Here is a 57,671-nt window from a genome sequence, read left to right as displayed (position 1 = left end):
TCGATTGGTAGAGGGATACCAGAGATATTGAAGTAGTCGTCACATGGTACATCAGAGAACTGAATATCAGCGTCACAGTAACCATAAGGGTTATTTACTGTTTCTGTAAAACTGATACCAAAAGCTGAACTTGCCTGAGCAACAAACGGGCTCACAATATCAAACACTGTGAACAGGTTTAACTCGGCCAAAGTTACGCTACCGCTTCTGACCATGCGGTTACGGTGAGTGATCATACCGGTGTCTACCCAACCTGCATCAGCTTCTAACACACCATCGTATGACGCAATGTCTAAACCACTGTACTGACCAGCAACCAGAGGGTTACCCCAGTCTACAGATGTATAACCCTGAGCAATGCCATCTGCAGCATTGTAAAACTCCAGACCACAACCATTTGCAGCTTTAGTTGCTCCAGCTGCGCAATCATATACTGTCTCTACGCCGTTGCGATGACGGGTCTGAGGGGCATAACCGTTATAATTTAAACCATCAGCTAACCAACCGCTGGATGTTTCAAAAGTAAGACTAAGTGGTGCAGCTGCTGCACTACCCGCAAATAATACTGCACTTCCAAGTGCCGCTACCAAAAAACCTAATCCTGATTTCATGACGCCTCCATTTTTACTTCGACTGCTGTTTATGCATGCGGCAACAACTGCTACATCACGAACAGGAACAAGCAGTTATTGTGCCAACCTTTAATTCAAATTAAAAACAACAACTTAATGAATGCTCGAGCGTAGAAGCATAATTGAGTGTAAAAAATTCCTACACTTTCCGATGGGTAATATAGCGGCCAGGAGACAGCAAGTTATTCGCATCAAATATATGTTTCAACTCCTGTAATACCTGCTCGTATTCAGGGCAGCTATGCTCTGCTAAATATTGCATCATGCTGATATCAAGCCGGTATGGGAAATACCCATCTTGCAGCAAGCTTTTATATAACTGGCTGCGACATGCTATTGCTTTTTGGTCCCAGTCAATGTTATCCGTTGAATGTCGGTTAAAGCTGATACTGATAACTGCATCCAGGCAGCGCTCACTTAGCAAAGTAAAGGTTATACCGCCTTCAAAATCGAATGACGTCAGTGTGTCAGTTACTGTTTTCTCAATACGCCGCGCATGTTCACCTTCTGCCGGAGCAACGACGGCACACCAAATCAAACCAACGCCATCCTGATCTAGCCGGTACTCGTTCTCTGGTAGTTCAGGCATCCGCCAATACGCACTAGCCAGAAAACTATCACTGGGCTGCCCTTTCATCATCAGATGCACAGGCTTTAACACTGCTAACACACGCGCCATGTCTCGACGCAATAATTTCGATAGCAACCATTGATATTTTTCAATAGCTTGCAACAAAGAGTCACTGACGAAATTTAGCTGGGTTGCTTTGAAGTGGCGAAATTGTTTTTTTAATGCTGACTTTGCCAGCTTTACCTGTTCCTTGGTGCCATATAACGCACCGGATACATTCCACACGCCAACCTGCCAATGGTTACGCAACTGCTGCAGTCTTTTAGGAGCAAGCGGATAAATGGAACTCGCAGCATCTTCTGCAGGATATTGCTGCAAGCCTGGCAATACCCTGAATGGATTAGCGATATGTGGCAGGCTTGTCAGATACCCCTGCCGCTTCAATTTGCTGAGGCTTTCAACTATATCCTCCAGCATGTCTTGTTCTGTGGAAATATAGAATGCCAGAAAGTTCTCTGGTTTTGGCATTAGCCACAGGGTAATGCTCAGCACCACGCCCAGATTAGACTGGAAAAACAAGCCGTCCAGCGCTGGCCCTAAACCTGGTTGATAAACGCCGGCTGCTTTAGCGCTACCAAAGCGATGTAGACCAGTTTTGATAACCCGTCCATCAATTAACATTACCTCCAGGCCGCATACATATTTAACATGTTCACCATAAGCGGTATGGCCAAACCCCCGCTCAACAGTATTCCCCACGACACTGCAGCTGGCACTGGAGCCTGTGCAATCCATCCAGTGATGGTCACCTTGCTGTCTTAAAAAAGTCGCAAGCTCTGCTTGCGTTACACCAGCTTCAACGGTTACAACACCGTTTTTCTTATCATAATTACTTATTTTTTTAAGCCGGCCAAGGTTAAGAATCACGCTGTCCCCGCTTACCGGTAACTGCGAGCCATATCCCCAGTTTTTCCCTGAGCTCACCGTATAGAGTTTCTGCTTATGCTGGCGGGCTATGCTGAGACATTCTGCTAACTGATCTTTTTCCGGGTGAAGAATTGCCAGCACTTTAGCGCTATATGCAAAAGTCGCCTTTTGCGCATCCGTTAAGCTGGCTGTGTCATCAATAACCTGATCGTCAGCCAGTAGCTGCTTCCACGCAGATAATGCGCTGCTAAAGCCATTTGAGGGCATAAAAAAGTCTCAATTGTCGTTAACTGTAACGAACACCCCAGCCTAATTTCGGAAATTTACGCTTGATAGGACGGGGCTTTTCATTTGGATAAAGCTCTCTCTCAACGGACTCGAGCAACTTCACATAACCAATCGACAGGTTTTTTCTGAACATTTCGGGGTTAATATAATATGCTGCCCGCTTGCCGTGGTACTCCACCGGTTCACCGAGTTGTTTAAAAACAATACCAACAAAAGTGAGACTTCTGGCCAAACGGGGTTCCATCATTACAAAAACGTGTTTTTTATTGTTATGTAGTGCCATTAAAGCGGCTGACAAATATAAACATATCGCGATATAAGGAAAGCAGCGCAGTTCTTTTTCAGAAAAGAATACTTCATTGATGACACCGGTTGCTGCCCCTTTGTACTGGTCGAATTTACGCCGGCGAAATGTCTCCGGCACCGCCAGTCGGGAGATTTCACAAATTTCACTTCTGGGAAAGGCAGAAGGTTTAATATCAGGGTCTGTAATGGCGTGCATACAATGCACTTCTATAGGCAGCATGTCGCCGGTCTGTTCTGATGTAATTAACCGCACGGTACCAGCGACTCTGCCTGTCGTAACATGACGTATCAGGCTATGAAATGAATGACTGTCAAATTCGTCCTGTTCCAGCCGGTTATTTCGCTCGTCCTCAAAATGCAATTCCTCACAATAAACCTGATGCCTGACATTGAAAACCTCAGATTTGAGCTCGTCCGTATTGGCCAGCTCAACTTTCAGAAACTGCGAAAAGTGATTGGCGATGGCACTGGCGTCATTACTCGCCAACCGGGAAATAGCCTTGTTGACAAGGTGTTTCACCACAGGAATCTTCTGCATGAACTTTAAATGTTTCATTTTTCACCTGCGATACTACGTCTACCAAAAATCAGTCGTTTTTGGCTGATAATTATGTGAATTAACGTTAGCACAATATTTGTGCTTTTGTGTTCAGGCTATGCGCCTTGCTTAACGTTACATGAATAACCGTTTACTTTTTATAACTAAGGTTGCTGACTTTTTTCGCTATTTACTCTGACGCTGAATAACGATCTGTTCAAGCCAGGGTAAGTCGCTGGTAGTGGAATACTCCCAGCCAAACTTCCGCGGCGGACGTACACGCCAATATGGTTTCTTGTCCTTCAGCCGGCTGGCTTTATTTTTACAAGGGGCTAGTAAAGCAAAAAAGGTTTCGGCAGATTGCCGGGAAATCTGTGGTTCAAAGTACAGCGCCTTCCCAAGCAGAGCAGCTACGTCACAGCTATGCTGCATATCGTTCCATGGATTTATATCCTCCATCTGCGCGTTATCAAATACCACCAGATACTTAGGCAACTGCTGACCTTCAAACTTATCTTTACCAGGGTAAGTACCATGCTCCAGGATAAAACGGCCGAATAGCCGCAATAATTTCTCAGCCTTCTCAGACTGAGTCAATTGATAAAAACGCCAGATAGGATCAGCCAGCAGCGCTAACATCCAAGGAGAGCAAACAGCTGATTCATCTGTCCCGCCTTCATGCGCTTTAAAACTATGCTGTGGGCAGCCACGCTGCGGCCAGCCGTTGGCCGGTGAGACTACCATGTCTAAGGTCGCATTCAGGATCTGCTCAATTCGTTGCAGTGCATTCGCATCATTCGTCAATTCGTAATAACTTAAGGCGGATTCAAGCGCTGCGGCCTGATTCCTTTCTGTCCAAAACCCCCGGTTACGGTATTCAGGGTTCCAATCCAGAGAAGCCAGATAAATACGGTTAATAGCGCGTCTGGCCGACTCATCACTGGTCAGCTGATAGTAATACAGCAAGCCCCGTGGCATCAGGTATTTAACGTCTTTTTTATCGACCAGTGAAAAATAACCATCGTCTGCCACTCTGGCCAGATAAAACTGACTTGCCGCTATAGCTTCTTGTTTCCACTTAGGATCCCCGGTTAGCAAAAACAATTGTGTTAACGCTCTTGGCCTGTCGTACAAATACTGGCTGGCTTTATCCGCAGTGATTTTGTCTTTCTGCAGCAACTCAGCATCTGTCACATAGTTGGCGTAGCGTATCATCGGGTTTACGTACCAACTGGTATCAATGTTTTCAGTTTCATGACCCGGCCCCCACAAGCCGGGCTGAGTAATGGCTTGCGCCACTGGCAAAAATATTAACAGTAAGACACTAATATGAGAAAAACGCATATTATATCCTCCATTTGACAAGAACAGGCCGGTGGTCGCCACTGCTTAGTTGTAGCACACCAGCTTCAAGCGGCATTAAATCGCCGCGATAAAGCTGATGGTCAATTCGAATACCATGCCAGCGTGTGTACTTGGTGTAACGCACTATTTGCGTTGGTCGCTCAGATAATGCATTCCCCAGAGAAGAAAAGTAGTGCTGGTATATTGGTGATAAAACCGGCATGTTAAAATCACCGCCAATCACCAGTGCTTCTTCTTGAGAGTGCGCCCAGTCGGCAATGATTGTCGCCTGTAGTTCTCTGTCCTGCTGCCTCACCTGCATAGCGGTATTATCAGGACTTAACTTAATTAGGGATTCCAGCGCAGGTCTTGGTGTTTCAAAGTGAACATTCGCCAGCAATAAATGACGCTCAGGTAAATTAAGTCGATAGAACACAGCAAAATTACCATAGCCCTGAAACAGACTGCGGGACAGAGTTTGCTCAACGTCAAAAGGGAATTTACTGACAATACATAGGCCTGCATCGCAGTGGGTTTGCCAATTGTCGGCGTCTAGCGCCGTTAATTTTTCCAACCTCGCTTCCTGAAATATAGCAACTGACACCTTATGCTGTGTCATTAACTGCGCAAGCTGTTCTGTATTTGCCATATTACCTAGATTGGCAGACAACAAAACAAAGTTTGTGTCTTGTGCGCTGCGGCTTACAGGCCAGCTAACATCAAGTATTTTTGCTGCGACAAACAGCATAGGAACCAGCATCAGGCATTGCCAGCGAGTAAGTGATTTCCACCCAAGCAGCCAAGGCACAAACAGACCTAAAAACAACCAGGAAGGAGAATAAAGCACCAGCAAACTAAGCCACTGCAACCACTGCCATTTAGGCCAGTAAGATACCAGTGATAACAATAGTGCAAAAACCAGCGCAACAATACGTGCGCTGCGCCAGGCACGCCATGAACTATTTGGCATTATACAGTTCCCGGTAAAGTGCGGCCGTCTTAGTCAAAGAATACTGCTGCTCAACCCAACTGCGGGCCTGTCTGCCTAGTTTGACTCTTATCTCAGCATTTTGCAGCACACCTGAGATAACAGATTTTAGTTCATCTATATCGTTGAACTCATAAAGAAAGCCGGTTTCACCTGATTTCACAAGCATTGGATTTCCGCCAACGTTGGTTGCTATAACGGGTTTGCCGTACGCCATAGCCTCCAGGATTACCATCGACAGTCCCTCGGTACTCGATGTGACAACCAGCATATCAATATGAGGATAAATATTTTGCCGGTCAATTTCCACGCCATGAAAAACCGCACGGATCCCACTGTGTTGCTGATGAAATGTTTCTAACTGTGATCGCAATTCACCATCACCAAAGAAATGCAACTCGAGCTGATTCTGGCTGTCGCTATCCATCTGTGATACTGTTTGTAACAGGCTTAACTGACTTTTCAATTTCACCATTCTGCCAACAGATCCGAGCCTGAGCACACCATTGTGCGCAGTGTTTTTATCATCTGTTAACGCTTGGGACGGCAATCTGACACCATTATCGATAATATACTGTGGCACTTTATGCCAGCCATGGTGGGCAAAGCTGTGTTTAGCTTCTGCTGACACAAAAGTAACTGCGTGAATAAAACTGCGGGCAAAACGGTGTAGACGTATCCAGTGTGGTTTATTTAAAGGTGCGGCGCCGTGGCGGGTATATATCAGTTTTTTATGCTTTAGCAAAAACAGATGAAATACCAGGCTCTTAAGTGCGGCCGGAGAATGAACATGAATGACATCAAAGCGTGTTAACAGCTGTAACCTTTGTTTCTGCGCGCGCCAGCCTTTACCGTTTGTAATCGTCAGCGGAATTTGATGTTCGTGGCACACCGACACCAGGGTGTCTTCTGCAAGGCCGAAAGATAAAATAGCAACGTTTAACCCCTGCCCGACCTGCTCCTGGCATAAGTCGATAACAAAACGTTCTGCCCCCCCGACTTTTAAACTACTTACAACATGAATTACCGACTGCCTACCGGTAGTTGACATATCAATTCCTTATGATGTCAAAGATCTGGTGAATTATATATTTTTACGCCCTACATGGTAGACTGTACGTGATATAGTTTGAAAGATAAATATGTTCATTGGTATGTCAGGGAAGGATATCCGGGTGACCGCAACAGCAACATTACGCATTATGGAAGTGGTGCAAAGTCTCGAAAAAGGTGGCAGAACGGTAAGGTTCCATGACACGGTAAACGCACTGTGTCAGTCCGGCCATCAGGTTGTAGCAGTGTGCTTCGGCCCTTTTGATAAACCTACAGACGCTGAACATAATATTGCTCTGCCGCAGATATCCGGTAAAAAGTTTGGCCTGATCTGGCAGTTAGCTAAACTGATAAAAAAACACAATATACAGCTGGTACATGCGCATTGCGAGTCCAGCCAACTCTATGCCGGGCTTGCAGCTAAACTCTGCCGTATACCTGCCGTTGGCACTTTTCACCGCTCCAGACTGGAATGCTATAACCCCTCAGTAAGTAACCGTTTTATCCGCTTTGCGCTGTCACATTTTGTTGCGGTATCAAAAGATCGGATGCGGCTTTTGACCAATAATATGGGCCTGCGTGGTAGCGACTGCAGTGTAGTGTATGGCGGAACTTCGCTGTTGTCGGTGCCCGCGCGAACTAAACAGCAGGCCAGAGCTGAACTCGGCCTGGAAGCCGACAGTAAAATACTGCTCAGTATCGGTCATCTCGGCGCAATAAAAGGACATCAGGATACATTGCAGGCGCTGGCGTTGTTAGATGATGCGGGTGTGCAGTTATTCATTGCCGGCACAGGCACTGAAGCAGAAAAAAACACACTCGTTGATTTAGCGCAATCACTTCAACTGCAACATCAGGTAAGGTTTCTGGGCCAGATTAGCGACCCGGCCTTGTGGCTGGATGCCTGTGATATCTTTGTACAACCGTCGCATGAAGAAGCTTTTGGTCTGGTGTTTATTGAAGCAGGAGCGCGGCGAAGGCCTGTTATTGCTACCCATGTGGGAGGCATAAAAGAGATTATTATGCACAGCCTGACCGGCTTTTTAGTTGCCCCGGCTTGCGCGCAGCAATTGGCTGAAAGTATGCAAAAATTGCTTAATGATGCTGATTCATGCCAGAGCATGGGCAACGCAGGCTTCGATCGCGTGCAACAAACTTTTTCCGTTGAAGCGATGACAACGCAGTATCTTAAAATTTTTCAAAAACTTATGCTAAAAGAAGGATCTTATCATGACGCAAGCTAGCGTAACGGTAGTTATCAGCCCACGCGATCGCTACTCAGGCATCATTGCATGCATTGAAAATCTGTACCGTTGTACCCCAGAACCGTTTTTATTAAAAGTGCTGGATCTGGATTACCCGGCTCATATAAAACAGCAACTTAAAGCCTTGCTGCAAAACAAAACTAACGCAGAGATAGTCGAGCTGGGGCTGATGATCCCAATGGATGCCGTCAGTAAAATCCGCGACAGTATCACGACACCTTATACCATGCTGCTGGATAACGACTCTAACGTGACTCCCGGTTGGCTGCCACCATTACTCGACACAGCCCAAAGCAGCGGTGCTGCAGTAGTAAACCCGCTGACACTGGAAAAAGAAGGCGTAGATGAAGGCGCAACGCTACGCAACCATTTGTACACCAACGCAATACAAGTCGTCGATGTCGAAGGTAAAGAGTATCTGATCGAGCACAAATCATATCGCCGCGCTCTGCCGCAGGATATTCCGCAGCAGGTAGCTGACAGTGAGATGTTTGAGTTGCATGGCGTGCTGTTTCTGACCAAAGCATTACAACAGATCGAATTACCGTCGATGGTGATCCGCGAACATATCGATATTGGTATTCAACTGCGTAAGCTGGGCTACAAATTACTCAGCCAACCAGAGTCTGTCATTATTTTCGATAATCTGGGCACACGCATGAGCTGGTTCGATATGCGCTTTTTCTTCTATCGCTGGGATCCAAAACTGACCTACACCTCATCCAGATTATTTGAGCAGCGCTGGCACTACAACTTTTATGCAGAGCACGCTATGTATCACTGGGTATTTCGCCGTAAAGTGTTTTTGGTCTGTCGTTGGTTGCATCTGCCTATCTCTGTCAGCAATAAAGTTGTGCGTGTCGTGGCAAAACTAAAAACCCTGATCAAACCGGTTTGGAATCCGTTGTCCGATCCGGCTGCAATAGCACGTCCGGCAGAGCTGGACAGATTTACTCATCAACCGCAGGGATAGCCTTATGCGAGTTTTATTCTGCCTGACAGCGCTGCTACTGAGTCAATGGAGCCTGGCAGCCGGCACTGTCAATCTGCCAGAACATATATCACGTATAAAGCCCTCTATCGTCGCTATCGGTTTATTAAACCCGACAGCCTCCCCGCGCATTACCCTGCTCGGCACAGGTTTTGTCACGGGTAACGGTAAGCAGATAGCAACGAATTATCATATTATCGCCCGGCCGACAGATCCTTCGACATTAGAGCAGTATGTTGTATTGTCGGGTCAGGGCGAAAAAGTTGAAGTGCATAAAATTTTGCATGTGGCAGAAGATTTGGCGCACGACATTGCGGTGCTTAGCATAGAGCAGACAATGCCGGCCCTTAAATTGTCGAATGAAAAAATGCTGGCAGAGGGCAATACTGTCAGCCTGACGGGCTACCCTATCACCTCAGTGTTGGGGTTATACCCCGCTACGCATACCGGTATTATTGCCGCACACACACCTGTTGTTATTCCGGCACAAAACTCACAGCAGCTGCAAACAAAGGCTATCCGGGCATTAAAACAGCCTTATCTGGTATATCAGCTGGACGCAACAGCTTACCCCGGCAACAGCGGCAGCCCGTTATTTTCTATGGTTGACGGTACTGTTATCGGTATTATTAATCGCGTACACGTTAAATCAACCAAAGAGGCCGTATTGTCAGACCCCAGCGGTATCACCTACGCTATTCCGGTTGTTCATCTGCTTAACTTGCTTAATGCCGGAACAGCCCCTTGATGCAAGACAGCGTTAGCCTGGTTTTTACCATCAGTTCAGCTGGTTTCGTGCTGGCAATATGTTGTTACGCTTTTTTGTTCCTGCTGTTATTAACAGACAAAGCTGCCAACAGAACCAAAAACCTGCTGCTGGCATTTGCTGCAGTACAGGTGTTCTGGGCAGTGTTCTATCTGCTGTTCAGTACACAGCCTTTTATCAGTGCCGACTCAGTTATTGTTGAGGCTCTTCGCCACATACTGTTATTTTTGCTGTTATTTTCCTGTCTCAGTAGCAGCGAGATACGCTGGTGGTCTTTTCTGGCACAAGGTGCGGTTAAGCTCGTTATTCCAATTGTATTTTGCTTGGCGCTGGTAAATGTCTTTGTTCCGGTAAGTAACAACATTATATTCAGCATCAACTTGCTATTGTGCATTGGCCAGCTAGCGCTGCTTGAAGCGCTTTATCGCCGTGCCGGGCCTGTTGTCTGGCAGTTCAAGCCTTTAGTGCTTGGGCTTGGGTTACAAATTCTATTCGACTTTATTCTGTTGGCTGAAGCAGCGCTATTCAGCCGGATAGATCCGCAACTTTGGGCTGCCCGTGGTTTCATTGCAGCCCTGGTACTACCGCTGTTAGTCGTCGCTATTCGCCGTATCCGCTCATGGGCCATCAGTGTGTATGTTTCCAGAGAAATTGTTGTTAACAGCACTATAGTGTTGCTGGCTGGCATTTACCTGAGTGTGCTGGCGGTCGCCGGTTTTTCCATTAAGTTATTTGATCTTAGCTGGACAGGCCTGCTGCAGGCGATACTGATTGCTGCAGGCTGTTTGCTGTTTGCTGTTGTCGCCTTATCAGGCAAAGTCAGACGCAGATTTAAGGTGTATATTGAGAAAAACTTTTACGCCAATAAATTTGATTACCGTACCAAGTGGCTAAGCCTGACACAGTATCTGAAGTCACTGAAACTGCAGCAGGACGTAGACTATCAGGCCTATCTCAACGCCTGGCTCACCGCTACAGGCTATCAAAGAGGTGCGCTGATACGTGCTTTTACTCCATCACAGCTGCACGCTGTTGCCTGCCTGGGCCGGGTATCAGTGACCGCTGATGAGCTTAATCTGTTGCAACATTATTGTCAGCATCATGCCAGACCGGGCTGGATCACAGATTTATCTGATCAGAATGATAGTTTTGTGCAATTTAAAGGTGATACGTTGAAAATAGACGGCCACCTGATTATCCCGGTTTTTGATGAGCAGCAGCTGTGGGGCCTGTGTATTCTCAATACCCCAACAGCAGAGCGGCTGAAGCTGAACTGGGAGCTCAGAGACTATCTGATGATTATTACCGAACAGATAAGCAGCTATTTATTGCTTACGCTGGCCAGTAAAGCGCTGAGTGAAAATGCTCAGTTTGCCGCTTTTAGCAGAATGTCGGCCTTTGTCGTACACGATTTAAAGAATGTGAAAGCCCAGTTAGATCTGATGCTGAACAACAGTAAAAAACATATGCAGAACCCCGAGTTTATCAAAGACAGCTTCGACACTCTGGAGGCGATGCAGCAACGGCTTGGTAACATGCTGTCACAACTAACAGATAAACGCACTGACTCAAACAGCAGCAGCAAGTTTTCCGTGGCGCAAGAGCTGGAGCAGGTCATTAAACACAAGTGTGCGGTGAGAAAACCGCTGCCTACCCTGCATGTATTAAACAATTGCATGTTGTCTTTAGACAAAGAACGTTTTAGCAGCGTGCTTTATCACCTTATCGATAATGCCCAGCATGCTACCGAAGAAACGGGCAAAGTAGAGATCACCGTTGATGTCAAAACTGATGTCGCTTCAACTGTATTACAGATTAATATTACGGATACCGGCTGCGGCATGAGCGAGCAATTTATTCAGCAACGCCTGTTCAAGCCATTTGACACCACTAAGGGCAACTCAGGAATGGGCATTGGTGCTTATGACGCGTTGCAGTTTGCTCAGCAGCATAATGGCCAGTTGACGGTCAGCAGTGTTGAGGGCGAAGGCAGCTGTTTTACGCTAACCTTACCCGTCACTGACGATACAAAAGAATAACAGCTGGTGCCTGCTAACTGCAGTGCACTCATGCACAGCAGTTAGCATTATTCAGACGCTCTGTGCCAGCGCTTTGAGGTTTTCACCAGTCACCCGGTTTATCCGCCAGTCATGCAGCATCGTAGCGCCCTGTGCCTGGTAGAAGTCTATTGCAGGCTGGTTCCAGTCAAGCACTGACCACTCCAGCCGGCCACAATCCCGCTCGACCGCCAGCTTTGCCAGATAACTGAGTAGCACTTTACCCAAGCCCTTGCCGCGAAAATCTGGTAAGACGAACAAATCTTCCAGGTAAATACCGGGTTTTGCTAAAAAGGTAGAGTAATTGTGGAAAAACAACGCAAACCCGGCGGCCTGCTGGTTATATTCAGCGATAACCACTTCTGCATAGCGTTTGTCACCGAATAACGTGTGTTTTAAATTATCTTCCGTCGCTACCACCTGATCGGCCAGTTTCTCATATTCGGCCAGCCCCTGAATAAACGCCAGTATGGTAGGCACATCCTCCGGCGTCGCCAGCCGGATATTAATATCTGTGGTCATCTGTCACTCCCCAAAAAATAAAACCGGCAGAGCACAGGCTCTGCCGGTTTCCAAGTGTAACAAGTTGTAGTGCTGCCGTCAGCTGGCTGGCGTTATCGCCATTGCTTCGAGCGTACCAGCAGCAAAACTGTCAACACTGATAGCACTGAAACGCAACTCGTTCATTCTGTTTAACTGCTGGGCCTCTTCAGCACTGATAATACCAGCATCCTGTGCCTGTACTATGGTGTGCTCCAACGGCTGCTTACGCGGTAACTGACCACTGCGCTGCGCCTGATAAATTTTCTTCATCAATGGCTGGGCTTCATACATTGAAACAAAGGCACCTTCCATCAAACCGGTAGCGTCGTTTTCACCTTCACCTATGTAACAAAGGTGCGTTAATCTGTCGCGAACGACACCCGGCTTCGACATGGCATCGCAAATCTGAACAGCAATGTCATCTGCAGGCATCTTATAGCCAATACCGAATGGGAATACCAAAGTACGTAGCAAACCTGCGACGAAGCGGTTCGGGAAGTTTGCAAAGAAACCGTCAAAGGCACGCCCTATTTCAAACAAAGCGCGCTGCAGACTGTAATGCACAAATGGCAAGTCACACTGCTGACGACCATTATCTTCGTAGAACTTAAGTACTGCTGATGCAATATAAAGCTGGCTTAACACATCGCCTAACCGGGCTGATAACATTTCACGCCGCTTTAACTCGCCGCCTAAAATCAGCATTGAAAAATCGGCACTCAGTGCTAAACCGCGGCTCATACGGCTTAACTGCTTATAGTATTTCGCTGTTTCACCTGATACCGGCGCGCTGTTAAAGGCCCCAGCCGTCAAGCCTTGCCATAAAGCGCCAAAGGTATTACCCACCGCAAAGCCGACGTGCTTCATCAACAGCTTATCAAATTGCTTTAAGCCTTCTTCTGCATCCGGGTTAGCTGCAGCTTCCAGCTCTGCTAACACATAAGGGTGGCAACGCGTCGCACCCTGACCGAAAATCATCAGATTGCGGGTCAGAATATTTGCGCCCTCGACCGTGATTGAGATCGGAATGCCCATATAACCATGCGCCAGATAGTTTTTCGGACCTACCTGAATAGCGCGGCCAGCGTGAATATCAAACGCATCATTCATCAACGTCCGGGACATTTCTGTCATATGGTATTTGGCAATGGCAGTAACCACACTCGGGCTTAAATTCATATCAATAGCGCCCGCAGTCATCACCCGCATCGCTTCAAGGCTATATGTCAGGCCACCGATGCGGGCCAGAGATTCCTGCACACCTTCAAACTTGCCGATAGACATGCCAAACTGCTGACGCACATAACCATAGGCACCTGTCATGCGTGCAGCCAGGTGGCCGGTAGCCGTGGCCAATGCAGGTAAACTGATACCACGACCCGCTGATAAACATTCTACCAGCATGCGCCAGCCGCGACCTGCGTAATCCGGGCCGCCGATGATCCACTCCAGCGGAATAAACACATCCCGACCGTAGGTTGTACCGTTCATAAATGCCATATTCATCGGGAAGTGACGATCACCGATCTGCACACCTTGATGGCTGGTTGGGATCAGAGCACAAGTAATACCTAACTCTTCTTTATCACCAAGTAAATTCTCAGGATCGTACAATTTAAACGCCAGGCCCAGCACCGTTGCAACCGGCGCCAACGTGATATAACGTTTATCCCAGTTCAGGCGGATACCAACCACTTCTTTGCCTTCAAACTCGCCTTTACACACTACGCCGGTATCAGGGATGCCGCCCGCATCAGAGCCCGCCTCCGGGCCTGTCAGCGCAAAACACGGCACATCAGTGCCGTTGGCCAGGTTTGGTAGCCAGCGGTCTTTTTGCTCTTGTGTACCATAGTGCATTAACAGCTCACCCGGACCGAGAGAGTTTGGCACCATCACCGTCACTGCCGCGGTTAAACTGCGGGTTGCAATACGTGACACAATCGTAGAGTTAGCTATCGCTGAAAACTCACGGCCACCATACGATTTGGGAATAATCATCGCAAAGAAGCCTTCACGCTTTAAAAACGACCAGACTTTCTGCGGTAAATCACGCTGTTCCTGCACTATTTTATAGTCGTCCAGCATTTGCAGCAGGGTTTCAACCTGATTGTCTAAAAATGCCTGTTCATCTTCATTCAGCTCTGCTTTTGGAAAACTGTGCAGCTTTTGCCAGTCTGGTTTACCTTTAAACAGCTCACCGTCCCACCAAACATCACCGGCTTCCATTGCCTCACGCTCTGTATCAGACAGCGGCGGCAGGATTTTCTTGAATACCGCAAAAATAGGTTTGGTGATCAGGTTACGGCGGATATCCGTCACGCCGAACACCACCGCCAGGGTAACAACCAATATTAACAGGACTAACATATTACCTTCCTTCACTCGCCAGCATGGGCGCGGTTTGACTTATTTGAGAAACGGTTGGTACAGGCGCAGCTATAGCTGCAGACAAGTACGGTATCAGGCGTAAAATCACCCCTTCAATATCGACTTTTTCATTAAAGTCGGCCTGCGCAATTTCGGCCAGAGCCTCGTTTGACGCCATCGTAAATACGACGGTGCCAAGTGAAAAATGCAAACGCCAAAACAGTTCACCAGGTGGTAAATCCGGGCATGCCTGCTGGACCAGCAATACCAGCTTATCCAGCACCCGCCCATAATGGTGATTAAAGAACCAGCGTAAATGGCCTTGCACATCGGCATAGCCACGACCTAAAAGCTGCAAAAAAATACGGGTGCCATTTTGGTTTACTTTATTCAGTTCAAGCAGCGGTTTGACAAATACCGTCAACACCTGATTCAGGTTGTTAGGCTGCTGTGCCGCCAGTAAACGGGTGAACTCCTGGTCCAGCCTTGGCATCAGCACTATCAAATATCGCTGCAAGACAGCCTGAATAAGCTCTTTTTTTGAACCAAAGTGATAGTTAACCGATGCCAGGTTCACTTCCGCCAGGCTGGTGATCTGCCGCAAAGAGGTATCATTAAAGCCGGTCTCGGCAAATAAACTCTGCGCCGCATCAAGAATTTTATACTGAGTGCTGTGTTTATTTGGCATAACCTTACCACAATTTAAACAGGTGTTTGAAATGTACGTTTGAATTTAAAAAGTGTCAAGAGACAAATCAACAGCTGGTCTTACCTGCCGCACGCTCTGAACCAAATAAGGTACATTTGCTACTGCAACAGAAAAAAGCTTGACAGAAACTCTCAGATGCTGGAATTTAACTGCTACTTCATCCGCTTTATCATCACAGGAGACGTAACGATGCAAAAATGCGCTGTCAATCATTACGGCTATTACGTCTCTCCTTACTACTTGTCCGAGTGGTTTAATAATTAGTTCTCCCTCTGCGTCAGGCAGAGATCTGTTGTTTTCAGCCTAATCTTGACCGTTGCCAGCTTGCGATAACGCTTGTGGCATCTGCTATGCCTATGCTGCTTTGACTTTGCTTCGACGCATTTTACTGCTTTTTAATCAGACCGCCTTATAAGGCGGCGTTTACTATCCAGAGGAATGTGTATGTTTATTAAAGCAAAAATGAAGCTATCCACCCTGAGTATTGCCATGTTACTTGCCATGTCTGGCGCCCAGGCCCAGTCTGTTGAAGACGATGCTAAAGAAAAAGACATCGAAAAAATTCAGGTCACGGGGTCACGCTTAAAAGGCGTGGACCTTGAAGGCGCCAACCCGGTGCAGATCTTTGACCGGGATGATTTAACCTCCCGCGGTTACAATACGCTAAGTGACTTCCTGCGTGATTTACCGCAAGCCTCCAGTGCCGGCACCTTTACAGAAAATGGTGGTGTTGGTGGCAACGATGGCAGCCCGGCAGGCTCTGCAGGTGTCAGCTTACGCGGTTTGGGCAGCAGCTCAACACTGGTGCTGGTAAATGGCCGCCGGGTAGCTGTAGATTCATTTACTAATGGTTTCGATTCTTTTGTTAACGTCAATGCTATCCCCATGTCCGCACTGGAGCGGGTAGAAATTCTTACCGACGGTGCGTCATCGGTTTATGGCTCTGATGCCATAGCAGGTGTGGTGAATTTTATCTTACGTAAAGATGTCGAAGGTCACGAAATATCGGCATCTTATGGTGATGATACGAAAGACAGCGACTTTGGCCGCTATAACCTGACTTATGTCGGCGGTTTTAACACCACCAACAGCAACACCACTCTGGTAGTGGACTATTTCGACCGTAAAGCGTTGTTCAACAGTGACAGACCAATTGATGTTACGTTCAAATCAAACACCCGGGTGACTGTTGACGGCGTTGACTATGCCGAAGACTGGTGTGGCGATGATACCCGCAACAACGGCGGACGCTGTAACTTTGATTATGTTATACAACGCGCTATTCAACCCGATACCTCGGCTTTTGGCACTACGCTGAACCACGTGTACCGCCTCAATGATGGCAAAGAATTCTTCGCTGAAGCGATGTATCAGCATAACACCGGTTCTGCCTACGATTCAGCGGCATCATTTGATATTGATATCGCGGGCGACTCAGCCTTTGTGCCTGAACGTTTCGCACAGGCAAATGCGCAGGATGGCAGCATTGACAGTATTCGTGTACGTTCACGTTTTCCCGAGCGCCGCATTCAGGATTACGACACCACGTCTTACCGTGTTTTGGCGGGGTTAAGAGGTGAACTTGCTGACTGGTCGTGGGAAACTGCAGCGGTTTACGGTAAAACTGACAATGAAATTACCCATGTTTCTGGCTACATCGGCAAAGATAAATTAGATGCTGCGATAGCAGATGGCAGTTACAATCCGTTTAATTTAGGCCGTGATAATAGCGATGCTGTACTGGCATCGGTTCGTGAACTGGCACCACGTAAAGGCGAATCAGAAGTGATGTCGCTGGATTTCAACATTGCTGGCAATCTGGCTATTGAATTGCCGGCCGGCGCTGTCAGTGCGGTATTCGGCGGCGAGTTCCGTAGCGAAGAAATCTCCGATAACCCTGCAGCCGTGGCGCAAAGCGACGGCATTTACGGCCTTGGCGCATCAGACGCTAAAGCAGACCGTAATCAGTATGCGGTATATGGTGAATTCAATGTGCCGATCACTGACAGCCTGGATGCGATAGCTGCTATGCGTTACGATCATTACAGTGACTTTGGTGGCGACGTTAATCCAAAACTGTCCCTGCGTTATCGCGCGACAGATGATCTGATCCTTCGCGCTTCCTGGAGCACCGGCTTCAGAGCCCCTTCCCTGTCTCAGCTTGGCGCGGGCACATCGTTGACCGCAAACTACATAGATTGCGGTACTGACCAGCCATTTAACGGCCTTTGTGGTGACTTCGGTGCACAATTTGGCGAGCTTGAGTTCGATCAGGAAACACTTGGCAATACTGGCCTGGACGCAGAAAACTCCGAAGCTGTTAACGTGGGCGCATCCTGGAACCTGACCAATAATCTGCAATTGACTGTAGATTACTGGCGCTACGAGCACACTGATATCGTTGATGTTGACGCGAACACAACTCTTCGGGCCTGTGTCAGCGGCAGTGCCCCGGTTGTTAGTAGTGAAGCCGAACTGGCTGGCGCTTTTGGCTGCGTCATTGACAGCGGCAATGATCTGGTGTTTTTACGCACCGGCTTTTTCAACGTAGGCAGCCAGGAAACTGACGGTGTCGACGTTAAAGTCAATTACCGGCTGGATGCCGGCCGCGCCGGTAGCTTTGATCTATTCGCTAACGCGACCAAGACATTCTCTTACGAGCGTCAGATCACTGCCGACAGCCCGAGACAGGATTTACTCGGTAAGTTAAGCGGCGCAGCTGAAATAGCCCGTCCTGAGTTAGTTGCTGACTTTGGTGCTGATTGGGCCATGGCCAACTGGTCTGCCAGCTTGTCAGCACATTACATAAGCTCACTCGGAGATGGCGACTTTAAATTTGATAATGAAACCGTCGACTCCTGGCTGATATTCAGCGGCAGCCTGGGCTATGACATAAATGATAACCAATCGTTATTGTTGTCGGTGCGTAATCTGACAGACAAAGAGCCGCCATATGCATCATCACCTACCAACGGTTACGCCAGTTCAGTACACGACTGGATTGGCCGCTTGTGGACAGTGCGGTACACTATACGCTTCTGATATCAGATGAATGGAACAAGGCCAGAATTTTCTGGCCTTTTTTTGTTCTGTGTCACTGGTATTGTCAGTTAACAAGCTTAAACTAACTAGATTGAACGAATGCGGAGTACTGTGGTTGTCTGTACTAAAAGTTAAACCTGCTGATTTAAAACTGGGCTATGCGGTAAAACTGCCTGGTGCCTGGATGAAACATCCGTTCCTGTCCGGCAATATGATTATTGAAAATATGCAACAACTGCAAATTATCCGCTCGCTTGATATAGAGTACGTGCTGTTTTACCCGGATAAAAGCAAGAAAATAGACATGCCGCCTGAACTTAACGATGAAGATGCGGCAAGCTTCAATATGGCAGCCAGTGAAGCGCAAATTAAAATGCAGCAAGATAAAATGCAGCGTATTGAACAGGCAAAAGCGCACCGGCGGGATATTCAGCGCACCGAAAAAGCATTTGCACAGTCTCTACTGCAAGTCAGAAGCATAATGAGTAAGCTTAGCAGCAGGCCATTGAATGCTATTGACGATGCCAGCAGCCTGATAGGCGCGATGACTGATGTACTGCTAAATGCCGACTCGCTGGTACTGCACCTGATTTCTGCTGCAAACAAAGAGCAAGAAGGCCTTTATTATCACTCACTTAATGTCGCAACTTTATCGATGATGCTGGCTAAGAACCTAAATTTAAGTGCAGAGCAAATTAAAACTGTCGGTATAGGCGCACTGTTTCATGATATTGGCAAAATTAAGATCCCAAGCCAAATTTTGCGAAAAACCACGCCGCTGACAACACCAGAACAAAACCTTCTGAAACTGCACACTAAGTACGGTGTCGATCTGGTTGGGCTGACAGATAACTTTCCACTTGAGGCCTGGCCAATTGTAGAACAACACCACGAATACATTGATGGCAGCGGCTACCCTAAGGGGCTGAAAGAGAACAGCATCGACGCATTGGCGAAAATTGTTGCCGTTGTCAACGAGTTTGACAATCTGTGCCATCCACTTGATATCAGTAAATCACGTTCGCCACACCACGCACTGTCGTATATGTACAGGACAATGAAAGGCAAGCTGGCTGATCGTGAAATGAAAGTAATGATCAAGATGATGGGAGTGTATCCACCCGGCACTATAGTACAGCTATCTGATCAACGTATTGGTATCGTCATGTCTGTGAACAGTGAAAATTTGTTGTGCCCGAATGTGCTGGTATATGACGCCGACGTACCAAGACTGGAGGCCCCCATTCTGACTTTGGAGCCAGACAAACTCAGCATCAGTAAAGTGATAAAAATTCAGGCGCTGCCACAACAGGTTGCTGAATACCTGAATCCCCGGGCGCAAGTCAGCTATCATATCCAGGGTAACAGCTGAGATGGGAAAGATAAAAAAGCCGGTACACTGTACCGGCTTTTTTGTTACTTCAGATGTTCATCAAAGAAACGGGTAATACTTTTATGCAAATGTGTTTGCACCGGCTGACCAAACATAGAATGTTTGCTCCCCGGGTAATTTATCATATCAAACAGCAGGCCTTTATCCTGCAACTGCTTGTAAAGCTTAGTACTATGGGTGAAAAGCACATTGTCATCCGCCATCCCATGATAAATAAGCAGTTTACCTTTTAAACCATCAGCATAGGGGAACACTGCACTGGCTTCATATCCTGCGGCGTTATCATCCGGATGACCAAGATAACGTTCTGTATAATGCGTGTCGTACAATGCCCAATCGGTCACCGGGGCTCCCGATACGCCGGCAGCAAAATAATCAGACGCTTTAAACATTGCCATGATCGCCATATAACCACCATAGCTGTGGCCATAAATGGCAATTTTACCGGCATCAACATATGGCAGACTGCGCAGATACTCGACACCTGTAATCTGGTCGGCAATCTCAGCAACGCCTAATTTTTTGTAGATAGGATCTTCAAATGCCTTGCCGCGGTTATATGAACCACGGTTATCCAATTGGAACACCAGATACCCCTGCTGCACCAGATAATGCAGATACAGATCGCGTGCGCTCCAACTGTTGGTTACCCGTTGTGCATGTGGTCCACCATATACACTGACAATCACCGGGTATTTCTTGCCGGGTTCAAGCGCGGCGGGCTCAAACATCCGGTAATGCATGACCTGGCCATCTTCAGCGTTTATCGTACCAAAGCGCGGCGCTTTCAGCTGTGAATGATAAGCTGTCAGCGGGTGTGTTTTGTCCAGCTCGTTTTGCTCAAGCCAGGTTAATACGGTGCCATCCAGTGCGCGCAGCGCCACTTTATTCGGCGTAGTGACATTCGAGAAACTATCGATAAAACTGCTGCCATCTTTGGCCATAACCAGGGCATGGTCGTAGTTTGGTGCTGTCAGGCGTTTGATATCACCGCCCTTGAGACTGACCTGATAAAGATGACGCTCGAGCGGTGTATCTTTACGCGCAGTAAAATACACCATGCCTTGCTTTTCATTGACTGCGTCCAGTTCATCTACCACCCAGGCTCCCTGAGTTAACTGGCGCTGTAATTTACCGTCGAAATCGTAGTAATACAGATGCTTATAACCATCACGCTCTGATGCCCAGATGAAACCCTTATCATCTTTCAGAAAATGTAAGTCATCATGCAAATTCAGCCAGGTGTTGCTTGTTTCAGTAAGCAGTACTTTTTGCTGGTTATTGCTCAGGTCGACCAAGCGCAACTCCAGCTTATGCTGATCGCGGCTTTGCCACTGATAGCTTAAATAACGTGCATTTTTCGTCCACTCTACCCGCGGCAGATAAATATCATCATTGTCGCCGTGTGGCAGCCAGTTAATTTTGCCGTCGGCAACGCTAACCACTCCCAGCTGTATTTTTGCGTTAGCAGTGCCAGTGTATGGGTAGCGCTGATTAAACAACTTAATTTCTTCGGCATAAATTTCATTACGCACGACTTCAGCCACGCCGCTTTCGTCGGTACGGGTAAAGGCAATCTTACTGTCATCCGGCGCCCACCAGTAACCGGTCATGCGGCCCATTTCTTCCTGGGCGACAAATTCGGCCATACCGTTTTTGATAACGCCACCGCCATCAAACGTAAGCTGGGTTTCTTTACCGGTGGCGATTTCCAGCACAAACAGGTTCTGCTCACGAATGAAGGCAACATAGCGACCGTTGGGCGAGATGGTTGCATCAGTTTCAAACGCTGCAGTATCAGTGAGCTTTTTCGCTGACTGTGTTTTTAGCTGGTAGTAATATAAATCGCCATTTAACGGAAACAACAACGCATCACTGTTTTTGGCCCAGCTGTAGCTGATAATACCTGAGGCAAATAACCGCATACGCTCACGGCGGGCTTTTTCTTCATCTGATAGTACTTCAGCACCACTGACTAAACTGTCGGCATCCACCAATAAACGATGCTTAGCGGCTTTTATATTGAATTCCCATAAATCCAGCCGGTTGGCATCCTCAGCCTTGCCTTTGAGGTAGGTGACACGGCTACCATCCGGCGCCATTGCTAACGCCCTTGGTGTTGCCCCGCTCAGCGCCGGATCAGCGAACAAACGTTCTAATTCAAGTTGTTTTGCCTGCGCCATAGCCCCTCCGCCGAAACATAAACATATTGCCAGTAACTGCGCTGGCATCTTAATCCGCATAGCTTAATCCTGTTATCGCTGAATAAATGGCACTGTTTTTATAACGCCTGAGCAGAAACTGCAAGTAAAAGCAGATTGCGTTATGCTTAGCTGCGTTAAACAGAGGAATAACTTATGACAGTACATCAGCTTAGCCATCCGTTGGTAAAGCATAAAATTGGTTTATTGCGCGCAGCTGATATCAGCACCAGGCAATTTCGCCAGCTTGCAGCGGAGCTTGGCAGTTTATTAACTTACGAGGCAACACAAGACCTGGCGACCGAAACAGTGACCATCGACACCTGGAGTGGACCTGTTGCGGTTGAACAAATTCAGGGCAAGAAAGTAACAATAGTCCCTATATTGCGGGCTGGCCTGGGTATGCTTGACGGTGTGTTAGAGCTACTGCCAAGCGCCAGAATCAGTGTTGTTGGCATGTACCGCGATGAAGAGAGTTTACAGCCGGTACCGTATTTTCAAAAACTCGCCTCCGATTTAGACCAGCGCCTGGCGATAGTCGTTGACCCCATGCTGGCAACCGGCGGCTCTATGATTGCGACAATAGATCTGCTGAAAAAACACGGTGCAAACCGTATTAAAGCCCTGGTATTGGTTGCAGCACCTGAGGGCATAGCAGCCTTGCAACAGGCTCATCCTGATGTAGACCTCTATACCGCAGCAACAGACCGCTGCTTAAATGAGCACGGCTATATTTTACCGGGCCTAGGGGATGCAGGCGACAAACTGTTTGGCACTAAATAGCACGCTTCAGGCTTGCTCTGCACTGCTTGTCATGGCACCTTTAGCTGAAAAATAACTAAAGGACACAATGTTGCAGTTAGTACCCTGGTCTTATCAAACCGCGCAGGGCTTCACCCTGCGCGGGTACCGCACTGAAGCAAGCGGCAAAGCTGTTTTACATATGCTGCACGGTAATGGTTTTTGCAGCAGGATGTACCAGCCAATGCTGCAGCGGCTTGCTGCTGACTATGACTTATTTCTGTCCGACGCCCAGGGCCACGGCGACAGTGACCATGGCGGTGCTTTTGTTGGCTGGAACAAAAGTGCAGAACTGGCCGCTCAAGCATGGGCTGCCCATCAGCACCTATACCATGCTATGCCGGTATACGGGATCGGACATAGCTTCGGTGGCGTATTAACGTCGCTTATCCATACCAGCCCAGCTAGCCCTTTTCACGGTATAGTATTGCTCGACCCAGTATTATTTACGCCAACCATGCTAACGGCTATCAGTGCCCTTAGCGGTATCCGGCTGTATCATAAAAACCCAATGGCCAGGGCAGCACTGCGTCGTCGCCAGCATTGGCCAGACAAACAAAGCGCCGTCGACTATCTTACAAACCGCGGCATGTTTGCTAACTGGCATCCGGATGCGTTAGCGGCCTATATCGACCATGCCTTAAAACCCAGTGAGCATGGACTAAGCCTTAAATGTTTACCGCAGCGGGAAGCGGATATTTTCGCCTCGTACCCACACAAGCTCTGGCAACAGCTTGCACGCCATTGCGCACCGGTAAAGGTATTTTATGGCGATAAAAGCTATCCTTTTATTGCTAAATCCTTAAGCAAATGGCAGAGGTGTAATAAGGCCGTCAGTGTTACAGAAGTTAAAGGAGGACACTGCTTTATGCAAGAGCAGCCGGAGCAAGCTGCTATTTATGTTAAAACTGCGATAAGCGAACTGAATTCACCGCTGAAATAGCTGTTAAAGCCAGTTAAGAATTCCGCTATAATAGCGAAAATTTTTAACCTGGAACTCCGGATGAAAAAGCGCCTACTTGTTGTTGCAATGCTGTTGTCTGCCTGTAGTCAGTTGCCTGATGAGCGCAAAGCAGAAGTTGAAACCCTGGCTGTTCCGGCAGAAGAAATTAAACCTTCAGAACCGGAAGAAGTTGTTGTTGAAAACGACGCCGTTGCAGAGTCATTAGCAACAGATTTTGAGCATATCTTCGTCGATACTGATATGACGTTCAGCGGTACCTTACCGTGCGCCGATTGCCCCGGCATTTCATATCACATTAACCTGTTCCGTGATGGACGCTTTGCGGTACGACAGGAATATCTGGAGCGCAACCAGATAAGTATTATCAGAGGCATTTGGCTGCTGGAAAAGCGTAGTCTGCATTTAGTGAATCAGCAGCAAACCCTGCCAGCATTCCACTTTTTGTCAAACACCCAACTGGCCATGCTTGACCTGAGCGGTAAACCTATTACGTCTAATACGAATTACCAGCTGCAACGTGAAGCAGAGTTTAGAAAACTGGATACACGGCAGGCCATGCTGGGGCTGTACACACTAAACGATAGTCAGGCTAGCTTTACCAGCTGCGCCAGCGGTGAAACCCTGACGGTCGCTAATACCCAGCACCATTTGCCGGTAATGCGCCAATACCAGCAGGACGAACGGCTAAAAGGCAATAATGTTATCGTTACGCTACTCGGGCGCAGAGGTCAGGATGATCAGGCCAATACGCTGTTTATCGACAAGTTTGAACAGTTCTGGCCAGGCGCAGCCTGCCCGGATCAATTACAACCTGGCAAAATGCAGGGTATCGTCTGGCGTGCTGAGAAGCTGGCCAACCGGTATGTACCACAGCAACTCAATGTCCGGGTAATTTTCGAGCCTAATGAGCGTTTGTATGGCTTTGCGGGTTGTAATAACTTCAATGGCAGCTATAAACAGCGCTCCAGCCAGTTAAGTGTGCAACCGCTGGTAAGCACCCGTAAATTTTGTGCCGATAGCAGTGAGCTGGAACAGCAGTTTACCCAGTCTTTGCAATCTGCTGACCGCGTCGAAGTAAACGGCGATACCTTGCAGCTGTTCAAAAACAATCAACTTATCCTGCAGTTCAAACCAGCCATAAACTGATTACCAGTACTACAAATAAAAAACGCCTGCTTAAAGCAGGCGTTTTTTATTACTCATTGCCGGAAAATCAAGGCATAAAAAAAGCCACCCTAAGGTGGCTGTTTCTTTAGCGCGTAAATTACGCTGCTAACGCTTGTTTCGCTTTAGCAACTAAAGCAGTAAAGGCTGCTTTGTCGAATACGGCGATGTCAGCCAGGATCTTACGGTCGATTTCTACTGAGGCTTTTTTCAGGCCATCAATGAAACGGCTGTAAGATAAACCGTTCATACGTGACGCAGCGTTGATACGCGCGATCCACAGTTGACGGAATTGACGCTTACGCTGACGACGGTCACGGTAAGCATATTGGCCGGCTTTAATTACAGCCTGGAAAGCAACACGATAAACACGACTGCGGGCACCGTAGTAACCTTTAGCCTGGTTTAACACCTTCTTATGACGCGCGCGCGCCGTTACACCACGTTTAACTCTTGGCATGTCAGACTCCTAATTAATTATGCGTAAGGCATGCAACGGACTAAGCCGGCGATGTCTACTTTAGCGACTAAGGTTTTTGGACCTAACTGACGCTTACGCTTAGAGGTCTTCTTCGTCAGGATGTGGCGAAGGTGTGATTGCTTACGTTTAAAGCTACCTGAAGCGGTTTTTTTGAAACGCTTCGCAGCACCTTTATTGGTTTTCATCTTTGGCATAGTTAAAAACTCGCATTGTTAAATTACAACGAATAATAAGGCGTTATCCCTGCCCTTTGCAGCGCAGGGTTACACTTGAAAGCACTTATTACTTCTTATTTGGGGCCAGCATCATGATCATCTGGCGACCTTCCACCCGTGAAGGGAAAGATTCGCACACGGCAATGTCAGCTAAATCTTCTTTAATCCGATTTAACATATCAATACCGATGTCAAGATGCGCCATTTCACGACCACGATAACGTAACGTTACTTTAGCTTTGTCACCCTCTTCAATGAAGCGACGCAGGTTGCGTAGTTTTACCTGGTAATCGCCTTCATCAGTTCCAGGCCGGAATTTAATTTCCTTAATCTGGATCTGTTTTTGCTTCTTCTTCTGCTCTTTCAGAGCTTTACTCTTTTCGAACAGGAACTTACCGTAGTCCATCAACTTACAAACTGGCGGTTCGGCTGTCGGGCTAATCTCTACTAAATCGGCTCCGGTTTCTTCTGCCATGGTAATGGCGTCAGCGATACGTACTACACCCAGCTGCTCACCTTCCAAACCAATTAACCGTACTTCTGGTACTGTTATTTCTTCATTGATCCTGTTAGGACGGTTTGCAGGTAATGTTTTCTTTCCTACTTTAATAGTATGTTCCTCCGAAAATTAATCTTTCGCTTAAATGGCTCAGACGCGGTCTTTAATTTCTGCAGTCAGCTTTTCTACAAAAGCTTCTACAGCCATTTTACCCAAGTCTTCACCCTTGCGCGTTCTCAGTGCAATATCACCGGCTTCCATTTCTTTATCACCAACGACAACAAGGTAAGGAATGCGCTTAAGCGTGTGCTCGCGAATTTTAAAGCCTATCTTCTCATTTCTCAAGTCACTTATGACCCTAATACCGTGAGATTTGAAAGTTTTTACTAAATTCTGTACATATTCGGCCTGATTATCGGTAATATTCATCACCACGACCTGATGCGGTGCCAGCCAGGTTGGGAATTGACCGGCATATTCTTCAATCAGAATACCGATAAAACGCTCCAGTGAACCTAAAATGGCACGGTGAATCATCACCGGGATCTGCCGTTCGCCACTTTCTGCAATATAAGATGCACCTAAACGTGCTGGCATCGAGAAATCCAGCTGCACCGTGCCGCACTGCCAGGCACGGTCTAAACAGTCATGCAAGGTGAACTCAATTTTCGGGCCATAGAACGCGCCTTCACCATGCAGGTATTCAAACTCAATACCTTTATCCTGTAACACATCCGCCAGCGCTTTTTCCGCCTTGTCCCAGATTTCATCTGACCCAACACGCTTTTCCGGCCGGGTTGACAGCTTGACCACGATTTTATCAAAACCGAAAGTTTTATAGGTTTCATACACCATATCGATACAACCACTGACTTCAGCAGTGATTTGATCTTCAGTACAGAAAATATGCGCATCGTCCTGGGTAAAGCCACGAACCCGCATCAAACCATGCAGCGCACCTGAAGGCTCATTACGGTGACAGCAACCAAACTCAGCCATACGCAATGGCAAATCACGGTATGACTTTAACCCCTGATTAAAAATCTGCACATGACCCGGGCAGTTCATCGGCTTGATGGCGTACTCACGCTTTTCGGATTCAGTGGTAAACATGCCGCCAGCAAACTTATCCCAGTGGCCTGATTTCTCCCACAGACTGCGGTCCATCATTAGTGGACCTTTTACTTCGTCATAATCGAAGTTGCGCAGTTTTTCACGCACGAACTTTTCAAGTTCGGTATAAATAGTCCAGCCGTCATTGTGCCAAAACACCATGCCAGGCGCTTCTTCCTGCCAGTGGAATAAATCCAGTGCTTTACCGATTTTACGGTGGTCACGTTTTTCGGCTTCTTCCAGCTGCAGTAAGTAAGCAGCCAGTTGCTTTTTATCTGCCCACGCTGTGCCATATACACGCTGCAGCATTTTATTTTTTGAGTCGCCGCGCCAGTAAGCACCAGCCACTTTCATAATTTTGAAGTGCTGGCAAAAACGCATGTTTGGTACATGCGGGCCACGGCACATATCAATATATTCTTCGTGATGGTATAAGCCAGGCTGGTCGTCTTTGGCGACATTTTGCTCCAGAATTTCCATCTTGTAGCTTTCGCCACGCGCTTTAAAGGTATCAAACGCTTGCTGCCAGCTGACTTTCTTTTTAATAACGTCGTATTCGGTCTTCGCCAGCGCGTGCATACGCTCTTCAAGTGCAGCTAAATCTTCGGCACTGATTGGGTGATCCAAATCGACATCATAATAAAAACCTTTATCGATAACCGGACCGATAGCCATCTTCACATTTGGCCACAGCTGTTTAATGGCGTGACCTAATAAGTGCGCACAAGAATGGCGGATAATTTCCAGCCCTTCCTGATCTTTGCTGGTAATAATGCTTAAGCTGGCATCAGTTTCAATAGGATCGCAGGCATCGACTAACTGGCCATTCACCTTACCGGCGATGGTGGCTTTAGCTAGACCGGGGCCAATGTCTTTGGCAACATCCATAACGGAAACAGCATGATCAAAAGCGCGCTGGCTGCCATCAGGCAGAGTAATAACTGGCATGATAAATCCTTATACAGTGGTGGCCCACACCAAGGGACACTTGTTAAATATAATTGTCATTTGTGCACGTACCTTGCGTGGCAGTCGACAGACTTCACTAAAGCCTGTGTGGTACACAACGTGGTACGCTGCTTACGCTAGCGGCTTATTATACATTCCGCGTTGCAAAGCGGCGGCTATCATAGCGCGAATTGACGTAAGATTCACCGTGAAATTTCTGCTTTATCGGCCATACTTCAAAGCACGGCGCAGATAAGGAGAGCACGCATGTGGCAGGCTATTGCTGAACATATTAACAGTGAACTGGACAGTGATTTTGAGATTGAAAGCAAAGCTCAGTTGACCGGTGGCAGCATTAATCTGGCCTGGCGGGTAAGCGGTAAAGGCCAGCAGTTTTTTGTCAAACTAAACCAACGCGAGCAGGCAGAACAGTTTGAAACCGAAGTGTTAAGCCTGCATGCCTTACAACAAGCCCATTGCATCCGAGTTCCGAAGGTAATTTGCGCCGGCCAGACTATAGACAAAGCCTTTCTGGTTCTGGAATACATGCCATTCAGTGGGGAAACGGTGCAAGGCTGGCAACATCTGGCCCAGCAACTGGCATTACTACACAAACAGCATGATCAGGCCATGTACGGCTTTGATTGGGACAACAGCCTGGGCACCACGCCACAACCGAATAAATGGCAGGCAAACTGGAGCAGCTTTTTTTCTGAACAGCGGCTTGGCTGGCAGTTACAACTGTTGTTAGAACAAGGCTTCGGGTTTGGTAAAATTGATTATCTGGTAGAGCAATGCCGGCAACGTCTGCAGCATTATCAACCGCTTCCAAGCTTGCTGCATGGTGATTTGTGGCGGGGTAACATTGGCTTTGTCAGCGATAGCCCCGCCGTGTTCGATCCCGCCTGTTACTACGGTGACCGGGAAGCAGATCTGGCCTATACCACGTTATTCGGGCGCTTTCCTGAACACTTTTACAAAGCCTACCAGGAACTTTACCCGCTGGATAAAGCGTACACCGAACGTAAAGATCTTTATAATCTTTATCATGTGCTAAACCATGCGTATTTATTTCGTGGGGCTTATCTGGTACAAGCACAAGAGATGATTAAACAACTGTTTAGCTGACCCGCACAGTGATCAAAAAAATACTACGACCGTATATGCTGTGAACCGGACAGAGATACAACACTTTCGCGCTTAACTTCACGGAAACTTAATAATGCTTACCTCTGAACAGCCAGTGGCATTGATTACTGGCAGCGCTAAACGGCTTGGCCGTCAAATGATACAAACTCTACACAGCCAAGGTTACCGAGTTATTATTCACTGTAATCAGTCACGCGCTGACGCAGACGAACTCGCACAGTCATTGAACCTGCAACGGCAGCACAGTGCCACTGTCGTGCAAGCAGATTTATTAAACGAAGCCTACTGGCCTGAACTGGTGCAACAGGTGCTGGCTTGTTTTAACAGGCTGGATGTACTGGTGAACAATGCGTCCAGCTTTTATGCAACGCCGGTTGCGAAAGCCTCGCTGGATGACTGGCAGGACTTATTTGGCTCCAATGTCAAAGCACCATACTTTCTAAGCCGTGCCCTGGTGCCTGAACTTAGTCAGCGTCAGGGTGCCATAGTAAATATGGTTGATATACATGCACAGCAACCGCTGGCGCAGCACAGTATTTACTGTATGGCAAAGGCCGCTCTTTTAATGATGACAAAATCTCTTGCCCGGGAATTAGCGCCTACAATTAGAGTCAATGCTATTGCGCCTGGCGCGATTTTATGGCCGCCGGAGCAGTCTGTCGTGCTTAAAGAGCAGGAGAAAGCCGCCATACTGGCACAAATTCCAATGCAGCAATTAGGCACGCCAGAGGACATAGCGCAAACACTATTGTTTTTGCTGCAATCGCCTTACATTACCGGACAAGTTATAGCGGTAGACGGTGGGCGCAGTTTAGGTGGTCAAACCAAAGCCTGAGCAAAGGCTTACGCAACCAGACGGAGACATAATGAACTTACTGAGTAAAACCATCGAATGTCCGTTTTGTGGTCATGCTATGCACCTGAGTGTTGAAGTGACCGATGATGATCAGGATTACACTGAAGATTGCACGAATTGCTGTAACCCTATTCACATCAGGGTGCATAAAGACGAGCTGCACCACAGTGTGCAGCTGTTTATAGATGCCGATGATGAACAGTATTACTGATCTGCCTGACGTGCAAACCGTTCAGCCATAATCCGCTCGACGGTTTGCACTATGGTTTGAGTTTGCTGATCGAGTTCAATGTTCAGTATGTCGCCGGCCTGTTTTTGCCCTAAGGTAGTGATTGCCAGTGTTTCGGGGATCAGGTACAGCATAAAGCCATCTGTCAGGGTTTCCCCCACGGTTAAGCTGCAACCTTCCACAGTAATAAAACCTTTACTAAGCACATAACGCATATGCTCCGGTGCCAGAGCCAACTGCAAAGAGCAATCATTGCCTTGTCTGTGTACAGCCACAATATTCGCTGTAGTCTGGATATGGCCAGATACAATATGGCCTCCAAGTTCACTGCCAAATGTAAGCGAGCGCTCAAAATTAACGTCATCTCCAACGATAAGCTTGCCTAAGTTGGTTTTAGCTAATGTCTCGGTAATCACATCAAAGTTAACCCAACCTGCTGCGCTATCAAAATCAGTAACCGTTAAACACACACCGTTAATGGCAATACTGGCGCCACGATTTAAATCGCGCAAAAATTCAGCACCGGGTTTTATGGTCAAACGCCGCAGCGCCACTTCGTCACGAATTTGTGTTATCACAGCTTTGGTCTGAACTATTCCGGTAAACATAAGCCCCCAATTGTGCTACATTGCGCGCCATTGCACGCTGCTGATACAACAGACCCGCTATGTTACCTTTTTCCCGCTTCGAAGCCAGAACCATACTGAAACTTTCTGGCCCCATAGTGCTGGCACAACTTACCCAGACGCTGATGTACTTTGTCGACACTGTGATGGCCGGCCGCTACAGTGCTGTTGATATGGCGGCCATTGCTGTTGCATCCGGCCTGTGGTTTCCGGTGGTGATGACCATGCAAGGTTTGCTGCTGGCCCTGACGCCTATAGTGGCCCAGTATTATGGCGGCAAACAGGTAAAGCCTGTAACCCACTTTACCGTGCAGGCAATGTATCTGGCGATGGCGCTGGCCGCGGCCTTGTTTATTCTGATGTTATACGTGCAGGCTCCAATTGATCTGTTGCAGATGGAAAGTGAGCTCAGGCAAAAAACCCTGGACTACCTATATTATGTCAGCTTCGGCCTGTTTCCCGCGGCTGGCTATATGGTTATCCGTAGTATGTTTGAAGGCATTGGCAACACCAAAGCCAGTATGTGGATAAGCTTTGTTGGTATATTGGTTAATATCCCGGCTAACTATGTGTTTATTTACGGCAAACTGGGCATGCCCGCCCTTGGTGGCGCGGGCTGTGGCATAGCAACCAGCCTGGTATTTGTTGCCATGTTTATTGCCATCCTGGTATACGGCTGGTTTAGCCGTACCACACAGCGCTACAAAACTAACCCCGACAGTTACCGGCTAAACCTGAAAGACTGCTGGCAAATTGTCAGCATCGGCACCCCTATCGCCTTCTCAATCTTTTTTGAAGTGACCTTATTTGCCTGCATTCCGCTGGCCATAGTGCATCTTGGCCCTATCATGGTAGCTGGGCACCAGATCGCGCAAAACTACAGCGGTATAGTGTTTATGCTGCCGCTTAGCCTCGGTATGGCGACAACTATCCGCGTTGGCCATTTAGTGGGCCAGCAAAGCCTTACTGAACTGAAAAAAGCCATATCGACAGCAATAGTGCTTGCAGTGATGATGTCATTTATCATTGCCAGCCTGACTTTTTTACTGCGTGGCACCATAGCATCACTGTATTCTGCCGATGCCAGTGTTATTGCGCTTGCCGCGTCCCTGCTCATTCTGGCCTGTTTTTATCAGGTATCCGATGCCATTCAGGTGGTTTCTGCTTGCGCACTGCGGGGTATGAAAGTGACTAAACCGGTATTTTTTATCACCTTTATTGCTTACTGGCCAATCGGCTTTGGCCTTGGCGCCGTATTGGGTTTAACAGACTGGCTGGTAGAACCCATGGGCCCCCATGGTTTCTGGATTGGTATTATTGCCGGTTTAAGCGTAGCTGCATTGATGCTGGCTATGATCTTAAAACGTACTTTACATAAACTGGAACATAAGGCGGCGTAACATATGAAGCTCTGGCTGCTACCGCTGCTGCTGAGTTTAACAGCTTGCAGCGGTTATAACGGCGATAAAGCACTGACCAATTATCAGCAGCGATTAGCCAGGGTGCTGGATACCACTGCGCCAGACAGCAGCTTGCCAGCCGCAGCAAAATTAGTCGAACAACGCGATTTAAAACAACCCCTGCCCGATTTGCGGCTGGACATTACCGATGCTTACGCCACCCGCCGCTGCAGCCTGGATACCTTAATAGGTGAACGCAACTCCAGCCTTGGTAAGGTGTATAGTGCCAGTAAGCAGCTCAGTTACGAGCTGCGCTTTCTTAGTCAGTTGCAGCTATGCCTGAGCAAGAGCTGGGATAACACCGCCCTGCTTAATCAGCTACAACAGGTGTATCAGCAAAAACAACACAGCATTAATATAGCCTTTAACAATATGCTGCTGACCGACGACACCCTGCGTAAAGAGCTTTTGGGTGTAAGTAAAACCTTACCGGTTAACAGCGCGACCGGCATTAGTGAAACCTGGCAGGCATTAACTGAACTTACGCTGCTACAGCAATTTATCTCAGAGCAAAACTGGCAGGCCGCCAGTAACGTTGATATAGAGCACCAACTACAAGTGCTGTACCGCTACAATACTCTGGGCCGTTTGCAGTACAGCCTGCGTCAGAGTACTCATCAGCTGTCGCAGGTGAATCAGATGCTGACAGATATCAGTCCTGAACAGCTGTGCCAGCCAAGGCCGGATAAACAACAACTGGAGATACTGGCGAATATTTTCAACAAGTTTTTTATTGCTGAAGTACAGCAATACACCGTTAACCTGCAAAGTTACCAACAGCAGCTATGGCCACTGCTTGAAACGCTGTATGCCGATACGCCATTACACGCTGCGCTAACACAGCGTTTTGACACCACCTTACAGCAAATGCGTGCCGAACTGGCTGAACATGTACGCTGGTGGCAGACTCTTAATAGCCAGTGCCCGCTGCAACTGGCTTCCAGAAGTTAACACCCTGCTACGTTTTTACGGCTAAAAATGCAGCAAACTCGCGTTTTAGCAGTAAAAACACTTGCCAAGGTGGCATCTGCACAATAACATAGCCGCCGTTGTCGCTACTGCGCTACAACCAAAGTGTGCGTCCTTAGCTCAGCTGGTTAGAGCACCACCTTGACATGGTGGGGGTCGGTGGTTCGAGTCCACTAGGACGCACCAAAAATTCCAACAAAAAAGCCGCTCATTGAGCGGCTTTTTTGTTTATTAACCATATGAAATAAAAGTGCTTTGTTAAGCAATAGCTTTAAAAAATTAAACAGACTCAGCATCTAGCTCCCTCCCCTCGCTATCGGTATTATGCTTACAATTTACCAACGGTGACCAAACACGGTATCCATCGAATCTCCAGCAGTAAGAGTTATGGCCTCCCTAAAGTTTTCATTAATCGATAAATACCTTACTTTCCTAAAAAAACCAATTTGAAAACCAACTAAATCAATTGTATCTTACCAATTAAGGTTTAAATTAATTACCAATTAGAACTTTTCAATATTGAGCGTTATCATAGCTAAACAAGATACCGGTCTTTTGCACAGTTCTATAGGTTCGGGCTACAATCGGCACAAGTACATGTTTTACCAATGGCAAGACTTAAAGGGATACCAATCATGAAGAAACGCAGACGTTTCTGGACAGTTGTTGAAAAGTTAGAAGCTTTAATAGACAAAGGGGTTTATCCTGCAGGAAGCCGCCTTCCAGCTGAACGAGAGCTTGCCGAGGCTTATGATGTAAGCCGTCCAACCATACGCGAAGCTATTATTGCACTGGAAGTCAGAGAGAGAGTGGAAGTAAAAACGGGCTCAGGCGTATATGTCACTGATTTTGCTGGTTCAGACCCTTCATTTAAGTCCATCAGCGCATTTGAACTTACCCAGGCCAGGGCATTAGTAGAAGCAGAAGCAGCAGCGTTGGCCGCAGCAACCATCCGGGAATCAGAGCTTTCAGCCCTCAAGCAGGCGCTGGATGAGATGTCGTCAGCAGAAAAGGCAGATAAGGCAGATGAGGCCGATCAAAGATTCCACGAGATCATTTCCAGAGCAACGCGTAATAATGCCATTGTTATGTCTATTAATAACCTTTGGAAAATCAGACGTAATGAGCCGCAAGTGATTGCCGCTTATAAAGATGTATGCTCGCATGGTATTGAGCAACGCATCAAAGAGCATACCGCCATTTATGACGCTATTGCCAAACGTGACTCATCAGCGGCAAGAAAAGCCATGCACAATCACTTTAACCGTCTTATCAACGCCTTGTTCGAGGCCAGCGAAGCGAAAGCGTTAGAGGAGATCAAACGTAAAACGGATGAGACCCGGGGTTTGTATTCTATTTCCCACCTGAATAAGTAACAACGGTCTACGTAAATCATTCCGCATCTGGAACTGCTTTATATACCTGACAACAGGCTCTGACACAGAGCCTGTTTTTTTATCTTGCCACATGCAAAAAGAGCAAGCCATCAGGCTTGCTTCAACAATTGCTTTTACTTTGTGATTGCCAGGACCGGTTATCTTAGACAACCAGCCCCTGGCCATTAGCATTAGAACCTGTAGCTGGCGCCAAAGGTTATCCGACGGTCTGTTAAGCCCTGGAAGCAAAGCAGTGCGCCTTCATTAACACAAGATTGAGTAACCTCAGATTCCGTCAGGTTAACGGCTTCAATGCCAATATTGAGCTGCTCGTTTACGTCATAACTGATACTGGCATTGAGCTGACCTCTGTCTTCCTGTACAACAGGGAAGCCCCAGGGATAACTTGATGTGCTGCCAAAATCGTTTGAGCGAAACCCTTCACGCCAGGTGTAACGCATCCGGGCAGACAAGCCAAATTTTTCGTAATACAAGGTAAAGTTGTAGGCATTTTCAGATAAATTAAGTAAGCCCTGTACCGCAGTAACCTCCAGTGAGCCTGTACCACCTGTTGACGCAGCAAAGACCTGACTAGGACGACTGGCCGAGGTATTAACCGCCTCACCACCAGAGAACTCCTGAATGGTATAGTTTGCCACCACACCAAAACCAGATGCCCAGCCCAGCTCGTCTTCAAAAGCTGAAAGGTCATACTGGAATGCCATTTCAATGCCTTTTTGCGTGGTGTCTTTAGTGTCATTAATGATACTGGAGAATGGTACACAAACACCGACGTCAGAGCTCACCGGACCAAACACGTTGATCAGCGCAATAGGATTCCAGATACCGCCTTGCTCGCACACCGGACCAACAATGTCACGATACCCTGTGACAGGCTCTGAATAAGGATCGTCTTGTTGCCCTACGTGTACATCCTTACGTGTCTTGTGGAAATACCCGATACTGACAACTGCGGCCTCAGCAAAATACCAATCGGCAGAAATATCAAAAGAGGTGACCACTTCGGGTTTTAAGTAAGGGTTACCACCGGCTACCGGCGGATTGGGGCTGGTGCTGAATGTGTAAGAACTTGAAAGGTCGCTAAAATTCGGACGGCGAATATCCTTACCATAAGCTGCGCGCAGCACCACATCGTCGGTTACATCGGCGGCCAGGTTAATCCGCGGCAACACAAAACTGTAATCACTTGAGGTGGTTTCTGCGACAACGTCTCCGTTAACGCTGCGGTTGCCAGTTGAATCCAGATCGGTTTGTATATAGCGCACACCAAGATTACCGCGGAAAATGCCCGTTTCAAAATTTGCCTGAGCATACAATGCGTTGGTTGACTCACTGATATCATAAAAAGCTGCAACCGATGACGTTGGTGTATTCAGTGGCTTTGAACCGCCATGGGCAGTAATTGCGTCAGCCAATGCAGTAAATACCCGATCAGGATCAGAGCCTACCAGCGCCGGATCCACCAGCAGAAAATCTTTAATATAAAGCGTTCTGCCATCTGCAGCATTAAAGTTATCCGGCCCGGCTGTCAGGATATCAGCAAACATATCGCCACTGGGAGAATCCGCCATAGTAGACAAACTGAGATTTGAGCCCACTACGTTGGACACACTGGACGTTTTGTTATAACGGTAGCCTGCGTCAAGCGTCGTAAAAATTGACATATTCAAATCGTAGCTAAAATCAATACGCGCAGCATCTTCGGTATTTTCGTTGATAGTATTTGCTAGTGCTACCGCTTGCAACCTGTAGTTGCCCGGGTCGAGCAAATCAGCCGGTGCAGGCGCATTCGCTGCGCCAAATGCAATCCCGAAGGCCAGGGCACCACCACTTAAATCATACTCAAACGGTACACCGTTGTCGTTAGCAGAACCAATTGCCGCATTGGGATTGACAAAGTTAAGTGTGGTATCAATTCTGGGGGTCGAAGAATCAGATGTAGATGAGGATATCTCGGCGCTTATTCTAAAATTATCCCCCTGGTGTTCGCCACCTAGCCGGAATATTTTGCTCTTGGTGGACCGGGAACTGGTGTCACTGGACATGCGTAAATTGCCGTCTGAACCGTCAGACTGAACCGGAATGATGCCTTTAAGCGCGGCTTGGATGCTACCAAGATCGACACCATCTAAAGAGCCAAAATTAATTGTTTCAAATTCAGTGGGAACCGATACACCAATAAGATCACTCACCCCCGACGCTTGAACCCTGGAACTCTCCTCCCGGCGATCCTGATCATTTATAATCGCATCAAACCAAAATTTGTTGTTGCTGTTTGGTGCCCACTCAAAAGAACCAGCAAAATTCTTCGTCTCATATTCGAAATTATCGTAATCTTGGATTAGAAACTGAATGGGCAGATAATGGAAACTTTGTGCGCTGGCTAAACCACTGTCAGAACGCACCAGATTGTCACGGTCAGCTCTAGGGCGAAATGCTGTGACATCTTGTTCAGCGTAGCTCCCACTAACGACAACACCAAACTTACCAAAGTCATTTTCCCAATTATCACCAAAGGTTCCTGACAAGCGCGGCTTTACGCCATCGGTGGATAAACTGCTGTCTTCACCTTGAACTCTGAATGCTGCCAGCGTTTCATTTAACTCAAGGGGGCGAATGGTTCTCAAGTTAATTGTACCGCCTACAGAGCCTTCAATCGTTTTTGCTTGTGGCGCCTTTGTTACTTCTACACCCGCAATAATCGATGCAGAAACATCTTCAAAGTCAATACCACTGCGACCTGCTCCCGACCCCACCGTAGATACACCATTAATTTCAGTACGGTTTGCATCAGTACCGCGAATTTGTACTCCAGTACCAACCCCCGCTGAGCGCGTAATCTGGATACCAGTAATATTTTCAAGTACTTCTGCCAGATTTTGATCGGGTAGCTTACCGATATCTTCTGCTTGAATAACTTCAACTAAGCTGGCCGCATAGCGTTTTTCTGCCAACGCATTTGTTAAAGAGCTTCTGATCCCCGACACCTCAATGATTTCGATGTCGTCCGGTTCTATGTCTGACTGTTGGGCTTTAGCTGTGGACGCGATACTCAGCGCCGTTGTAGATAGTATTGCCAAGCTTATTTTTGATAGTGTGTGCCTCATCCTTATTCCCCGTCTGAAATTAAACACAAATTAAATTTGAGGCCAAAACTGCGACCTCAAATTTCCCTCCCCGAGCCTGAATGCCAATATTCTGCAAAGAACAACTACCGGCAGTTTTATTATATTGCTTTATGTTTACACCCAGTTAAGCTACTGGTCAACCCACAGGTTAACTTTTTGGCTGACAAATTACTATTACCAATAAGAAGAAAAAACCAGCATCAAGATTGAAAAAACAAAAAGAAAACATACTGCATTGTTTTATAATAATTTTAATAACTGTTCTGAGTATCTTAAGAAGCTATTACGGTGAGTGGGCTCATAAGAGCTTTCAAAGGCAGGTAAGTTGAAAAGTGAAATCCGCATCCAACAAGAAAGTTAATTGGCCAACCAATTATTTTAAACTGGTCACCTTTATTCATGCAGAAAGTGAGACCAATCTCACCATAAAGCCAGATGCACACCAGCATCTATTATTCATACTAGTGGGAAATGAAGTGATGGACGAAGTGAGATGCAAGTAGGACGCGGGTTCACTCCCGCCGTCCTCTTACATATACTCCTTTTATGTCTTAGCGATCACTCAACAGAGGATATATGGTGTTATTCAATTGCTACGAAAGCCTCAGACGTTGCTGAGTTATAAGGTGATACTGGGTTGTCTGTATCCAGGGAGTCACCCTGTGCATAGGATTCAAAATCGTCAGAAAATACGACTCTACCTCCGGCCGTATCAGAGTATATGACTAAGTCATCAACAGTAAATTTACCTGTCTCTGCTCGTACACCACTATTGTCACCAAACCGGAACGACACATGCGTCACACCACCGATAGCATTGTTAGCTGGGGTGAAGCCTTCAGCGACAAAACTGACACCATCGACTTCAACCGTAACCAATGGTGTAACCTCTAAGTTGCCATTGGGATATTCCCAGGTGATGACAACATCCATAAATTCATCTAGCAATACGGTGGCCGCCGAGGTATCTACACCACTTGGGCTGCGAACCTCAAAGCTATCGTCTTTGATACGCAGATCTAAAATCGCCCCATCGTTATTGGTTGCAGAGTTGAATAGCGTGATAAATGCATCACCGTCACCTAACTCATCATCTAAACGCTTAACCGATACGGTAATTCGACCTTGTGCCAGTGGGCCATTGTCGCCAAGCGCATAACGCAGCTCCCCGGTATCAGTTGGATCGGTATCAATAATAACCGCGACATTATTGGCGCCACCAGAGTCCCCGCCAACACCGGTAATGGTAATCACCAGTTCAGCGGTAGTGCCATCGACAGATCCAATTGTGATTGCATCTGTTTCACGCTCACCGCTTACCAGAGCAGCAATAACAGCGTTGGTGGTATCAAGCAAATAGCTCCAGGAACCGTCTTCCTGGATGGCGAAGGCGCCAAATCTGCTGCGGAACGAGGCAGGCACAATAAAAGCTTCACCTTCATCCGGATCTACAACATTGACGGTTCCGGTCAATGCTTGAGTCGCATTGCTTGGCATAGACGCAGTTAAGTCAAAGAACGCCGCAGGTGTAGGCTCGTTAGCGCCATCCTCAACATCAAATACCACTACCTCAGAATAGATTGCTAAGCTGTAAAGGCTGTTGTCACCATCCAGAGTATCGCCCTCTGCGTAGCTTTCGAAATCATCTTCGAATACGCTGGTTGTGCCAACAACATCGGAATAGACAGCAATATCGTCTACATAAAAAGATCCAAAAGGTATCGTTCTATCGTTGTCACCCAACCTGAATTGAATTGATTGAATGCCATCGGCGAACCACTGATTAATATCCGTGAAATCGGGATCCACTACCGCCGCAGTAGCAAATGCCCCGCCACCAATAACTTCATCGTTAATAGTAAGGGTTAATTGTTCGGCGGCATCCAGATCCCAGGCAATTTCAACGGTATAGAATTGCTCTTCAACAAAGGGGGCAGTAACAATAACGCCTGGATAAGAGTCGCTCTCAGTGTTTCGTACCAAGAAACGCGGGGTGATGGTAATACCATTACCGTCCGTTTGCGTACCTTGAATACGCAAATCAATTAATGCCTCACTTGAGCTACCGGAAGAACCATACAGTGTAATGTAGGCATCTTTAACATTGCCATCGCTGCCCAAAGTTTCTTCTTTAGAAAACGCAGCACTGAGCTTACCCTGGCGTAAGTTATTAACAGTAAATCTAATTTCGCCAGTGTCATTACCGGTATCCGATATCTTTACTAACTGCGTCAGTGCTGCAATGCGAATGACGATCTCGGTAGTTGTTCCGTCAATCGATGTGATAGTCACCGTGTCATTAACAGAGTTGCCCACCGCAAGGTTTGCGACCGTTTCATTGTTAACATCTACAGTGTATGACCAATTGCCCTGAGCACTGATACTGAAGGTACCATAGTCGAGAAGCACGTCAGTTTGAGCCAGAATTTCATCTTCGCCAAAGTTCGGGTCAATCACAGTAACAGAACCCGTTAACGGGTCGGTGGCAGTATGTTGCACGGTTGCGCTCAACATCCCTTCAATAATTGCACCGACAGGGGTATTGTTGTAGCCAATCGCAGAGCCAATAATATCAAGTAAAGAAACATCTACATCATTGGCAACGACTGACACAGTTTGTAAATTAGTTTGGGCCGTTTCAAAGGCATCTAACAGGGCCTGTGAAAACGCACCGTCAGCTAAATCAGCAGCGATTTCGGCAATTAGCATCGCCATATTTTTGTCAGCGTTGTCGGCGTCGAGCTGCGACAAAAGCGCTAATACAGAGCCATAGCGATCAGCATTTACTGCGCCTTCAGCACCAAGAGCTACAACGCCTACCTCAGTCGGTAAAACAGTAGTAATGTCAAAACGTATTCCAAAGCGGGCATTTATTGCTTCAGCATGGTCTGCAAAGGTGCCCAGATCTGAACCCGCAGCCTGTACTGCCATTTCAGTCAAAGGAGACACGACATAAGATGGTGCAGGCGTGTCTGCGCTTCCTTCAACAACATTCACCACCGCCCGTAAAGCTGGCGCTTCAAGCATCAGGCCGGTTGACTCATCTTTGTAGGTACCGCCCGAACACGAGATTAAACCCGCGCCTTCAAAATGAACCCCAGTAAAAGTGATACTGCCCATACTGCTGGAAATCGCCGAAGCCTGAGCCGGCATCACCGCTGCGCCCGTGTCAGTAATGGCAAATATTTCACAATTCGCGCCGCTTACCGGCCCTTTTACCACAGTTGCTGTCACATCCAGAGTTGGCAGTATCATTGACGTCGAAGCGCCTACACCTTCTGTGAAACCGGCTTCATCCGTATATCTGGCAGACACCGATATTACAGAACCTTCATCGGCTTCAGTGATGGTGTAGGATGAACCTGTCGCCCCGGTTGACCACGCGTAAACCAGGGTGTCGCTTCTTATGCCGTCTGCATCACTAACCGATGCAGACAGTGTGGTGCCCGCGATTAACTCACCACCGGTGATTGTGATACTTCCTCTGCTATTGCCATCCAGTTCGTCTTTATCACCACCACTACAACCGACTAAAACGGTTGCGAGGATGATCGGTATCAGAGACTGCTTAACCATGCGTTCTGCTCCTAATAGGTTCAGTGTTTAAACGTTGTTTCGTTACTGAACAAAAGTGATATATGTAAACACTTGCGGGCTTCGACTTTTCCCGCATCCTGATCCAGCTCTCACGTGAATCGATTAGTACTTCAGGCTAATACCGGCAAATATACGTGGGCCATAGTCGTTAACCTCTCCCAGGTTGCCCTGCACAAAGAAATCCTGTGACTTGGGCGCACTGAACAGGTTAATCGCTTCCACTTTTAGCCGGATATTGTTGTTAATTTTGTAAGAGGCGCGAGCTTCCCATACCCCAACCTCATCGACATAACGCAGTCTGGTGCCGTTGTTTGTATAGGGCTGGAAGTATTCACTGCGATACTTGTAGATAAGTGCGGTATCAAAATCGCCGATCTGATAGTAAATTTGACCGCTGAATACATGTTCAGAAAAACCAGGCACCGAGCCCGGTGGCACAATGCCCTCAGTCAATTGACGCGTCGTGCCGTCTAAATCTGTGACAAAGGTATCGCCGTATAAACTGTCTTCAAACTCGAAGTCAGTGTCGGCGTAGTTGTAACCAAGCTTAATACCAATACCGTTGTCCCACCGATAAGCCACCGAGGCTTCCAAGCCATACAGTTCACTTTCGTTTTCTGTCGTGACCGAATTGGTAATAGGCAACTTCACTGTCTGACCGTCAACAATAAAGTCTTCCAATTCTGTCTGCTGTTGGAAGCCACCCTGAAATTGTTTGTAGTAGAAGCTCACGGCGAAGATTGAATCTTCGTTCGGATACCATTCCAATGCAACGTCGTAATTCCACGACATCAGTGGCTTAATATTTGGGTTACCAGAGCCATTTACGCCGACAAATAAATCTGCCAACGTTGTTGGAGAAACATCTTCATCAGTTTGAAATGTGCGGCTGTAACTCATATCACTGGGATTTGCACGTGACATGCCGCGGTAAATGCCGGCTCGCAGCAGAATGTCGTCACTGTAATCCACTACCAGATTAAAACTGGGGAGTATTTCGGTATAACCGCCGCCGCCGGTAATGGACTCTAAAGAATCCCCCGTTACCAGGCTCAGCACCCCTAATTCATTGACGACAACATCAAAGCTGTTTCTGAAACCAATTGAAGTTACGTCGGTATCCACCAGGCGCACGCCAAAGTTACCGCGAACAAACTTACCCAGCATTTCAGTATCGTAGTTGGCCATAATATAGGCCGACAGGGTTTTCTCCGTGACATCCTGAGTCCCGGTATTTTGATACTCAACTTGCGGATAGGCAAAATCCCCACCGACTGACGCCACGAGCGCTTTTGAGAAACAGATGTTATCGTAAGTAGCCCATGATGAACCCGTACCACTGGCAACAACATTACCGTTACTGTCTACATGGGTAATAATATTGCCATCAGACACTGAGGATAAAAAGTTGGACTCCGGGAAGTTGATTTGACATTGCTGCAACACGTCTAATGCGGATTTTGCACTCTCATCCAGCAACACTTCAGTTCGGGAACCACTACCCTGGTTGCCACCAAACTGCACAAAGCTGAGTTCGGAAGCTCTTAATCCACCTTGCACACTGCTGAACACACTGCCATCCAGCGCATAATTAAAGTCCAGACGGGCTGAAATAATCTCGTTTTCACGCACATTTTCACGATCAAGCAGGGTGCGTAAGCTGTCTGTGAAATTAGAGATATCAGTCACATCAAAATCAGTGACAGTAATATGCGGGATATGCTCCCCCATATCCCACGTCAAGAAAGGGCGGCCAGGCGTTCTGCCCCGGTTAGAAATTTGCAGCTCTTCACGTTTTGTTTGCGAGTAACCGAAATCAGCAGTAATCGTTAAGCGGTCACTGAAGAAGTGTTCGATGTTGAGACCGTATCCGACATAATTTTCTTCACGGGTAAACTGCTCACCTACTGATTCAAAGCGCTCTTCACCTTCCCAATGAAGAATGCCGCCTACGTCATTGGTAATGAGATTCTGGCCAGTTACACCTGGCGTAACACGCTTTTGCAAGAACAGTAAGTCATGACGCGCTTCTGCCTGAGTACGATCCGAGATTTGCGCGTCAAAGTTGATATCCCAAGCATCTGAAGGCCGATATTGCAACGCAAGAAACATTGCATCACGCTCATCAGAGGTTTCGTTTTGCCGATAACTACGACTACTGCCGGTCCAGGCGTAAGGCGTGCCAGCACTTTGTGCTTCACCCGTCGCAGGGTCAATAGCTGTCTGATACCCCTGATTACTGCTACCAGTCACCTGATCTTCGCAATCTCCGGCTGAACTTCGGAAAAAACCTTCATTACTGTTAGTGGGGTCGTTTAAACATGCCCATAAAGAAGAACCGGTAGGGCTTGAACCCCGGTACTCAGCTTCAGGTTGGCTGATATCCTGACGTTGCACACCAAAAGAAACCCCTAAGGACTGACCACTGGCAAACTCAAATTGGTCAACAATGCTGAATGTCGCCCGTCCCCCCACCTTACCATGTAATGAGTTATCAATATTGGCTTCATCAGGGTTATAGTTGAGTTTCAATTCCCCCTGAATTTGTTGCTTGCCGTAGTCCAGAGGCTTAAGCGTTTCCAGGGTGATGACGCCGGCCACACCACCTTCGATCAGTGATGCGTCCTGAGTTTTATAAATAGCGACCTTTTGCATTAACTCCGACGGAAATTGAGAGAAGTTAACCGAGCGGTCACCACTTCCATTAGATGCTTCACGACCATTAATGTGGGTGGCGCTCAAGAAGGGCCCTAAGCCCCGGATGGTAATTTCTGTCGCACCGCCATTCTCACGGTGAGACGCCGCGCCCGTAATCGACTCTAAGGCTTCACCAATTGAAAGTGCAGGCAAATCACCGATATCTGTAGCAGATAAGCCATCAACAACTGAAGTCGCTTCGCGTTTTATCGAAATTTGGTCCTGGATTGTTTTACGGGTACCCACAACCTCAATCAGTTCAATATCATCTGCTTCAAGTTCAGATTCAGTATTCGCCTCCTGCGCGTGAGCAGAAAAGGCAAAAGAACTGGTCAGCGAGACGATTACGGCTATTTTTACCAATCTTGCAACAGGCGAGAGCCTGAATTGCACATGTTGTTTGCTTGAGTCTGCGTCATTATCCAATATAAGCGGCATTTCTAATTCCCCGTTGTTCTTTTTCGCGAGCATGTAGTTAGGATTATCTTTTATATTTAAGCAATACACCTGCCGTTTGAAATATAACCAACCAAAACCAACATATCAACCAATTATTACTATGATATATTACCAATAAAAATTACCAGTGAATCAGAATTGACAAATTACAGCTCAGGGAAAAGCTAATAGAAACGCCATAAAAAGCACATATTGGTTAACCAGTATGTGCTTTTTATGTTTTAGGGGACGGGAATTTAACTAAAATTACTGACCATAGTGCTGGTTATCAATATGATAGAAAGTGGCCTGTACATAATCCCGGGGATCGCCGCTGTTGTTTTGGTTATACACACCCGCTTTAAAGTACATGTATTGATTATTGCTGTTGTAACCACTCTGGCTCATATCAAGGGATTTAGTGATATTAGCTTTGCCAGCACGAATTATGGTGACAAACAAAACACTGTTCTCAACCGTTATTTTATAACTGAACTTCTCATCCAATCGAATGCCATCTTCAGGATCTGCAAGTGTATGGGAGCGTGAGCCGATAATATTGATCCAGACGTCGTCGCCGCCATTGATCTCGTGAGCAAAATAAATCGAGCCCTTTTCATCGTTAGGGAGTTTACGGTAGTAAAGACGTATCGGCTCATCGTCTGTTGCATGGATCTGACCAATGATCACCCTACCGACTTGTTTCTCATCGCCTGTTACCGACACTCTGTTAACGGCAAGCGTTGCTTCCAGGCTGCCTTCAATTGCGCCAGCCTGTCGCTTGACCGAACCATGTGCTTGACTGAACACCCAATTGTTCTTGGTTACGCCTTGCGTCTTTATCTGAGTTTTGCCGCGCCTGAGCATTTCGCGCAATTCCGTTCTGGCGTACTTGGTATTGCCCGACGTTTTAGCGCCTTCATTGGGACAGGCGAACACCATACCGCCATCCTCAGCGGTGTAAAACAACGGTTTGAGTTCAAAACCGTCGGCCAGTGCCCGCTCATAAACCGTGTCTGCTTTTTGATCTTGGTTAAGATCCGTCGGCAGGGTTAGACTCCAATCCAGCAGGTCAAAATTTTCACCGGGCTTTTTCGCGGGATCCAACTGAGCAAAACTACCAAGTAACACGCCTTGCCCTAGTTGTTGATGGGATACTGGCAGCACATGGTTTGTTTCATTCTCGTCATTGTCATTTGCGTGACTGACGAATACGGTCAACAACATTAAGCACAGTGCCAGCATGACTGTTATAGTTTTCATCGTTATTCCTTTTGCTCAGCCAAGACGACGCCTGCTTGGATCGGAGTAACTAAACAGGGTATTTTTGCCGCGGGTTAATTAAGTGCTTGATGACAGGCGGTGGTAATGGCCCGCCAATTCCCCTGTTCAACCCACTCAGCGGGGGCAACCCAGGTTCCACCCACAGCAAACACATTGCTCAATGCCAAATAGTCCTGCATATTTTGCTGATTGACGCCACCCGTTGGACAAAAACGAATCGACTGGAAAACCGAAGACACAGCCCGCAGAAAGGCAGCTCCGCCCGACAAGGAAGCAGGAAAAAGTTTCAACTCTGAATAGCCATGCTCATAGGCCAGCAAAATATCACCGGTATTGGAAACCCCCGGTAATACCGGCAAACCACAGCCAGTCAATTCAGCCAACAGTACCTTTGAGATTGCCGGCGTTACAATGAAATCCGCTCCGGCTTCAAGTGCCTGCTCCAGGATCCGGGCATCAAGCACTGTGCCAGCGCCGACTTTGAGTTGAGGGACTTCTTTTTTAATCGCCTTTAATGCAGCAAGAGATGCGTTTGTTCTCAATACCACTTCTACCAGAGTCAGGCCGCCATCGGCCATGGCCTGGGCGATTTGAACACCTTGCCTGGCCGAGTCTGCTTGAATAATAGGTAACAAAGTCTGTCCTGACATCAGTTTAGAAAAACGCGTCATGTCTAAATTTCTCTTCAATTAATATTGGGTGGGTTGCTATGCAATATCAGCTATAGTCCAGCTTCAGACATAGCCTGTTTAAAAGCCGCCAAAGGTGCTATCGCACCAGGGTGTTGTATTACCGTACCTGCCGCTTTGGCTCCTAGTTGCACCGCTTCAGAAACCGTTCTTCCTGACAAACGCGCCCCAAGATAAACACCGTTGAATGCATCGCCGGCAGACGTGGTGTCCACAACATTGGTGACGGGGATGATCTTATGGCTCTGCAGATCTGTGCCAGTAAGTGTAACAACAGACTTCGGTCCATCTTTAATGACAAGTTCTTCCAGTTGATATTGCTGGAAAAAGTCAATCGCCTCCGCCGCAGAGCTAATGCCGTACAGTACATTCAGATCTTCAATGCCTGGTAAGGCGATATCACTTATTTGAAAGGCTTTGTTAAATTGCTCTATTGCATCGGCTTTGTTCGCCCAAAGCTGCGCCCGATAATTTGGATCAAACACCAGCTTTACGCCGGCCAGCTTTAAATGTTCAAGCTTTTGCCAAAACGCGACCCGGCTGTCTTGCTCAATAATCGCCAGTGGAATGCCTGAGAAAAAAAGCATGTCTGCAGAGGTTAATTGTTCAACCACGTCATCGTTAAGAAATTGGACAACTTTCTTGGCTGCGGAATCATTACGCCAGTAGGTGAAACGCCGCTCACCCGCGCTATCTGTCTCAATAAAATACATTCCCGACACTTTGCTTGGATGCTGAAACACAAACTGTGTATCTAAATCCTCACTGTTAAATCGGCTAAGCATTTTTTCACTGAGCCGATCACGGCCAATGGCCGTGATCATTGCTACTGCTAATTTGGGATAGCAGCGTTTCATATAAACCGCTGAGTTATATACATCACCGGCAAACGACTGCCCCATAGTGGCATCATCCAATTCTCTGAGTTCAACCATGCACTCACCGAGAAAAAATATCTTCGTCATGTTTTACTCAGTTTTCTTTAAAGGTTTCTTTAAGGGTTCGATGGTGGGGATCAATATCCACACCGCAGCGGCGGCAGTGATCGCCAGCGACGCGCCGATAACAAACGCTGGTGTATAATTTCCGTCAGCGGTAAGGTAAGGAACCAAAGAGGTCAGCCCTACTGCGCCTAGCTTCGCCGCCATACCGGAAAATCCTGCCAGGGTACCCACCGCACTCTTGCCAAAGAGATCACTGGGAAGCGTTTGCACGTTACCAATAGCCGTTTGAAAACCAAACAAAATGACAGCCATGATTAGCACGGCAGTGACTGGTGCTCCCGGATTAGCCATCGCAAGTAATGATGGCAACATAATAAAGCAGCCTAACGTGATGGTAAGTTTACGGGTTTTATCAGCACTCCAACCCGCTTTCAGTCTGTTTTGGGCCAGCAATCCACCAAACCAGGCACCAAACATCGCGCCGACATAAGGTACCCAGCCGTATAAACCGATGGACTGAACATCCATACCATAAACTTCATTCAGGTAAATAGGGATCCAGAATACAAACAACCACCAAATCGGGTCGATAGCTGCAGAGGCAATAATGACCCCCCAGCTTTGCTTGCGGGACAGCAGCTCAGCAGTCGTGGGGTTATATTCTTCTTCCTCCGGCTGAGACGCTTGCTCCGGAGTCTGTTGCCGTTTTTGACCGGTCAGAATATAGTCACGTTCTTCTTCGGTGATCCATGAATGCATGGCCGGTGGCGCTTTTACCAAAACCAGCCATGGTATCAGCCAGAGAAAGCCCATCACACCAACAATCACAAACACCATTTGCCAACTGAAATAAACGGTAAGAAACGCAATTAACGGGATAGAGACTATGCCACCGATCGCCGCACCTGAGTTAAAAACTCCCTGAGCTAAGGCGCGCTCCTTGATCGGAAACCACTCGGCATTACCCTTCGTTGCACCTGGCCAGTTACCTGCCTCTGCAACCCCAAGTATCGCCCTGAAAATACTGAAGCTAAGGATGCCTTGAGCGAAGGCATGAGCGATGGTGGCCAATGACCAGACACCGATGGAGAGGACGAAACCAATTCTCGTACCCACCCAATCAAAAATCTTACCGAAGATCGCCTGACCAAAGGCATAGGCAAACACGAACACCACTGAGATGTTGGCGTAGATTTGCTTACGTTCCAGCGCCGACTTGTCTGGGAACAAATCCTCTACAACAGCTGGCCAGAGCACACTGAGCGATTGACGGTCAATGTAGTTGATGATGGTCGCCAGCGCGATCAACGTCACCACCCACCAGCGTAAGCCTTTAATTTTCATAATTAGTCCTCAAGAAAGTCTTCTCTGGCAGGGCTGAAGGTGTCAATCAAAATACCTCCGGTCGGGCACACCGCACCGTGCTCCACAAAGGGTGGAATTAAGCAACTGTCCCCAGGTTTCAGCACTTTTATTTCCCCGCCGATATTGAAGTGAAATTCGCCCTCTTCCACATAGGTCACCTGTGAATGACGATGCTTGTGCACATAGCCTTCGGCTCCTTTGGCAAACCACACTTTGACCATCATGAGCTCGTGGTTATAACCCAGCATCTGACGTTTTAAGCCACCACCCAGATCTACAATCTCTGCTTCAGTACCAGAGATAAAATGGCTACTTTGCTTACTCATATGATTTACTCCTAATGGTCGTTCAGCGCAAAAACGGCCAGTCGGCCGTTAGCGGAAAAAGATTGATCTTGATATTGAAAATCTTGTTTGATTGAAGCTTCTGGCGCCTGGTTGATCGCTATCAGGTATGAAACACCGGCGATAGTGATATCGACCAGCATCACGTTACCTTGTTGGCTATAACCAAGCTCTGTCAGCTGACTTTCGGCCTCCAGAGTGAATTCCTTGCCAGGATTGTATTCACCGTGAGGTTCAAGTACCGAGATGAACTGGTGTTGGTTCTTGTTCGTTACTCTGCGGACAAAAGCCTGTTCATTACGCAGATTAAAGTGAGGATCGTTGGCGCCTAACTGAGTGAACAAAAATTCTTCCTGTCCATTTACCAAGCTGGTATGGGTGTAGAAACGTCCGTTCTCATTCAACCAGGAAACCTTTGCCAGCCGATGTTTTGGCAGACCACGGCCTTTAAGCCATAGATGGTGATAGCCATTTTTAGTACCCAGAGCCGACAGCTGATTGGTACTCACCGACAAGGCAAAGTTCGTGTCGATTAGCTGGCCCTGGTAATGTAGCGGCAGATCCAGTTGATGCTCACCGGATGCGGCAACATTAAACAGGTCCAGCACTATGGTTTTCTCCAGTTCAGCCAGATTAACCAAAGCAATAGTGCGTTTTAGCTCAACACCCTGATAAGCCGTATCAATTTTTGCGCTGGCAACTGTGCCAAGCGGACTCGTTTCGAAGTAATTAAGTACCGGCGCGTTTTGATTGCCTACCTCAACGTCGCCGTCAAAGTGACTGGTTTCATCCACTACTACAGTATTGTGCGCAACCGTTTGCTTGGCATAGCTTTCGTTTTCCGGCAGATAGCGGCCACCAAACTTGGCTTCAACATTGAGAAAACGCGCCGCACCATAGTCAGAGACGATCTCTTTCGCCTGGTCATAAAACTGCCAGGTAAGCTTGTCAAAGTGGCCGTGATCCAGGCCTTGGGCTGCAGGTTTAAACAGCAGTGCCTGATCACCCGCCAACTGGCTTCGCATTATCACCAGCGCCCCTTGTTTGCCATCACTACCATCACCAAAGGCAACTGATCTGAATGCATAAGGTTCGGCCAGACCGTTGTCGAGGGCCTGCGCCACCTTCAAACCATCGCCGGAAAGAATAATATGATCCTGTTGTCTGGCGATATCCAGATAGCCAGCAGCATCAGTGAGGTTGTAGGCCAGAGCAACACCGTGCACCAACTCTATGGTATCAATGCCCTTACTTTTTATCGCATCGTTGATGGGGAAGAACAAACCGTCATAACTCAACTGAATAGTCGTATCTATGGCTTTTAATAGGATCCCATCCCGGTACTGAAAAATCTTGCGCTGCGGTTCGTTATTCGCAATAGCTTTAGCAAAAGTGACGAAAGGTAATAGCGCGTAACGCTGATAATAAGGTCCTTCATTGTAGTAACCCTGAGGAGAGAACAGTTCATCCAGTTGCTTTAGAAAACCACCTTTTCCCGACTTTTGCAGATCATACAGGGCTTTGTCGACCCACTCAGGCTCGTTCATCACATAACCGGCCATACCAACACCGGCGGTTGCCCAGGTACCATGGTTATGCACTTTGTTAAACGTAGAGGGTTGCCCTTCAGACAGAAACAGCGCGACTGGCTTTAGCAGCTTTGTTTCGATGCTAATGATGTCTTGCGCGCTAAGTGCACTGTAAACTAAATCGTAAGCCTGGATGGTATGTACCAACCACACAGCCTCATTCAAGCTTTGCCAAAACAGCTTGCCGGCATTTTGTGACTTCACTTTTCGTGCCGGGTGCAAATCCAGTGTCGGATATAACTGGGCATATGCCAGCAACATGTCGCGTACATAGTCTGCATAAGCTTTATCCTGACTTAGCTGAAAAAGAATGCCGGCGTCATACATCAACTGATAATTTTTTTTATGACGCTCGTGGGTGTAACCGCCGCCTCCGTCTTTGGGAATTGGCACTTCAATAGGTAATGCCATTTGTAAATCGACGTTGGCTTTCAGCTTTTCATAAGCACTGGCAAACCTTCCCTGCTCAGTAATCGCTTTGCGCATGTCGAGCACATCGGATTGCGTAATGACTAAATTTGGATGAGACGCCTGTACGCTGCATGACAATAGCAGAGTGAAGATAGTCAACGTCAGTAACTTTAGTTTTTGCAGGAGAAATGGAGTATTCATCTGAGGCTACCTCTTCTCAGTATTAACTGTTTTGTTATCTTCAATCACTGCCGTATGCGGCCCTTTAACATTAAGCTCAGTCACCGCCGGTGGCTGGGTCATATCAAAAAGATTGCCCTTGATCAGCGTTATTGGCTCTCCTATTGTATGCTCAATGATTATTGGCGCTGACGTCACTAGCGTGTTCTGAAGAATGTCGGCAACCTGAACACCGTGCAGATACAGACTGGATTTATTCTTGTTGCGTTTGCCATGGCCAACCTGATTTAACTTGTTGCCTGCCATTACCAAATGCGGCCCGAATGTACTTTCATCGGTACCACCACGATAAAGTTTCACCACGGCACCCTGCACCTGGTTGAAGCTATTGTCCTTTACCCTGACATACTCAGCGTTATAAATGCCCAAATCCTCACTTTCAGTATTTAAACGCAGCACGTCGCCAGTTATATCGTCGAAAGTATTGCCAATCAGGCTGATCTCATCGGCAAAAGCACCCTTGCCAGTTGCAAAGAAATCAAACGAATGGTTGATATCCAGCTGCAAGATGTGTGAGTTCAGCATCACAAAGCGGTAGTTTTCAACCATGCCCCATTTTTGCGTTCGAACGACATTGTTAGCAGCGGCGTCAGGGCTGTTTGCTCCTGAGATAGTTAAGCCGTCAAGTTTCAAACTGCCACCATCCCGGATTTCAAACAAGGCAGAACGTTCAAAAGTCAACCGGGCCTGGCCTGCCTGTGCCGCTTTGATGGTTAGGGTTTTGTCGATCTGGATAAGCTTTGAAACATCATATTGACCATTGGCCAGCACAACAATGTCTCCATCAGCAGCGTTGTCTATTGCTGCTAATAAAGCCTCTGCTCCGCTCTCAACCCGATGTGTTTGACCTGAATCAAATGCTACCAAGCCAGGCAATTTCGGATACCAACTAACACCAGTGTCTTGTTTGGACAGTACTTTCAACTCTCGTGTCGCACCTGCACTCAGCTTGTCAGACTCAGGATAGAGCAGGCTGTTTTTAGCTTTTTTAACAGCGATGTCCTGGCGTTTTACACCATAGCCCAGTGCTGCTGGCACCTGGGTATTGGCAAGGTTTCCGGATAGCTTTATCCCGCTTACATCATCAAACAGGCTAAAAGGCTGCTGTTTATTGCTATTGATTATCAGGTTGTCTTTAAAAACTGAGTCTATGGGTACCGCTGTGCGCTCGGCATCGCTACCGGCTGCCAGCTGAATGTGGTCGACGTCAATAAAGCTATTGTTGACTATAAGGGCGTTTTCTACCTGATGATAACGGTTGATTGACGAGTCAGGCACCCCATTCATCACAGTAAAACCACTGCCAAATCGGTAACCTTTCAAGCCTTGCAGATAATTATTGCGGATAACCTGGTCTTTGTTGATCACACGTATGCCACCGGTGTGTTCCACGCCATTACCCAAAAATATGTTCTGCTCGACGATATTTCCGTTGCCATGGCGCAGCGTCAGCGTGCCACGTGCTTCAAAGAACAGGTTTCCGCGCAGAGTATTTTTGCCGGACTTTACCGAGATAATTTCGACTTCACCGTTGGTGTGTTCAAAATAATTGTTTTCTACCAGCGTATACGAATCGGTGAGTGAATAATGGCTGGTGCCAATACGCAGTGTTTCGCCACCATTAGAGCCAAAAGTTGGGCGATAACCGAAGTAGTTATGGTCAATGCGGTGATAGTTTTGCTGACTCTGTTCGCTGTTTAACCTGACAGCAATGGTGACGCCTTTATTACGTTTACCGACAAAATGGCTGTGGTCTAAGCGATTGTGCTGCCCATATAAAGCGACCCAATAATCCGATTCCTGTTTATCCGGATTGTTGTAGTTATCAATAACGACTTCCGTCACCCGTGAATGGAAGGCAAGCTGACTACTGCTTTTGCGAAACTCAATAACGGCACTACTGGGGGTATAGCCGTTTTTAAATACCAGGCCTGAAACGGTAAGATACTTTCCTGCCAACCGAAGATTAGACAAACCAGAAAGTATCACTTGCCCTTTGGTTTCTGCCCTCAGTGTTATGGGTTCATCAGCACGTCCCTGCCCCTCCAGCACTATCTCAAAGTCTGTCCAGACCCCGTTTTTCAGGATGATCGTGTCACCGGCGATCAGTTTCGATGAAATCGCCTCGTAGTCTTCTTTACTCGCTACAAAATATTCAGTAGCGAGCGCAGTAACTGACATTGGCGCCAATAACAGAGCAAGGCAAATGTTTCGCAGATAACCTTTGAATAAACGCATTATGGTTTTTTGACCTCACTACTGATAATCACTTTATTGCTGTCGGCACGTAAAGCGAAGGGGTTAGCTCCGGTGCCAATAAACTCCATCTCTCTGGCACCGGAGCCACCAGCCGGCTCTTCTCTAACACTCCAGGACTGGCTGACAAACCGCTCTATTTGCCAAGCGTGCGGTAATAATCGAATATCTCTGGCACGTTGCCGTTGCCCATACCGGCATCGAATGCGGCTTGCAAGTCGGCAGATGATCCCTTGGCAATTTTTGACTCGCTGCCAAGGTCTTCAACCATTTTGAGGAAATAGCCCAAGTCTTTGTTAGCATTTGCCAGTGAGAAACCGAGGTCGCTGACGTTGTCGACTGCATAGTTCTTGCAAAACTTCATAAAAGGCGAACTGGAAGGTCCGGTCGACATAATGTCGAACAGTTGTTGCCGATCAACACCGGCACGGTCAGCAATGGCAAATGCCTGCGACATGGCGCAAACGGTCGTCATACCAACGAAGTTGTTGATAAGTTTTGTTGTATGCCCAGCACCCAACTTGCCCAGATAAAACACGTTCTCACCTTGATCTTGCAACACTGGTTTCACTTTATTGAATGTCTCCAGATCACCGGCCGCCATAATATTCAGTAATCCGTCTTTTGCATGAGCCGGTGTACGGCCCAGCGGAGCGTCGATCATACCGGCACCTTTCTTGGCAAGATCGGCACCGATTTTCTGTGTTGAGGCAGGAATAGAGGTACCAAAATCCACCAACACTGCGCCTTCTTTGATACCAGCGAGAATACCGTCTTCACCGTAAACCACTTTTTCAACAATAGCGGAGGTGGTCAGACAGAGCATAACGATATCGACAGATGCTGCCAGCTCCTTCGCCGAGCTAGCAGTTGATGCACCTCTGGCAACACAAGCTGCAACAGCGTCTTTGTTAAGATCCATTACAGTCAGCTGATAGCCTTTCTTCTGTAGATTCTCGACCATGTTGCCGCCCATAAGGCCGAGGCCGATAAAACCGATTGCTGGTTTTGACATTGTTAACCCCTAATTATTGCTGCACTTAGAACGGTGCTAAAAAACTTTTGTACGCCACAAAGCCATCTGCTGTTGCATTCATGCAACTTTCAAATGCTGTTGTAGAACCGAATAGTACCGGCCGAAAATTGCTTCACCAAAGCAAACAACTTACCACTCGGCATGCCAATAAAGCTATTTATTTATTGCCAATTTGTCAACCAATATTTTGACAGAGTTAGGACAGGTTAGTGTAAGCATTGGTTACTAAATGCAAGCTTGATTGGCATGGAGCATTAATCACTGCTCAATGAGTACAAAAGCACATACCCGCTCAGTCAAACAGCTGTTACAAAAGGTAAGTGGAGATATTTTCGTCAGTTATTAGATAGGGGCAAAGGTAACAAGCTAAACCACATTATGCGGCTAGAGTAAGCCTATTTGGTAACAACCAAATAAAAACATTGGTAATACAAAACGAGTTTAATGACTATTTGAAAGCTTAATTTTTGGCAAAAATGCAACGAATCACTTAGTTTTACCTATTCTAAAGGGGAGCTTTCCGCTCTGGTGTAAAGTAAATAGGTTTTCTTTCTAACTCAATAACAACATTTTGAACTTGACTCGTGCCTTACTTTCCCCTAGATTCGTAAATCGTCGAATAACGATAGTGATATTTATGAACGCTCTCAATTTAGTCTCAAATGAACAACTGGCCGCTATCGCTAAAGCAATTGCGCATCCCGCCCGCATACAAATTATTCGTCTGCTGCTGAGTAAACCTTCCTGCATTGGTGGTGAAATCACCAGCGAAGTTGGCCTTGCTCAATCAACCGTGTCGGAGCACTTACGCATATTAAAAGCAGCTGAAATCGTTACCGGTGAAATAGAACACCCGCGGGTGTGTTACAGCCTTAATCCTGAAAAGCTATTGCCGCTACTGGATTTGTTACAACGAGTTGCCAGCAGCCAGGTTACCAATGATGAAGCGTGCTGTGTTTCAACAAACGACAAAATGGTGTGTAAATAACGGTGCAACCATGAAGAACATTCTCTTTCTGTGCGTGGCAAACTCAGCTCGTAGTCAGATGGCCGAAGGATTAGCCAGACATTACCTGTCAGCGGATATCGTCGTACAAAGTGCTGGCTCTCAACCTTCGTCCCTTAACCGCTATGCGGTTAAGGCGATGGCAGAGCTGGGTATTGATATCAGTACGCATTATTCAAAAGCGGTTGAGGATCTCGACAGCCGTACCGTGGATGCGGTAATCACCTTGTGCGCTGAAGAGGTATGCCCGGTTTTTCTGGGCAAAGTGCAGCGGTTGCACTGGCCAATTAATGAGCCGTCCGCAGGCCGGGAAACACCAGAGCAGCTATTGCAGGGTTTTCGTATCGCCAGAGATGAGATTAAGCAGCACATATTGCAATTGGCTGAGTCGCTATCAAAGGCGGACTAATGGCAGCAAAAATTTTTGATGTAATTGTTATTGGTGCCGGTCAGGCTGGCCTTTCTGTTGGCTACTATCTTAAACGTGCAGATGTAGATTTTATTATTCTCGACAACCAAACACAAAGCGGCGGTGCTTGGCTGCATACTTGGCCGTCCCTGCGTTTATTCTCTCCGGCTTTAATGAGTTCCTTGCCGGGTAAATTGATGCCCAAGGCCAAGGAGGGCCAGTATCCGCATCGTAATGAGGTGCTGAGCTATCTGGCCGAGTATGAGCGTCATTATCAACTGCCGATCTACAGGCCGCATCAGGTACAAAGTGTTGAGCGCGATACTGTGCATAACTGCTTAAAAGTAAGCGATGGCAAATATAGCTGGCTGGCAAAAACGGTCGTCAGTGCCACCGGCACTTGGAGCAACCCGCAGATACCTGAAATAGAAGGTCATCAGGCATTTACCGGCGAGCAGTGTCATTCAGCACACTATGCCGGAGTTGAGCACTATCGTGGCAAGCGCGTGCTAATCGTCGGTGGCGGCAACTCCGGTGCGCAAATCTATGCCGAGCTAGCTGAAGTGGCCAATGCCAGTTGGATAACCCGCGGACCGCCGCTGTTTTTACCAGATGAGGTAGATGGCCGGGTGCTGTTTGAGCGTGCCACCGCCCGCATTAATGGCAATGATGGCGATGCTCCAGTTGGTGGTATTGGCGATATCGTGATGGTGCCGCCGGTAAAAGCTGCACTCGATAAAGGTTTGCTAACTTCACAACCCATGTTCAGCGGTTTTACCGATAACGGCGTTATCTGGCCTGACGGTAACGAAGAGCAGGTAGATGCAGTGATCTGGTGCACAGGCTTTAAAGCAGAACTGGCGCACTTAACACCACTTAATTTAGTGGAAAGCGATGGCAAGGTACAGGTTGTGAACGGGCAAGCGGTAAAAGAGCCTCGCCTATGGTTGTTTGGATATGGCGATTGGGCCAGTCCCGGTTCGGCAACCCTGATAGGTGCCGGGCGTAGTGCAAGAGAGAATGTACCTGCGATGCTGGGATTTCTAACTGAGATAACTCAGCGAAGTAATGAATAGCAATATTAAGAGAGTGCAGTTAATGGGTATTTTTGAGCGGTATTTATCAGTATGGGTGGCGTTATGTATTATTGCCGGTGTAGTGCTTGGCAACCTGATGCAGGGTGTGTTTCAAGCCATAGCGGCGATTGAATACAGCCAAATTAACTTAGTGGTGGCGCTGCTGATTTGGTTAATGATTTATCCCATGATGGTGCAGATAGACTTCGGCGCAATTCAGGACGTAGGCAAAAAGCCAAAAGGCATCGTTCTTACGCTGGTGATGAACTGGTTGGTTAAACCTTTTACGATGGCCGCACTGGGCTGGTTA

45 protein-coding genes and 1 tRNA gene (1 of these 46 running past the window's edge) are annotated in these 57,671 nt (G+C 47.4%); 20 read left to right on the top strand and 26 right to left on the bottom strand.

Annotated elements, in window-relative coordinates; all coding sequences use genetic code 11:
* From LHL18_RS17330 to LHL18_RS17305, 6 genes are all read right to left on the bottom strand, one after another.
* Positions 1-611 carry the 5' portion of a THxN family PEP-CTERM protein gene (locus LHL18_RS17330; protein ID WP_134055622.1) on the bottom strand. Its footprint begins 217 nt before the window's first position, so the window shows 611 of its 828 coding nt (coding positions 1-611); it begins with the start codon at positions 609-611; its stop codon lies beyond the left edge, outside the window.
* A 160-nt stretch (positions 612-771) separates the two neighbouring features.
* Positions 772-2,397 (bottom strand): FAD-binding oxidoreductase, encoded by a 1,626-nt coding sequence (locus tag LHL18_RS17325; RefSeq protein WP_226768022.1) that lies wholly within the window; start codon positions 2,395-2,397, stop codon positions 772-774.
* A 19-nt stretch (positions 2,398-2,416) separates the two neighbouring features.
* Entirely contained in the window at positions 2,417-3,280 is an 864-nt protein-coding gene (locus LHL18_RS17320; RefSeq protein ID WP_226768021.1) for a PEP-CTERM/exosortase system-associated acyltransferase, read from the bottom strand.
* Between the two features lie 168 nt (positions 3,281-3,448).
* Positions 3,449-4,606 carry a glycoside hydrolase family protein gene (locus tag LHL18_RS17315; RefSeq protein ID WP_226768020.1) on the bottom strand — a complete coding sequence of 386 codons (1,158 nt, stop codon included), beginning with the start codon at positions 4,604-4,606 and terminating at the stop codon, positions 3,449-3,451.
* A 1-nt stretch (position 4,607) separates the two neighbouring features.
* Complete coding sequence (locus LHL18_RS17310) at positions 4,608-5,576, bottom strand: endonuclease/exonuclease/phosphatase family protein (protein ID WP_226768019.1); 969 nt, start codon at positions 5,574-5,576, stop codon at positions 4,608-4,610.
* On the bottom strand, positions 5,566-6,645 hold the full coding sequence (locus tag LHL18_RS17305; protein ID WP_226768018.1) for a glycosyltransferase family 4 protein: 1,080 nt from the start codon (positions 6,643-6,645) through the stop codon (positions 5,566-5,568). Before LHL18_RS17305 ends, LHL18_RS17310 begins: the two co-directional genes overlap by 11 nt.
* 124 nt (positions 6,646-6,769) lie before the next feature.
* On the opposite strand from LHL18_RS17305, the gene LHL18_RS17300 reads away from it, so the two are divergent.
* Genes LHL18_RS17300 through prsK form a run of 4 tightly spaced genes read left to right on the top strand, consistent with a single transcriptional unit; the run spans position 6,770 to position 11,708 of the window.
* Complete coding sequence (locus tag LHL18_RS17300) at positions 6,770-7,891, top strand: glycosyltransferase family 4 protein (RefSeq protein ID WP_226768017.1); 1,122 nt, start codon at positions 6,770-6,772, stop codon at positions 7,889-7,891.
* The gene (locus LHL18_RS17295; protein ID WP_226768016.1) at positions 7,878-8,885 is read left to right on the top strand and encodes a glycosyltransferase family 2 protein; all 1,008 of its coding nucleotides are present in this window, start codon (positions 7,878-7,880) and stop codon (positions 8,883-8,885) included. Before LHL18_RS17300 ends, LHL18_RS17295 begins: the two co-directional genes overlap by 14 nt.
* 4 nt (positions 8,886-8,889) lie before the next feature.
* On the top strand, positions 8,890-9,651 hold the full coding sequence (locus LHL18_RS17290) for a S1 family peptidase (protein ID WP_226768015.1): 762 nt from the start codon (positions 8,890-8,892) through the stop codon (positions 9,649-9,651).
* Positions 9,651-11,708 carry an XrtA/PEP-CTERM system histidine kinase PrsK gene (gene prsK / locus LHL18_RS17285; protein WP_226768014.1) on the top strand — a complete coding sequence of 686 codons (2,058 nt, stop codon included), beginning with the start codon at positions 9,651-9,653 and terminating at the stop codon, positions 11,706-11,708. Before LHL18_RS17290 ends, prsK begins: the two co-directional genes overlap by 1 nt.
* Positions 11,709-11,759: 51 nt before the next feature.
* Here the strand turns inward: prsK and LHL18_RS17280 are convergent, their stop codons facing one another.
* The 3 genes from LHL18_RS17280 to LHL18_RS17270 form a co-directional block, all read right to left on the bottom strand.
* Positions 11,760-12,248 (bottom strand): GNAT family N-acetyltransferase, encoded by a 489-nt coding sequence (locus LHL18_RS17280; RefSeq protein ID WP_226768013.1) that lies wholly within the window; start codon positions 12,246-12,248, stop codon positions 11,760-11,762.
* A gap of 78 nt (positions 12,249-12,326) precedes the next feature.
* A complete protein-coding gene (locus LHL18_RS17275; RefSeq protein ID WP_226768012.1) occupies positions 12,327-14,636 on the bottom strand; it encodes an acyl-CoA dehydrogenase in 2,310 nt (769 codons plus the stop codon).
* 1 nt (position 14,637) lies between these two features.
* A complete protein-coding gene (locus LHL18_RS17270) occupies positions 14,638-15,324 on the bottom strand; it encodes a TetR/AcrR family transcriptional regulator (RefSeq protein ID WP_134055646.1) in 687 nt (228 codons plus the stop codon).
* 465 nt (positions 15,325-15,789) lie between these two features.
* Here LHL18_RS17270 and LHL18_RS17265 point away from each other — a divergent pair, with 465 nt between their 5' ends.
* Both LHL18_RS17265 and LHL18_RS17260 read left to right on the top strand, forming a co-directional pair.
* Complete coding sequence (locus tag LHL18_RS17265; protein ID WP_226768011.1) at positions 15,790-18,387, top strand: TonB-dependent receptor plug domain-containing protein; 2,598 nt, start codon at positions 15,790-15,792, stop codon at positions 18,385-18,387.
* A 115-nt stretch (positions 18,388-18,502) separates the two neighbouring features.
* A complete protein-coding gene (locus LHL18_RS17260) occupies positions 18,503-19,759 on the top strand; it encodes an HD-GYP domain-containing protein (RefSeq protein WP_134055650.1) in 1,257 nt (418 codons plus the stop codon).
* A gap of 44 nt (positions 19,760-19,803) precedes the next feature.
* Here the strand turns inward: LHL18_RS17260 and LHL18_RS17255 are convergent, their stop codons facing one another.
* A complete protein-coding gene (locus tag LHL18_RS17255; protein ID WP_226768010.1) occupies positions 19,804-22,023 on the bottom strand; it encodes a S9 family peptidase in 2,220 nt (739 codons plus the stop codon).
* Positions 22,024-22,137: 114 nt separating this feature from the next.
* Here LHL18_RS17255 and upp point away from each other — a divergent pair, with 114 nt between their 5' ends.
* From upp to LHL18_RS17240, 3 genes are all read left to right on the top strand, one after another.
* The gene (gene upp / locus LHL18_RS17250; protein ID WP_134055654.1) at positions 22,138-22,764 is read left to right on the top strand and encodes a uracil phosphoribosyltransferase; all 627 of its coding nucleotides are present in this window, start codon (positions 22,138-22,140) and stop codon (positions 22,762-22,764) included.
* 67 nt (positions 22,765-22,831) lie between these two features.
* Positions 22,832-23,725 carry an alpha/beta hydrolase gene (locus tag LHL18_RS17245; RefSeq protein ID WP_226768009.1) on the top strand — a complete coding sequence of 298 codons (894 nt, stop codon included), beginning with the start codon at positions 22,832-22,834 and terminating at the stop codon, positions 23,723-23,725.
* Between the two features lie 60 nt (positions 23,726-23,785).
* Positions 23,786-24,892, top strand: a complete 1,107-nt coding sequence (locus LHL18_RS17240; protein ID WP_134055656.1) for an META domain-containing protein — start codon at positions 23,786-23,788, stop codon at positions 24,890-24,892.
* Between the two features lie 118 nt (positions 24,893-25,010).
* Here the strand turns inward: LHL18_RS17240 and rplT are convergent, their stop codons facing one another.
* The 4 genes from rplT to thrS form a co-directional block, all read right to left on the bottom strand.
* Positions 25,011-25,370, bottom strand: coding sequence for a 50S ribosomal protein L20 (rplT, locus tag LHL18_RS17235; protein WP_008219135.1), 360 nt, complete (start codon positions 25,368-25,370; stop codon positions 25,011-25,013).
* Between the two features lie 17 nt (positions 25,371-25,387).
* Positions 25,388-25,585, bottom strand: coding sequence for a 50S ribosomal protein L35 (rpmI, locus tag LHL18_RS17230; RefSeq protein WP_027672243.1), 198 nt, complete (start codon positions 25,583-25,585; stop codon positions 25,388-25,390).
* Positions 25,586-25,673: 88 nt separating this feature from the next.
* Positions 25,674-26,216, bottom strand: a complete 543-nt coding sequence (infC, locus tag LHL18_RS17225; RefSeq protein ID WP_134055658.1) for a translation initiation factor IF-3 — start codon at positions 26,214-26,216, stop codon at positions 25,674-25,676.
* Positions 26,217-26,255: 39 nt separating this feature from the next.
* Entirely contained in the window at positions 26,256-28,166 is a 1,911-nt protein-coding gene (gene thrS / locus LHL18_RS17220) for a threonine--tRNA ligase (RefSeq protein ID WP_226768008.1), read from the bottom strand.
* A 267-nt stretch (positions 28,167-28,433) separates the two neighbouring features.
* On the opposite strand from thrS, the gene LHL18_RS17215 reads away from it, so the two are divergent.
* The 3 genes from LHL18_RS17215 (at position 28,434) to LHL18_RS17205 (ending at position 30,382) form a co-directional block, all read left to right on the top strand.
* A complete protein-coding gene (locus LHL18_RS17215) occupies positions 28,434-29,294 on the top strand; it encodes a fructosamine kinase family protein (protein ID WP_226768007.1) in 861 nt (286 codons plus the stop codon).
* A 94-nt stretch (positions 29,295-29,388) separates the two neighbouring features.
* Positions 29,389-30,150: a pteridine reductase gene (locus tag LHL18_RS17210; RefSeq protein ID WP_226768006.1), complete on the top strand. Its 762-nt coding sequence runs from the start codon at positions 29,389-29,391 to the stop codon at positions 30,148-30,150.
* Between the two features lie 31 nt (positions 30,151-30,181).
* Entirely contained in the window at positions 30,182-30,382 is a 201-nt protein-coding gene (locus LHL18_RS17205) for a CPXCG motif-containing cysteine-rich protein (protein ID WP_134055668.1), read from the top strand.
* Here the strand turns inward: LHL18_RS17205 and LHL18_RS17200 are convergent.
* Positions 30,376-31,008 (bottom strand): riboflavin synthase subunit alpha, encoded by a 633-nt coding sequence (locus tag LHL18_RS17200; protein WP_226768005.1) that lies wholly within the window; start codon positions 31,006-31,008, stop codon positions 30,376-30,378. The two genes, LHL18_RS17205 and LHL18_RS17200, sit on opposite strands and share 7 nt — an antisense overlap.
* Before the next feature lie 59 nt (positions 31,009-31,067).
* Here LHL18_RS17200 and LHL18_RS17195 point away from each other — a divergent pair, with 59 nt between their 5' ends.
* From LHL18_RS17195 to LHL18_RS17180, 4 genes are all read left to right on the top strand, one after another.
* Complete coding sequence (locus LHL18_RS17195; RefSeq protein WP_226768004.1) at positions 31,068-32,426, top strand: MATE family efflux transporter; 1,359 nt, start codon at positions 31,068-31,070, stop codon at positions 32,424-32,426.
* Positions 32,427-32,429: 3 nt separating this feature from the next.
* A complete protein-coding gene (locus tag LHL18_RS17190; RefSeq protein ID WP_226768003.1) occupies positions 32,430-33,437 on the top strand; it encodes a DUF3080 family protein in 1,008 nt (335 codons plus the stop codon).
* A gap of 127 nt (positions 33,438-33,564) precedes the next feature.
* A tRNA-Val gene (locus LHL18_RS17185) sits at positions 33,565-33,641 on the top strand.
* Between the two features lie 449 nt (positions 33,642-34,090).
* A complete protein-coding gene (locus LHL18_RS17180) occupies positions 34,091-34,831 on the top strand; it encodes a FadR/GntR family transcriptional regulator (protein WP_226768002.1) in 741 nt (246 codons plus the stop codon).
* Positions 34,832-35,022: 191 nt separating this feature from the next.
* Here LHL18_RS17180 and LHL18_RS17175 read toward each other — a convergent pair whose 3' ends face one another.
* The 11 genes from LHL18_RS17175 to LHL18_RS17125 all read right to left on the bottom strand — a co-directional run bounded on the left by LHL18_RS17175 (position 35,023) and on the right by LHL18_RS17125 (position 54,849).
* Entirely contained in the window at positions 35,023-37,986 is a 2,964-nt protein-coding gene (locus tag LHL18_RS17175) for a TonB-dependent receptor (protein ID WP_226768001.1), read from the bottom strand.
* A 576-nt stretch (positions 37,987-38,562) separates the two neighbouring features.
* Entirely contained in the window at positions 38,563-41,556 is a 2,994-nt protein-coding gene (locus LHL18_RS17170; protein WP_226768000.1) for a VCBS domain-containing protein, read from the bottom strand.
* Positions 41,557-41,679: 123 nt separating this feature from the next.
* Positions 41,680-44,712, bottom strand: a complete 3,033-nt coding sequence (locus tag LHL18_RS17165; RefSeq protein ID WP_226767999.1) for a TonB-dependent receptor — start codon at positions 44,710-44,712, stop codon at positions 41,680-41,682.
* A gap of 267 nt (positions 44,713-44,979) precedes the next feature.
* Complete coding sequence (locus LHL18_RS17160; protein WP_226767998.1) at positions 44,980-45,975, bottom strand: polysaccharide lyase family 7 protein; 996 nt, start codon at positions 45,973-45,975, stop codon at positions 44,980-44,982.
* Positions 45,976-46,049: 74 nt separating this feature from the next.
* A complete protein-coding gene (gene eda / locus LHL18_RS17155) occupies positions 46,050-46,667 on the bottom strand; it encodes a bifunctional 4-hydroxy-2-oxoglutarate aldolase/2-dehydro-3-deoxy-phosphogluconate aldolase (RefSeq protein WP_226767997.1) in 618 nt (205 codons plus the stop codon).
* Between the two features lie 50 nt (positions 46,668-46,717).
* Complete coding sequence (locus tag LHL18_RS17150) at positions 46,718-47,650, bottom strand: sugar kinase (protein WP_226767996.1); 933 nt, start codon at positions 47,648-47,650, stop codon at positions 46,718-46,720.
* A 3-nt stretch (positions 47,651-47,653) separates the two neighbouring features.
* Complete coding sequence (locus LHL18_RS17145) at positions 47,654-48,973, bottom strand: MFS transporter (RefSeq protein ID WP_226767995.1); 1,320 nt, start codon at positions 48,971-48,973, stop codon at positions 47,654-47,656.
* Between the two features lie 2 nt (positions 48,974-48,975).
* A complete protein-coding gene (locus LHL18_RS17140; protein WP_226767994.1) occupies positions 48,976-49,320 on the bottom strand; it encodes a cupin domain-containing protein in 345 nt (114 codons plus the stop codon).
* 11 nt (positions 49,321-49,331) lie between these two features.
* On the bottom strand, positions 49,332-51,539 hold the full coding sequence (locus LHL18_RS17135; protein WP_226767993.1) for a heparinase II/III domain-containing protein: 2,208 nt from the start codon (positions 51,537-51,539) through the stop codon (positions 49,332-49,334).
* Between the two features lie 6 nt (positions 51,540-51,545).
* Complete coding sequence (locus LHL18_RS17130) at positions 51,546-53,816, bottom strand: chondroitinase-B domain-containing protein (RefSeq protein WP_226767992.1); 2,271 nt, start codon at positions 53,814-53,816, stop codon at positions 51,546-51,548.
* 154 nt (positions 53,817-53,970) lie between these two features.
* A complete protein-coding gene (locus LHL18_RS17125) occupies positions 53,971-54,849 on the bottom strand; it encodes an NAD(P)-dependent oxidoreductase (RefSeq protein WP_226767991.1) in 879 nt (292 codons plus the stop codon).
* A gap of 658 nt (positions 54,850-55,507) precedes the next feature.
* On the opposite strand from LHL18_RS17125, the gene LHL18_RS17120 reads away from it, so the two are divergent.
* The 4 genes from LHL18_RS17120 to LHL18_RS17105 form a co-directional block, all read left to right on the top strand.
* Positions 55,508-55,858 (top strand): ArsR/SmtB family transcription factor, encoded by a 351-nt coding sequence (locus LHL18_RS17120; RefSeq protein ID WP_226767990.1) that lies wholly within the window; start codon positions 55,508-55,510, stop codon positions 55,856-55,858.
* Positions 55,859-55,868: 10 nt separating this feature from the next.
* Positions 55,869-56,285 (top strand): arsenate reductase ArsC, encoded by a 417-nt coding sequence (locus LHL18_RS17115; protein WP_226767989.1) that lies wholly within the window; start codon positions 55,869-55,871, stop codon positions 56,283-56,285.
* Positions 56,285-57,361, top strand: coding sequence for an ArsO family NAD(P)H-dependent flavin-containing monooxygenase (locus LHL18_RS17110; RefSeq protein WP_226767988.1), 1,077 nt, complete (start codon positions 56,285-56,287; stop codon positions 57,359-57,361). The genes LHL18_RS17115 and LHL18_RS17110 overlap by 1 nt, the downstream gene beginning before the upstream one ends.
* The coding region (locus LHL18_RS17105; protein WP_404817948.1) for an arsenic resistance protein at positions 57,354-57,671 on the top strand (318 nt) is incomplete at its 3' end. The genes LHL18_RS17110 and LHL18_RS17105, both read left to right, overlap by 8 nt.

Source organism: Rheinheimera aquimaris, from assembly GCF_020531985.1.
GTDB lineage: Bacteria > Pseudomonadota > Gammaproteobacteria > Enterobacterales > Alteromonadaceae > Alishewanella > Alishewanella aquimaris.
The sequence above is the reverse complement of the archived record's forward strand: the minus strand, read 5'-3'. Positions and strand labels throughout refer to the sequence as shown.

Excerpts from the sequence above, each read along its gene's own strand:
- LHL18_RS17170 (WP_226768000.1), bottom strand. The coding sequence starts at position 41,556 with ATGGTTAAGCAGTCTCTGATACCGATCATCCTCGCAACCGTTTTAGTC.
- LHL18_RS17270 (WP_134055646.1), bottom strand. The coding sequence starts at position 15,324 with ATGCCAAATAAACACAGCACTCAGTATAAAATTCTTGATGCGGCGCAG.
- LHL18_RS17150 (WP_226767996.1), bottom strand. The coding sequence starts at position 47,650 with ATGACGAAGATATTTTTTCTCGGTGAGTGCATGGTTGAACTCAGAGAA.
- LHL18_RS17290 (WP_226768015.1), top strand. The coding sequence starts at position 8,890 with ATGCGAGTTTTATTCTGCCTGACAGCGCTGCTACTGAGTCAATGGAGC.
- LHL18_RS17145 (WP_226767995.1), bottom strand. The coding sequence starts at position 48,973 with ATGAAAATTAAAGGCTTACGCTGGTGGGTGGTGACGTTGATCGCGCTG.
- eda (WP_226767997.1), bottom strand. The coding sequence starts at position 46,667 with ATGACGCGTTTTTCTAAACTGATGTCAGGACAGACTTTGTTACCTATT.
- LHL18_RS17120 (WP_226767990.1), top strand. The coding sequence starts at position 55,508 with ATGAACGCTCTCAATTTAGTCTCAAATGAACAACTGGCCGCTATCGCT.
- thrS (WP_226768008.1), bottom strand. The coding sequence starts at position 28,166 with ATGCCAGTTATTACTCTGCCTGATGGCAGCCAGCGCGCTTTTGATCAT.
- LHL18_RS17310 (WP_226768019.1), bottom strand. The coding sequence starts at position 5,576 with ATGCCAAATAGTTCATGGCGTGCCTGGCGCAGCGCACGTATTGTTGCG.
- rpmI (WP_027672243.1), bottom strand. The coding sequence starts at position 25,585 with ATGCCAAAGATGAAAACCAATAAAGGTGCTGCGAAGCGTTTCAAAAAA.
- LHL18_RS17140 (WP_226767994.1), bottom strand. The coding sequence starts at position 49,320 with ATGAGTAAGCAAAGTAGCCATTTTATCTCTGGTACTGAAGCAGAGATT.
- LHL18_RS17195 (WP_226768004.1), top strand. The coding sequence starts at position 31,068 with ATGTTACCTTTTTCCCGCTTCGAAGCCAGAACCATACTGAAACTTTCT.
- LHL18_RS17190 (WP_226768003.1), top strand. The coding sequence starts at position 32,430 with ATGAAGCTCTGGCTGCTACCGCTGCTGCTGAGTTTAACAGCTTGCAGC.
- LHL18_RS17320 (WP_226768021.1), bottom strand. The coding sequence starts at position 3,280 with ATGAAACATTTAAAGTTCATGCAGAAGATTCCTGTGGTGAAACACCTT.
- LHL18_RS17265 (WP_226768011.1), top strand. The coding sequence starts at position 15,790 with ATGTTTATTAAAGCAAAAATGAAGCTATCCACCCTGAGTATTGCCATG.
- LHL18_RS17240 (WP_134055656.1), top strand. The coding sequence starts at position 23,786 with ATGAAAAAGCGCCTACTTGTTGTTGCAATGCTGTTGTCTGCCTGTAGT.
- LHL18_RS17165 (WP_226767999.1), bottom strand. The coding sequence starts at position 44,712 with ATGCCGCTTATATTGGATAATGACGCAGACTCAAGCAAACAACATGTG.
- LHL18_RS17160 (WP_226767998.1), bottom strand. The coding sequence starts at position 45,975 with ATGAAAACTATAACAGTCATGCTGGCACTGTGCTTAATGTTGTTGACC.
- LHL18_RS17255 (WP_226768010.1), bottom strand. The coding sequence starts at position 22,023 with ATGCGGATTAAGATGCCAGCGCAGTTACTGGCAATATGTTTATGTTTC.
- LHL18_RS17130 (WP_226767992.1), bottom strand. The coding sequence starts at position 53,816 with ATGCGTTTATTCAAAGGTTATCTGCGAAACATTTGCCTTGCTCTGTTA.
- LHL18_RS17205 (WP_134055668.1), top strand. The coding sequence starts at position 30,182 with ATGAACTTACTGAGTAAAACCATCGAATGTCCGTTTTGTGGTCATGCT.
- LHL18_RS17245 (WP_226768009.1), top strand. The coding sequence starts at position 22,832 with ATGTTGCAGTTAGTACCCTGGTCTTATCAAACCGCGCAGGGCTTCACC.
- LHL18_RS17295 (WP_226768016.1), top strand. The coding sequence starts at position 7,878 with ATGACGCAAGCTAGCGTAACGGTAGTTATCAGCCCACGCGATCGCTAC.
- LHL18_RS17280 (WP_226768013.1), bottom strand. The coding sequence starts at position 12,248 with ATGACCACAGATATTAATATCCGGCTGGCGACGCCGGAGGATGTGCCT.
- LHL18_RS17305 (WP_226768018.1), bottom strand. The coding sequence starts at position 6,645 with ATGTCAACTACCGGTAGGCAGTCGGTAATTCATGTTGTAAGTAGTTTA.
- LHL18_RS17200 (WP_226768005.1), bottom strand. The coding sequence starts at position 31,008 with ATGTTTACCGGAATAGTTCAGACCAAAGCTGTGATAACACAAATTCGT.
- LHL18_RS17125 (WP_226767991.1), bottom strand. The coding sequence starts at position 54,849 with ATGTCAAAACCAGCAATCGGTTTTATCGGCCTCGGCCTTATGGGCGGC.
- LHL18_RS17325 (WP_226768022.1), bottom strand. The coding sequence starts at position 2,397 with ATGCCCTCAAATGGCTTTAGCAGCGCATTATCTGCGTGGAAGCAGCTA.
- LHL18_RS17135 (WP_226767993.1), bottom strand. The coding sequence starts at position 51,539 with ATGAATACTCCATTTCTCCTGCAAAAACTAAAGTTACTGACGTTGACT.
- LHL18_RS17180 (WP_226768002.1), top strand. The coding sequence starts at position 34,091 with ATGAAGAAACGCAGACGTTTCTGGACAGTTGTTGAAAAGTTAGAAGCT.
- prsK (WP_226768014.1), top strand. The coding sequence starts at position 9,651 with ATGCAAGACAGCGTTAGCCTGGTTTTTACCATCAGTTCAGCTGGTTTC.
- rplT (WP_008219135.1), bottom strand. The coding sequence starts at position 25,370 with ATGCCAAGAGTTAAACGTGGTGTAACGGCGCGCGCGCGTCATAAGAAG.
- LHL18_RS17115 (WP_226767989.1), top strand. The coding sequence starts at position 55,869 with ATGAAGAACATTCTCTTTCTGTGCGTGGCAAACTCAGCTCGTAGTCAG.
- LHL18_RS17210 (WP_226768006.1), top strand. The coding sequence starts at position 29,389 with ATGCTTACCTCTGAACAGCCAGTGGCATTGATTACTGGCAGCGCTAAA.
- LHL18_RS17315 (WP_226768020.1), bottom strand. The coding sequence starts at position 4,606 with ATGCGTTTTTCTCATATTAGTGTCTTACTGTTAATATTTTTGCCAGTG.
- LHL18_RS17275 (WP_226768012.1), bottom strand. The coding sequence starts at position 14,636 with ATGTTAGTCCTGTTAATATTGGTTGTTACCCTGGCGGTGGTGTTCGGC.
- upp (WP_134055654.1), top strand. The coding sequence starts at position 22,138 with ATGACAGTACATCAGCTTAGCCATCCGTTGGTAAAGCATAAAATTGGT.
- LHL18_RS17110 (WP_226767988.1), top strand. The coding sequence starts at position 56,285 with ATGGCAGCAAAAATTTTTGATGTAATTGTTATTGGTGCCGGTCAGGCT.
- LHL18_RS17215 (WP_226768007.1), top strand. The coding sequence starts at position 28,434 with ATGTGGCAGGCTATTGCTGAACATATTAACAGTGAACTGGACAGTGAT.